The sequence below is a fragment of the Embleya sp. NPDC050154 genome, from assembly GCF_044460165.1.
GTDB lineage: Bacteria > Actinomycetota > Actinomycetes > Streptomycetales > Streptomycetaceae > Embleya.
Genome location: NZ_JBITJP010000021.1, coordinates 1 through 57671 on the forward strand (window position 1 = coordinate 1; position 57671 = coordinate 57671).

Below are 57671 nucleotides of genomic sequence, written 5' to 3' on the forward strand. Positions count from 1 at the left end.
GTCCCCTACGGGTTCGGGGTCGGGCCGGTCTCTCCGAGCCGGGTTGCTCGGCCCCTACGGGGCGGGTCGCACGTCCGCTGCGCGGCCGGGGCCGGAGCCGGGCTGGGCGCTGGGTGGGCCGCTTGGTGGTGTGGTGTGGGGGTGGCGGGCGCGTAGCGGACGTGCATCCCGGGCGCGTAGCGGACGGCTCGACCGTGACCGCGTAGCGGGCATGCAACCGGCGCGCCGACGGGCGCCGCCGCGCTCTCACGGGCTGTCCCCCAACCCCCGCTCCAACAGGCCCAGGGACTCGTCGGCCAGCGCGACCAGGTCCCCCGTGCAGCCGTCGCGGGTCCACCCCACGATCGCCTCCGCCAGTGCCGCGCCGATCGCGGCGGCGGCGACCCGTAGTTCGAGATCGTCGGCCGAACGTCCGGTCCCGGCGGCGAACGCCTCGGTGATCATCGCCCAGGTCTGCATCTGGTGCTCGTAGTTGCGCCGGCGCAGCGCCGGGACCTCCAGGATCAGGGTCATCCGGGTGACCAGTTCCTCGCGGTCCTCCTCCAGGATCTCGCGCAGCGTGTCCAGGATGACGGTGCGCATCACCCGGAGCAGGCTCATGCCCTCGGGCGCGGTCCGCAGGATCTCCACCATCAGGGGGTCGTACTCGTCGGTGAGCACGATGTCCTCCTTGCTGGGGAAGTAGCGGAAGAAGGTGCTGGGCGAGATCTCCGCCGCCTCGGCGATCTGGTCGACGGTGGTCGCGTCGTAGCCGTGGTCGCGGAAGAGCCGGTAGGCCTCCCGGCGGATCGCCTGGCGGGTCTTGATTTTCTTGCGCTCGCGCAGTCCTACGGGCGAGGCGGCCAGGTCACGGATGGAGGACTCCTTCGCGGTCATGCCTCGATTCTCCCGGTCCGGCCGGGCTCGCCGCCGGCGCCGGTGCGTCGGCGATGCGCCGGGGCAGGAAGGTCGCCACCGCGACGCCGAGCACCAGTGCGCTGACGCCACAGATCAGCAGGCTCAGGTTCATGCCGTGCACGAACGCCTCGCGGGCCGAGTCCAGCAGTGCCGGGTCCGCGCCGTGGGCCGACACCTTGGCCGCGCCGCCGATCGAGTCGCGCGCGGCGTCCGCGACCGGGCCCGGGCGTCCGGTGGTGTCGATCCGGTCGAGGTAGGCGGACGCGAGCACGCTGCCCAGGATCGCCACCCCGAGCGCACCCGCCATCTGACGCAGGGTCTGCACCAGGGCCGATCCCATCCCGGTACGCTCCGGCGCCAGAGTGGCCATGCACGCGTCCATCGCGGGCACCAGCGACAGGCCCAGGCCCAGGCCGGTCACGGTGAGCCAGCAGGCGATCGACCCGTACCCGTCGTGCACCGAGCCGGTCGCGCCCAGCAGCAGCCCGCAGCCGAGCACGAACAGGCCGCTGGGGATGACCACCTTGTAGCCGAACCGCGCCGCGAGCTTGGAACTCGCCAGCGAGGCCACGAACAGTCCGGCCAGCAGCGGCAGCAGCCGCAGGCCGGTGCCGAACGCGTTGTGACCGTCCACGGCCTGGAACCGCTGCGGGACCAGGAACAACACGCCGGCTATCGCGAAGGACGGCACCAGGGCGGCGATCGTGGCCCACAGGAAGTTGCGGTCGCGGAACAGGCCCAGGTCGATCATCGGCCGCGGGGCCCTGGTCTCGCGCACCACCAGGCTCGCGATGATCAGCACCGCCGCGCCGAACAGCGCGAGCACACGCGCGTCGCCCCAGCCCCACTCGGGCGCCTCGATCAGCGCGAAGATCAGCGTGGTCAGCCCCGTGACCACCAGCACGGTGACCGCGATGTCCACCTTGGGGGCGTCGGCCGAGCGCGACACCGGGAGCAGGAACCCGCACACGAACAGCGCCAGTCCGACCATCGGGATGTTGATCAGGAACACCGAGCCCCACCAGAAGTGCTCGAGCAGCAGCCCGCCCAGGATCGGGCCGAGCGGGATGCCCAGCGCGGTGCTCGCGGCCCAGACCGAGATCGCCTTGCCGCGCTCGGCGGCCGGGAAGAGCGAGGGCAGGATGGACAACGACAGCGGCATGATGAACGCTCCGCCGATACCCATCAGCGCACGCGCCGCGATCACCCCCTCGACCGAGCCGACCAGCGTGCCGACCACCGAGCCGACGCCGAATATCGCGAGCCCCACGAGCAGGAAGCGGCGCCGGCCGTAGCGGTCGCCGATCAGTCCGGCCGGAAGCATCAGCGCCGCGAACGCCACGATGTACGAGTCGGCGATCCACTGCAGGTCGCCCGTGCTCGCGCCCAGTTGTTCGCTCATCGTCGGCATCGCCACGTTGATGATCGTGGTGTCCAGGCCGACCACCAGGAGTCCGACCACCAGCGCGCCCAGCGCCCACCACCGCCGAGGGTCGGGCGGCCCGTCGGCTTCGTTCGCCCGATTCGGCTCATGCTTCGTCGCATTCATGACAGTCTCCATCTATTGAGTGCATCTGCCTTATGACAGTAGCTTTCAAAATCTAGTGACAGTCAACTTCCTCGGCAAAGAGCAGCCCAAGCTCGGGGGAAAACCCGGAAAAGCCCGAAGGCCCACGACTCCGTTCGGAGTCGTGGGCCTTCGGGCCGATGAGTGGGGAACGATCAGTCGAGTGCCACCAAGGCCACGGCGACGAAGTGGCTCGCGAAGGCGAGCAGCGTGAAGGCGTGGAAGACCTCGTGGAAGCCGAACCATTGCGGCGAGGGGTTGGGTCGCTTGATCCCGTAGACCACCGCGCCCAGGCTGTAGAGCACGCCGCCGACGATCACCAGGACCACCACCGCGACGCCGCCCTCGCGCATGAACTCGGGCAGGTAGAACACCGCCGCCCAGCCCAGCGCGACGTAGATGGGGGTGTAGAGCCAGCGTGGCGCGCCGATCCAGAAGACCCGGAAACCGATCCCGGCGAGCGCCCCGATCCACACCACCCAGAGCAGGATTTGATCGCTTTTGCCCAGCAATAGAATGGTCAAAGGGGTGTAGGTGCCCGCGATGATCAGGAAGATGTTGGCGTGATCGAGTCGGCGCAGCACCGCCTCGCCGCGCGGTCCCCAGTTGCCTCGGTGGTAGACCCCGGACGTGCCGAAGAGCATCGCCGCGGTCAGCGCGAACACACCACACGCTATGCGGGACTTGGTATCCCCGGCCAAGGCGACCAGGACGATGCCGGAGGCCACGGCGAGGGGAAAGGTCCCCGCGTGGATCCATCCGCGCAGCTTGGGTTTGATGGGCGTCAAGGGCGCCGTCAAGGCGTGCGCGTCCACACTCATGTCGCCGAGTGTACTTACGCCCACGTAGGTTACTGGTAAGTACGAAGTGAGACGCATCACGGGAGATCTTGTCCCGGAGGGGCGCGAAACCGCACGTCTTTGGGGTTTTCGGTCCGGTACGGGGCACAACTTCCAGGTGGGGACCTGTCCCGGGCGGTTCCGCGTTCGGATGACCGGATAAAATCCCCGCAACCCTCAACCCCGACGCCGGGGACTCGCCGTCCCAGGCGCGAAATGGAGCGATCGTGGCCAACGAGGTCCCGACGAAACACAGGCAGCTGCTCGACTGGGTGAGCGAGATCGCCCGGCTGACTCAGCCCGACCGAATCGAATGGTGTGACGGTTCGGAAGAGGAGTACCAGCGCCTCGCCGACCTCCTCGTCGAGAAGGGCACCTTCCGCAAGCTCGACGAGAACAAGCGCCCCAACAGCTACTACGCGACCTCCGACCCTCGGGATGTCGCACGCGTCGAGGACCGGACCTACATCTGCTCCGAGAAGGAGGAGGACGCGGGTCCGACCAACAACTGGATAGCCCCGGCCGAGATGCGTACCAAGCTCGGCGGCCTGTTCGCCGGCTCGATGCGTGGCCGCACGATGTACGTGGTGCCCTTCTGCATGGGTCCGGTCGGCTCGCCGCTGTCCGCCTACGGCGTGGAGATCACCGACTCCGCCTACGTCGCGGTCTCGATGCGCACGATGACCCGGATGGGTCAGGCGGTGCTGGACTTCCTGGGCACCGACGGAGAGTTCGTCAAGGCCGTGCACACCGTCGGGGCCCCGCTCGCCGAGGGCGAGGCGGACGTGCCGTGGCCGTGCAACAGCGAGAAGTACATCACGCACTTCCCCGAGGACCGGGAGATCTGGTCCTACGGCTCGGGCTACGGCGGCAACGCCCTGCTCGGCAAGAAGTGCTACGCGCTCCGGATCGCGTCCGTCATGGCGCGCGACGAGGGCTGGATGGCCGAGCACATGCTGATCCTGAAGCTCACGCCTCCCTCGGGCGCCGAGCCGAAGTTCATCGCCGCCGCCTTCCCCTCCGCGTGTGGCAAGACCAACCTGGCGATGCTCCAGCCGACCATTCCGGGCTGGAAGGTGGAGACCGTCGGCGACGACATCGCGTGGATGCGGTTCGGCGAGGACGGCCGGCTGTACGCGATCAACCCCGAGGCGGGCTTCTTCGGAGTCGCGCCGGGCACCGGCGAGCACACCAACGCCAACGCGATGAAGACCATGTGGGGCAACTCGGTCTTCACCAACGTCGCGCTCACCGACGACAACGACGTCTGGTGGGAGGGGATGACCGAGGACAAGCCCGCGCACCTGATCGACTGGAAGGGCAACGACTGGACTCCCGAGTCGGAGACCCCCGCCGCCCACCCCAACGCGCGGTTCACCGTCCCCGCGTCGCAGTGCCCCACCATCGCGCCCGAGTGGGAGGACCCCAAGGGTGTGCCGATCTCGGCCATCCTCTTCGGCGGTCGTCGGGCCAGCGCGGTTCCGCTGGTGACCGAGTCCTTCGACTGGCAGCACGGTGTCTTCCTCGGCGCGAACGTGGCGTCGGAGAAGACCGCCGCGGCCGAGGGCACGGTCGGCGAGCTGCGCCGCGACCCGTTCGCCATGCTGCCGTTCTGCGGCTACAACATGGGCGACTACATGGCGCACTGGCTGGACATCGGCCAGGCCACCTCGGCGGACAAGCTGCCGAAGATCTACTACGTGAACTGGTTCCGCAAGGACGCCGACGGCAAGTTCGTCTGGCCCGGCTTCGGTGAGAACAGCCGCGTGCTCAAGTGGATCGTCGAGCGCCTGGAAGGGCTCGCCGACGGTGTGGACTCCCCGATCGGCGTACTGCCGACGCGCGAGTCGCTGGACCTGAAGGGTCTGGACCTCACCGACGCCGAGCTGGACCTGCTGCTGAGCGTGGACCGGGAGATCTGGAAGCAGGAGGCCGCGCTGGTCCCCGAGCACCTGGAGAAGTTCGGCTCGCACACCCCGCAGGGACTGTGGGACGAGTACAACAAGCTGGTCGCGCGACTCGACGACCGAGGCTGACTCGACGTCGAAATACCGGTACGCTCCGGGCCCGGCGGGATCTCTCCCGCCGGGCCCTCGGCGTTCGGAAAGCCACCCTCGGATGAGCGCGCGACACGCCGTCCGCGAGCCGACCTTCACCGCATCTTCACGCCCGCCCTCCGCCGCGTGATGTCGAGCGGGTGTCGGACGGGAGTAGGGTTTTCGGCGCGGGTGATCACGGACGGAGGAGCAGGTGGACATGGGCCTGCGGGACCTCGCATACGGCGCATACGGCAAGCGCATCGAGGCGTCGCTCGACCGTACGGTGATACCGCGTCACGTCGGCGTCATCCTGGACGGCAACCGCCGCTGGGCGAAGGCGTACGGCGAACAGGTGGCCGAGGGACACCGCAAGGGTGCCGACAAGATCCACGAGCTGCTCACCTGGTGTGAAGAGGTCGGCGTCGAGGTGGTCACGCTGTGGCTGCTGTCCACCGACAACCTCAATCGGCCGCCGGAGGAACTGGCCGATCTGATGGTGATCATCGAGAACGCGGTCACCGATCTGGCCGCCGCGCGGCGCTGGCGGGTGCACCCGGTCGGCGCACTGGACCTGTTGCCCGAACACACGCGCGAGGTGCTCAAGCGCTCCGAGACCGAGACCGCGGACCTGACCGGCGTGTTCGTCAACGTCGCGGTCGGGTACGGCGGTCGGCACGAGATCGCGGACGCCGTGCGCTCGCTGCTCGTGGAGCACGCCGGCAAGGGCACCTCGATCGAGGAACTGGCCGAGGTGCTGGATGTCGAGCACATCGCCGAGCACCTCTACACCCGCGGCCAGCCCGATCCCGACCTGGTCATCCGAACCTCGGGTGAACAGCGGCTGTCCGGTTTCCTGTTGTGGCAGAGCGCGCATTCGGAGTTCTACTTCTGCGAGGCCTTCTGGCCGGACTTCCGCAAGGTCGACTTCCTCCGGGCGCTGCGCGACTACTCCGCCCGGCATCGCCGCTACGGCGCCTGACGCCTCGTCATCGTGCCTGCGCAGAGCCGGGATTCCATCGGCATGTGATCATCCGGTTTGTGTTGGAGTCCCCTCGGACGGGAATAACCCCGTCGGGCCGGCACACATCATGTGGGCCGGTGCGCTATGTGGGTGACACCCCGTCACCTGCCCGGGAGGCCCTTCCGTGCACTACAGGCTCCACAGTTCACGGCGACAGGAGGGCCGGGCACCCGGCCTTCGGGCCGGGGCCCGGACTCCGAGCGATCAGGGCGCACGGTGCGCGTGCCCTGAGAGGGGGCGAGGCACTCCGTGGCCACGATCCAACGCCGTGCTCCGCAGCACCGGACGTATGTCCTCGACACCAGCGTGCTCCTTGCCGATCCGTCGGCGCTCTTGAAGTTCGACGAGCACGAGGTGGTTCTTCCCGTCGTCGTGATCACCGAGTTGGAGGCCAAGCGGCACCACCCGGAGCTGGGTTACTTCGCCCGTCACGCGCTGCGGATGCTGGACGAACTGCGCACGCAGTACGGCCGCCTGGACGCCCCCGTACCGATCGGGGAATCCGGCGGCACGCTGCGGGTGGAGCTCAATCACATCGACGCGACCGTGCTCCCACCCGGATTCCGGCTGGGCGACAACGACTCGCGCATCCTGGCGGTGGCCAGGCACCTCATGGCCGAGGGACACGATGTGACGCTGGTGTCCAAGGACGTGCCGATGCGGGTCAAGGCATCCGCGGTGGGACTGAGCGCGGAGGAGTACCGCGCCGAACTGGTGAACACGTCGGGCTGGACGGGGATGGCCGAACTCCAGGTGGACGCGGCCGACATCGACGCCCTGTTCGAGCACGATCGCACCCACATCGAGCAGGCCGCCGACCTGCCCTGCCACACCGGACTGGTCCTGGTGTCCGAACGCGGCAAGGCGCTGGGCCGGGTCACCGCCGACAAGCAGGTCCGCCTGGTGCGCGGCGACCGGGACGTGTTCGGCCTGCACGGACGCAGCGCCGAGCAGCGGATAGCTCTCGACCTGCTGCTCGACCCGGACATCGGCATCGTGTCGATGGGCGGCCGGGCGGGCACCGGCAAGTCGGCGCTGGCGATGTGCGCGGGCCTGGAGGCGGTGCTGGAGCGTAATCAGCACCGCAAGGTGATGGTCTTCCGTCCCCTGTACGCGGTCGGCGGCCAGGAGCTCGGCTACCTGCCCGGCACCGAGAACGAGAAGATGAGCCCCTGGGCCCAGGCGGTCTTCGACACGTTGTCGGCGGTCACCACGTCCGACGTGATCGAGGAGGTGGTCGCGCGCGGGATGTTGGAGGTGCTGCCGCTCACCCACATCCGAGGCCGGTCGCTGCACGACGCGTTCGTGATCGTGGACGAGGCGCAGTCCCTGGAGCGCAACGTGCTGCTGACCGTGCTTTCGCGGATCGGCAGCAATTCGCGGGTGGTGCTCACCCACGATGTCGCGCAGCGGGACAACCTGCGGGTCGGTCGGCACGACGGGGTGGTCGCGGTGGTGGAAAAGCTCAAGGGGCATCCGCTGTTCGCGCACGTGACGCTGACCCGGTCCGAGCGCTCGCCCATCGCGGCCCTGGTGACCGAGATGTTGGAGGACCTGCCGGGCTGACGGATGCCCTGGTGGGAACGGTTCGACCGGCCCCGCCGTCGACGTCTCGACTGCTTCGAGACGTCGACGGCGGAGTCTCGCCGTGTCCGCATATTCCGGGTGGAAACGGTCTCGGGTGAAAAGGGAAAAGGCTTGGCCGTTCCGGGAGTTGTGATGTTCGCCACGCCCCGGGAAATTGCTTCCGAATGTTTGGCTGAGGCAGGCTGCTGGACTTGTAAGACCCCCGCGTACGGCTGTGCCCGACAACTCAACACATGACCTGCTGTACGCCGCCCACGCACGCGCCGAGTGAACCACTCGGCGCCGGGGCCGAAACACTCCCTCCGGGAGTGTGGGAAGACCGGGGGTTGGACTCGTTCGCCGCTTCGCTCGCGGTGCGCGCCTGCCGGAAGGAACGTGTGTGAGCCGGATCTCGGTTCGGGGGATAGCCGTGGCGTCCGCCACCGCTGTCACGGCCGTTGGCGCCGTCGTCGGATTCAGTGGCACGGGCGTTTCCGCGTCCGCCGACGCCCAGACGGTAGACGAAGCGAGCACCACGAAGCTTCTCGAGGTTCCTGCCGCCCCCCAGGCGCAGCAACTGAGCACTGGTATCACCCACCAGGCCGACGCGCAGACCGCCGCCTACGACGAGGCGCAGCGGGTCCAGGCCGAGGAGGCCGCCCGGGTCAAGGCCGAGCGCGACGCCGCCGAGAAGGCCGCCGCGGAGAAGGCCGCGGCCGAGAAGGCGGCGGCGGACAAGGCCGCGGCCGACAAGGCGGAGGCCGACCGCAAGGCCGCCCAGGAGCGCGCGGCGCGTTCGGACAACCGCGGCGCGGTGGAGAAGGTGTCGGCGTCCGCCGCCGATGCCCAGGCGATCGCCAAGTCGATGATGAGCGCGAGCGCGTACACGTGCTTCAGCAACATCGTCACGAAGGAGAGCGGCTGGCGGGTCGACGCGACGAACAAGTCGTCCGGCGCGTACGGCCTGATGCAGGCGCTGCCCGCGAGCAAGTACGCCTCGGCCGGCTCCGACTGGCGGACCAACCCCGCGACGCAGATCAAGTGGGGCCTGAGCTACATGAACGAGCGCTACGGCAGCCCGTGCCAGGCGTGGACGTTCTGGCAGAGCCACCACTGGTACTGAGTGGGCCGCGAGTCGATCGACTCGCCCATGAACACGGGTCGAGCCCCGCACGCCGTCCGGCGCGCGGGGCTCGATCGTGTCCGGGGCCGACCGGGACTCAGATGCGTTCGATGATGGTGCCGGACGCGTTGGCGCCGCCCGCGCACATCGTCACCAGCGCGAACTGCTTGTCGGTGCGCTCGAGTTCGTGGAGCGCGGTGGTCAACAGTCGACCGCCGGTGGAGCCGACCGGGTGGCCGAGCGCGATCGCGCCGCCGTTGACGTTGACCTTGTCCAGGTCGGCCTTCTGCACCTGGGCCCAGGACAGTACGACGGACGCGAACGCCTCGTTGACCTCGAACAGGTCGATGTCGGACATCGACATCCCGGAGCGGGCGAACAGCCGCTCGGTCGCGTCGTTGGGACCGTCCAGGTGGTAGTGCGGGTCGGCGCCGACCATCGCCTGGGCGACGATCCGCGCGCGCGGACGCAGGCCCAGCGCGCGGGCCTTGTCCTTGTCCATGATCAGCAGCGCGGCGGCGCCGTCGGAGATCTGCGACGAGTTGCCCGCGGTGTGGATGCCGTCCGGCAACACCGGCTTGAGCTTGGTCAGGCTCTCGATCGTGGTGTCCCGCAGACCCTGGTCGCGGTCGACCAGGACGGTCTCACCGGTGGGCTTGCCCTCGGCGTCCAGTACGGGGGCCTCGACCGTGATCACCTGCGACGTGAACCGGCCCTCTTCCCACGCGCGCTTGGCGTTGGCCTGCGAGCGTACGCCGAGCGCGTCCACGTCGGCGCGGGTGATGCCCCGGTTGCGGGCGATCCGCTCGGCGGCGGTGAACTGGTCGGGCAGGTCGATCGCCCAGTCCTCCGGCTTGGACTTCTGGCCGGGCTTGGCGGTGTGCCCGAGCGGGTTGCGGCTCATCGACTCGATGCCGCAAGCGACTCCCGCGTCGATGGCGCCGGTCGCGATCAAACCGGCGATCAAGTGCACCGACTGCTGAGCGGATCCGCACTGGCAGTCGATCGTGGTGCCGCCGGTGCGGGTCGGCAGTCCGGCGTACAGCCACGCGTGCTTGACGATGTCGCCCGACTGCTCGCCGGCCTGGGTGACGCAGCCGCCGATCACCTGGTCGACGAGTTCGGCGTCGATCCCGGCCCGTTCGATCAATCCGCGCTGGGCGGCGGCGAGTAGCTGCACCGGGTGCAGACCGGCGAGCCGGCCGTTGCGCTTACCGATGGGCGTGCGCACGGCTTCGACGATGACGGGGTTGCCCATGAGGTCGCTCCTAGCGAGTCCTGTGTGGCCGGTCCTCGGGGCCGGGCCACGGGTGGCGACGCATTGATCCAGCCTGATCTCACCCTGCCCCAGGTGTATGACTAAGTCAAGGATATGATCGGGGTGACACCGGGGCTCTCGATCCTCCCGGAACCTGGGAATCTCCCGATCGCCGGCTCCGCCCGATCCGCGTTCCTCCGCACCGCGCCGGATCGCCCCGTGCCCTTGCGGCGGGTGGGTTCGTTGAGGCCGGTGGGGCGGAGAGGGACTACCGGAACGTGAGATTCCGCATGGGATTCCCAGGCGTACTACGCTTGGCACGTGTTGAGCGATCGAGCGGGTGCGGAGCGTCACATCAGGCCGCGAGCGGATCGACGCGCGGAGATCATCAGACACGCCTGTGCGCTGTTCGCCAAGCGGGGCTACGGGGCCACCACGGTCCGCCAGATCGCCGAATCCGCCGACATGCTCTCGGGCAGCCTGTACCACCACTTCCCGTCCAAGGAAGCGATGTTGCTGGAAGTGCTCGACACCTTCTTCGCCGACATCATGAGCCGCCAGCGGGCCACCGTCGAGCGCGGCGACGAGCCGATCGCGACGCTGCGCGGTCTGCTTCGGGACAGCCTCGAAGTGATCGGCAACAGCCCCGACGCGGCGATCGTGGTGGTCGGCGAGTCGCGGCGACTCTCCCGCAGCGAGGGCTTCGTCTGGCTCTCCGATCGCACCGCCGAGGCGTCCATCCTGTGGGGCCGGGTGCTGCGCCGGGGCATCGAGGACGGCAGCCTGCGTCGGGACCTGCACCCCGTACTGCTGTCGCTGATGCTGCAATCGGCGGTGTGGGGGATGGCGCAGTGGTACCGGCCGAGCGGGCGCTACGACCCGGACGCGGCCGCGGGACGTCTGGTGGACGTGTTCGTGCGCGGCATCGTGCGGCCCGGGCGCTACGCCTCGCAGCGGATCTGCAATCTGCTCGGCCCGGCCCGCTACGCGGCGCCGACGCTGCGTCGGGTCGGCCCCGTCGAGGACGCCAGGGTCGAGGTCGAGCGTCGGATGGCCCGGGTGCCGCGCCGGACCGACGCGCGCACCCGGATTCGGATCGCCTCGAACCTGCTCTTCGAACAGGACGGGTACGCGGGCACCACGGTGCGTCGGATCGCCGACCTGGCCGGCGTACCGGTCGGCAGCCTCGCGCATCACATCGGTTCCAAGGAGCAGTTGCTGGCCGAACTGCTCGGCGAGTTCCTCGGCGACCTGCGCACCGCGTTCGACAAGGACGCGGCCGCGCGGCCGACCCCGGTGGAGCGGTTGGCCGGGCTGATCGGGCGGACCGTGGAGGCGCACGCGTGCCACGGCGTGTCCACCGTGCTGGCGATAAACGAGGTGCGCGGCGACGAGTTGCCGGCGAGCCGACTGGCCGCGCAGCGCGCGAAGGTCTCGGAAACCTGGACCCGGGCGCTGTCCGCCGGCATTCGCTCCGGCGACTTTCACCCGGACCTGGACCCGGTGTTCACCCAGCGGGTGCTGCGCACGGCGATCTCGACCGGGAGTCGGATCTATCGCGGGATGGGCGTCCGGGACGCGGTGGGGCTGTACCGGGAGGTCGCGTTGGTGGGGATGGGGGCGGCGTGAGCGCGCGGTATGGGGTGTCGGGGCCCGGTCTCGGGTCCGGCTCCGGGTCCGGGCCCGGGCCCGGTCCTGGGCCGGTTCGGCTTCGGCGGGTGACTCGGCTGCGTGGGCTGACCCGGCTGTGGTGGGCGACGGGTGCCTTGTGGGTGACCCGTTCGCGGTGGGTGATTCGCTCTCGTCCGGTGTCCCGCTCGCGCGCGCGGCGATGAGCGCGCGGCGCGGGCGCGGACGCACGAGAGCCCGCCCCCGGATGGGGACGGGCTCTCGTGATTTTCCGGCGTTGTGGTGCCATGGTGCCGTGGGGTGTTCGCCGGTGGGCGATCAGGGCGTGCTCAGCCCTGGTCGGTCTCCAGCGTCACGCCGACCGCGTGGATCACGGCGGCGATCTTGATCGCCTCCTGGATCGTCTCGCGGGGCACGCCCTCCTTGCGCAGGACCTGCTCGTGCGACTCCAGGCACCGGCCGCAGCCGTTGATCGCCGAGACGGCCAGCGACCACAGCTCGAAGTCGGCCTTCGGGGCACCCGGGTTGGCCATCACGTTCATCCGCAGCCCGGCACGGAGGTTGCTGTACTCCGGGTCGCCGATGAGGTGCATCGAGCGGTAGTAGACGTTGTTCATCGCCATGATCGCGGCAGCGGCCTTGGCGGCGGTGAACGCCTCGTCGGACAGTCGGCTCTTGGCCTCGGGTTCGAGTTCGGCGAGCACCTTCGGGCTGCGCGTGGCGATGGCGCAGGCGAGGACGGTGCCCCACAGCGTCTGCTCGGCGAGCTTCGAGTTGCCGACGACCGAGCCCAGGTTGAGCTTGAGGTCCTTGGCGTATTCGGGCAGAGCGGCCTTCAGGACGTCGAGACCCATGGATCAGGCGTCCATCAGCTTGGCGGCGTCGAGGGTCTCGCCGCCCTTCTGCCAGTTGCACGGGCACAGCTCGTCGGTCTGCAGCGCGTCGAGGACCCGCAGGACCTCGTCGGGGTTACGGCCCACCGAGCCGGCGGTGACCATGACGAACTGGATCTCGTTGTTCGGGTCGATGATGAAGACCGCGCGGTCCGCGACACCGTCGGCGTTGAGCACGCCGGCGGCCGAGGACAGCTCGCGCTTGAGGTCGGACAACATCGGGAACGGCAGGTCGGTCAGGTCCGGGTGGTCCTTGCGCCAGGCCAGGTGCACGAACTCGGAGTCCACGGATACGCCGAGCAACTGCGCGTCGCGGTCCTGGAAGTCCTCGTTGAGGCGGCCGAACGCGGCGATCTCGGTCGGACACACGAACGTGAAGTCCTTCGGCCAGAAGAACACGACACGCCACTTGCCGTCGTAGGACTTGTTGGTGATCTGCTCGAAGGCCTTGTCCGCCTCCAGCGACACGACGCCGGTGAGGTCGTACTCGGGGAACTGGTTACCGACAGTAAGCACTGGATCTCCTCCGCGAAGGGGCCGGACTGGCAGGTTCACCAGCCCGGTCGGACGTACGGTGATCACGATGCCACGGCCAAATTGATAGATGAAATAAGCAATACCTCAACCATTGATCGTGATCACCTATCAGTGCGTGCGTGGCGGGAAATGCCCAGCTCAACGCACACGCTCGCACGTTCGACCGCCGATCGGGGGTCACCGTGGGCGGCGGAGGAGGAGCATACGCGCCGATCGGTCGAACACCGAATCGGGACATTGCGATGATCTTGCGATCGACGGGGCGGGCGTTGGCGGGCCTGCGTCGTGTGCGCCGAGTGGGTGACGGGCTGGCTTACGCATGGTGATGGGGGCGGCGGCGCTACGGCGAACCTGGCATCGCCGCGCCGGGATCGTTCGGCGCGGCTCCTGTGGTCACGTACGCCCGCTCGCCTGCGCGTCGGGGGCGAACGGCGGGTCGTCCCACTCGGCCACGGGCCCGGTGGGCAGGTCTCGTTCGAGGTCGGCGAGCAAGGCGAACCAGGCGGGACCGGTGGGTGGTTGCACGGTGGCGAGGGTGCCGTTCGAGACCGCCCACAGTTCGGTGATCTCCCCTGGCGGGCGGCGGGCCGCATCGTCCTTGCCGACGTAACGCACCCGTCGATACAGGCGCGGGGGTGGGAGTCGGAGGACCACCAGGGCCGGCAGCCGACACGTGAACTCGACCCCGCTCTTGGCGCGCAGGTAGGCGCTTCGCCCGTTCACGGCGGTGAGGATGCCCTCGCGTCCGGTGTGGCCGTCCCGACACCACGCGTCCCGATAGCGCGCGACGAACGCGGCGGCCTTGGTGATCTCCTCGCCGGTCGACCATCCCGCGACCCGTTGCGTCGGGGTCATGGCATGCGTGGTCGTCGCCTCGCCCGTCCCGTCGGGGACTGCGGCCCGGAGCGGGCGGTCGAGGCGCACGAGCGCGGTCGAGGTGCCGAAGACCGTCCACACGACGGCGGCGGATGCGCCCATTGCCTTGGGAACGGCCCGACCAGGTCCGGGAATCGGCAACCGCATCCGCCGATCCGGCACCCGTTCGAGCGCCGAGCGACCGCCCGAGTCGCGCCGGCCGATACCTGCGAGATCATCTGTCATCGTTGACCCGTGTCCTCTCTGTTTGTGTTGGGCACGCCGGGGGTGGGGTCAGCTGTCCAGGTCGCCCCCACCCCCTCCGCCCGTCCCGTGATGTGGGGCGGGGCGGCGTAGGACCTCGGTGCGCGGGGGAGTGTCACGCGCGCAGCGAGGCGACTTTCAACGGCCGTGTGTGCCGGTGACCGTCGCGGATCGTGGGTGCGTCCGTGATGGGCGGCGCGCGATCGCCACGGCGAACCACACGTCCTTCCCGGCCGCATGCACCACATGGCCGTTGGCGCAGGCGAGCGCCTCCACGAGCACCAGCCCGCGCCCGCCCTCGGCGTCCAGGGCCGGATCTGCGCAACGCCGGGGCGGACGGGGGTACTTGTCCCCAACGGCCACCAGAAGTCGATTCGCAGTCGACAGCCGCCAGACCCGCACCCGAGTCGCCCCACCGGCATGCCGAACCGCGTTGCTGTGCAGTTCGGCAAGACACACCCGAACCTCGAAGGCGGTGTCGCAGTCGCCCCCGACGAATCCGACGACGCCGTCCACGAGCCCCCGCAGCGACTCGGCATCGATCCGCGTGGTCAGCCGGGCTATCAACTCCGCTTCGGGCGTGGGTTGGGCGTCTTGGTCGAGAAGGGTGAGGGAGAGGCTGGACGGCGATGAACCCATGCATCACTCCTGGTGCGAGTCGCTAGAGCCATCTCGCGCAGAGTGCGAGATTGCGGACCGTGCGTGAGTGGCGACGCAGCCTGAGCATGACTTGTCAGGAATGTAAATTGCAAGTCGTAACTAGAAACTCGACAACTTTGGCGCTGTGATGGTCTCTCCAGTCACACTGCTGCCTGGAACTCGCATGCGAGGGGGATGAGATGGCTGACGCGCCGACCGTGCGGCGAAGGCAACTGGCAAGCAAGCTGTTGCGGCTGCGTTTGGCCGCAGGGCTCGATCAGGCTGATGTGGCGGCCCGGTTGGAGTGCGACGACTCGAAGGTGAGTCGCATCGAGACGGGGCGCTCGGGTGTGCGGCCCAGCGACTTGCGCATGATGCTCGACCTTTACGGTGTCGACGATCCCAACGAAGTCGAACAGATGGTGAAGGCCGCCCGTGAGTCGCGGCGTCGGGGTTGGTGGGTTCAATACTCGCTGGGGAAGACGTTCGCGTCCTTTGTGAGCCTGGAGGAAGAGGCCACCGCGATCCGAGTCTTCGAGACCCAGTTTGTGCCTGGACTGCTCCAAACCGAGGGATACACGCGAGCGATCTACAAGGTCTCCGAGCGGGTCACGGACCCGGCTCAGGTGGACGCCTTGGTGCGGGTGCGTCAGCAGCGGCAGGTAAATGTCTGGCGCGAGGGCCGAACCGTCGAACTGTGGTTCGTCATTGGGGAGGCCGCCCTCCGGCATGCCATCGGTGACGCGAGTGTGCGGATCGAGCAACTCCGCCACCTGATTGAGTTGTCCGACCTTCAGCACCTCGAGATCCAGGTGCTGCCGCTTGTTTCGAGTCTCTACGCTGCCATCGAGGGTCCGTTCAACCTGCTCAGCTTTCAGGCGGGCGAGCCGGACGTTGCCTATGAAGACACAAGTACGAGCGGGCTCTTCGTCGAAGACCCGGCAGATGTTGCGAACTTCGACCGGGCCTTCAGGCGGATCACGGCAGGTGCGTTGCCGCCGAGCGAGTCCCGTGAACTCATCGAAAAAATAGCGAAGGACCTGAAATGCGCGTAGGGGACTCCGGAATGCTCGGAAGCCAGTGGCGGAAGTCGAGCTACAGCGGTGGTGGGGAGTCCTCCTGCGTCGAGGTTGCATCCTTCGGGCGCTTCGCCGGCGTGCGTGACTCGAAGGTAGCCAACGGTCCGGCCCACCTGTTCACTTCCGCCGCTTGGGTCTCGCTCCTGAGGGTCATCCAGGAGTAGGCGGTCCCGAATGCCTATGGCCTCCGTGGTTACGGAGGGCTCTTGCCTGCTGACATGGCATCGGCGTCACTCGAAAGAGTGGTGCACTCGATTTCGGGTCACGAATTGTGTTTTACCTCTTGCGGCATGGGCTTCACCGAGCCGACACTCACAGAAAGTATCCGCTGCATCACGAGAGGTGTTCGCATGGGCAGCGACCCGCAGAAGGGCAACAAGGACAACGACAGCAACAGCGGGAACAAGCACGGAGGGAAGGGGCCGGGGGAGCACGGAAACCCCAGCGACGGCCAGAATCCGGCACCGGCGCAACCGAAGCCCTGAGGACGAGATGACGCAGGACGAGATCAGCCCCGAGGCCGGACCGGATGGACTGGCCTCCGGGCTCATCGCGAGCGGCGTACTGGCCGACGAATGGGCGTCGGCCCTCCGAGTCGCGCCTCGACACCTCTTCGTGCCGGACGTGATCTGGCCGGGGAGCGGAAACGGTGTGCGGCATGGGGGCCGTCTGGTTCGTCAGGACGATCCCGACGCGTGGTGGGCGAGCGTGCACAGCGACGTACCGATCACGACGCAATGGGACGACGGCACCTACGACGGACTCGGAACGGGCGTGCTCCCTTCGTCTTCGAGCAGCATGCCGACCATGGTGTTCACCATGCTCAACGCGCTGGGCGTCGAGGACGGCGATCGAGTCCTCGAAATCGGCACCGGGACGGGGTGGAATGCAGCGCTGCTCTCCGCCCGCGTCGGCGCCCGAAACGTCGTCACCATCGAAGTCGATCAGGACGTTGCGCACTCGGCCCGCAAGCGCCTCGCATCGGCAGGCTTCGAGCCGCGTTGTCTCGTGGGCGATGGTCGGGTGGGACGCGCAGACCTCGCCCCGTTCGATCGGGTGATCGCCACCGCGTCCGTGGGCCACATCCCGCCTGCCTGGACAGCACAGACACGACCCGGCGGAGTCGTCGTGACGCCATGGGGTCCGTTCTACGGTGGCGAAGGAATCGCCCGCCTCGTCGTCGGCCGAGACGGTTCCGCATCGGGCCACTTCGTTTCGTCCTCGGCCTTCATGCGGATGCGCCAGGAACGCAAGATCGAGCCCCCGCGCTCGCGCTACCTGACCGACCCATGGCCCGCAGCCGCCGAACGCGCGGTGACCACTCTCTCGCCCGACGATGTCGGCGATTGGATCGCGATGTTCGCGATCGGCGTGCAGGTCCCAGGCGTCTTCCTGGACATCACCGGCGGCGGAACCAGTGGTGACGAGCCCTACCGCCTCTGGCTGTTCGACACGGACGTCACCAGTTGGGCAACCGCCGACCACATTCCCGGCGCCGACAGCTTCGAAATCGCCCAATCCGGCCCACGCCGCCTGTGGACCGAACTCGAAACCGCCTGGCGCTGGTGGGACGACCAAGGTCGCCCCGACTTCCACCGCTTCGGCCTCACCGTCGACGCGACCGGCACCGAACAACTCTGGCTGGACGACCCGCGCAATCCCGTTCCCCTCCGACACCACTGAACCCCGGCGAACCCCGCCCTCGTCGAACCCCCCGTCCGCCCAGTGCGACCGAGAGGCAACGTGGATTCGGTAGCTGCGGAACTCGACATGCGCATGATCGAGCGTCTCGGCGCGGCAGGATTACCACCCGTCGAGCAGCTTCGGGTCGTGGTCACCCACGAGGGCCAATCGATCAGCCCTGGCCGAGATGATCGGTGATTGCGTTTCCTCGCGGCAAGCTCTTGCCGAGCAGGTCGCCGCGAAGGGCGGGTCCGTCGATCCGGCGTGGCGCGCGGCGGTTGAGGCGGTTCCGCGTGAAAGCTTCCTCGGTGGTGCCGTGTTTCGGCCCAGTGGGAGTCGGTGGGAGCCCGTTCGGCGGGCGAAGGTGGGCGAGGACGCGTGGATGCGGCTCGTCTACTCGGATGAGACGTGGGTGACCCAGGTGGATGGGGTTCATGTCGCCGACGTCGAAGGGCCGGTGGCGGGCAGCCCCACATCCTCGTCGACATTGCCGTCGTTGGTGGTGCGGATGTTGGAGGTGGCGGGCATTCGGGACGGTGACCGGGTGCTGGAGATCGGGACCGGGACGGGATATTCCACTGCGATTCTGTGCCATCGGCTCGGGGACGTGAACGTCACGTCGATCGAGTACGACCCCGGCGTCGCTCGGCAGGCTGCCGGAAATCTTCGCGCGGCCGGGTATGAACCGAACCTCGTAGTAGGTGACGGGCTTCTTGGCCATGAAGCGGGGGCCGAGTACGACGCGGTCATCGCCACGTGTTCGGTGCGGCATGTCCCGGTCCCGTGGTTGTGGCAGGTGACCGACTCCGGCAGCGTCACGACCACCCTCGGCGGATGGTTGCCCGCCTCCGGGCTGGTGCGGCTCACCCTCGGCGACGACGACATCGCTTCGGGCCGGTTCGTCGGCGACACGGTCTCCTATATGCTCGCGCGCCCACACGAGCGGCCGCCCCATCCCGTTTTCCATCGGTATGAGGGCATGACCCGCGATTGTCGCGTCGATCCCGACCTGATCGAGGGGTGGACCGGAGCGTTCGTTGCCCAACTGGCGGCGCCATCCGCAGAGTTGATGACTTCGGCGGACGGTTTGATCCTTTGGGACGTCGCTACCGGGTCGCAGGCTTGGACCGAGGAAACCGGCGGCGGCCACGTCGTCCATCAGCATGGCCCGCTTCGGTTGTGGGATCAGGTGGAGGATGGGCTCACCGCGTGGCAGGAGGCCGGTTCGCCCGACCAGTCCGAGTTCGGGCTCACCGTGGCTGCCGACCTCACCCAAACCGTTTGGATCATCGGGCCTGATGGTCCCTCCTGGCGGCTTCCCGTTTGAAAGGGTGCCTCGTGCGGCGCGGGGCCCGGGCGCCGACGGCTCATTCGCCGAAGGACGCAACTGTTCACCGGCGCCCGGGAAACCACGCTCCGATCAGTCTCACATCGGGTGGGTGCGCCAGAAGTCGACCGCCTCCAGGAAGGTGGGATCGGTGACCACCCGGAGCACCTGCTCGTTGCCCACCGGGGGCGCCGAGTCGGTGCGCTCGTCCCGGAACAGCGTGAACATCACCTGGGCACCGTGATATTCGAAGTGCGCGATCGGGGTGGAGGGGGCCGCGGCCGCTCCCTTCTCACCGGATTCGCCGCCCTTCGCGGTCGCGATGTGACCCACCGAGATCACGCTTCCGTCCGGCAGCCGCCCGTCGACGCACGGAAGCGGCGGGTTCTGCGGCGCCCGCTCGGCGCACGGCTTGTTTCCGGCCAACCAGGCGTCGTCGCCCGGCCCGGCCTGCGCCGTGGCCCCGGCCGGGTCGATCTGCGAGTCCACCCGGACGGTGATGTTGTACGTCTTGTCGCCCGAGACCAGCCGGTAGGAGTTCATGCCGTCGTCCGGGATCACCATCCGGCCCGCGTCTGCGGGCAACAACCCGGTGAGCACGTCCGCGAGCTTCTGCTTGAAGGCGTAGCGCAGTTCGGCCTCGGCCCGGGTGGGTTCCTTGACCTTGCCCTTCTCCGTCGGCGGGACGTGCACCGTCGGATACGCCGTCGTCGGCGCGGCCAGCGGCTGGTCCGTGGGCCAGTTCGCCGGGATCAACGGCAACTCGCCGGACCGCGAGCCGCCCGCCCGGGTCGTGTCGGTGCCGGCCCACGGCGCGAGCAGCAGGGTCGGCACGGCGATCGCGGCGACCGAACCCAGGCCCACCGCGCCCATCACCGCGCGCGAGCGCAGCCGGAGCCGGCGGCCCCGGCGCACCGCGCCCGGGACCAGGTCGGGCAGCGGAGGCAACTCCGCCGTGGCTCGATCCAGCACCAGCCGAAACTCCCGATCCGTACCGTCTTCACGCGGCATGGCGATTCCTCAGCTTTCCGTCGCGTACAGGTGGAGGTCTCCGACGTTCGGCCCGGAGCTTGGCCATCGAACGGGCGCACTGGCTCTTGACGTTGCCGGTGCTACAGCGCAACAGCGCGGCGACGTTCTCCACGCTCAGGTCCTCCCAGTAGCGCAGGATGACCATCACGCGTGGCTTGGGCGGCAGCGTCGCCAGTGCCGCGAGCAGGGTCAGCCGCAGATCCGGGTGCCCTTCGACCGTGTGCGTCTCGGAGGCCAGTTCGTGCGCCGCCCTTTCCCGCCGCCGGCCGCGCTGCTCGCTCAGGAAGGTGCGGCTGAGCACGGTCTTGGCGTACGCGTCCAGGTTCTCCGCGCGGCTCGCCCGCCTCCAGTGCCGAAACAGCTTGGCCAACGTGGTCTGGGCCAGGTCCTGGGCCCGGTCGGCGTCGCCGCACAACAGGTACGCGGTGCGATAGAGCTGATGTTGGCGCGCTCGCGCGTACTCCTCGAAATCTCGCTGTCCCGCCGTCGGCATCTCCGCCCCCTTGGTGTCACCCCGTTCAGAGCAGCCGACGGGCGAAAGGGTTGCAGCCGGATCCGCGCGAATCCGAAAAAGAAAGCGGGCCCGACCGGAGTCGGGCCCGAGCGTGGTGGTTCGGCTAGGCGATGCGGACGTTGTCCGCCCAGTCGTCCGGGAGTTGCGGCAGCGGCCAGGCCGGGTTCGGACGCCAGTTCTCCCATCCCTGGTCGAACGGCGCGCCCCAGGCCCGGATCGCCTCGACCGCGGCCCGGCCCTCCGCCTCGATCGCCGCGACCTGCTCGTCGGTGAGCCGACCCGCCTCCCGGGAGGCGGCCAGTTCGTCCTGGTCCTTGTACTCCCAGCGCCGGTCCGGGGTGACCCACACGTCCAGCACGTGGTCCTCGGTGTCCACGCCGCCGGCCCACCGGGTACGCGGGCGTTCGAGGTTGACGTACCAGCCGGAGAAGCGCCAGTCGGCCTGCCAGAACAGCCAGACCGACCACGGTTCGCCGGGCCGGGCCAGCATCAGCACCCCCGTCCCGGTCCACTCGACGATCGAGGGGATCCGGCCGAGTCGGAATCTGCGTTCGATCGGGGCCGTGCGGATATCGGATCCGTCCGGCAACATCGGCTTGACCCGTGAGGTGCCGCCGGCCAGCCAGACGGCGAGCTGGTCCGGGTCGTCGCGGACGACGGTCACCGGACGACAGTCCAGGACCTGATCGCCGCGCAGATAGCGCCACAACACCTGGTCACCGGGAGACCAGGTGCCGGCCGCGTGACGGGGATCCTCGAAGTGCTCGTGTATGCGCAGGATGTTGGACATGACCTTGATTTACCCAGCGCCCGTGACACCTGACCGTGAGTCATGTTACGGGTGGGTCATCATGCGAAGAACATCACGGGTGTGGGCGTACACACCCGTCGCCGTGTGTGCGTCGCGTGACGCGTGGGGTCACGGTCGGGTCATCCCGAGCACGTCCAGCGCCGCGTCGAGTTCGGCCTCGGTCAGCCGCCCCTCGCGCACGTGCCCGCGCTCGATCACCACCTGCCGGATCGTCTTGCGCTCGGCCAGCGACTGCTTGGCGATCCGCGCCGCCTCCTCGTAGCCCAGGACGCGGTTCAGCGGGGTGACCACCGACGGCGACGACTCGGCGTACTCGCGCATGCGCTCCACGTCGGCCTCGATGCCCGCCACCGTGCGATCGGCCAGCACCCGGGTCACGTTGCCCAGCAGCCGGATCGACTCGAGCAGGTTGCGGGCGATCACCGGCAACATCACGTTGAGCTCGAAGTTGCCCGCCGCTCCGCCGAAGGCCACCGCCGCGTCGTTGCCGATCACCTGCGCGACCACCTGGCCGACCGCCTCCGGGATCACCGGATTGACCTTGCCCGGCATGATCGAGCTGCCCGGCTGCAGATCCGGCAGGCGGATCTCGGCGAGCCCGGTGCGCGGCCCCGAGCCCATCCAGCGCAGGTCGTTGACGATCTTGTTCAGGCCGACCGCGATGGTGCGCAACTGGCCGGACAGCTCCACCAGCGCGTCCCGCGCGCCCTGCGCCTCGAAGTGGTCGCGCGCCTCGGTGAACGCCAGTCCGGTGGAGGCCGCGATCTCCGCGATCACCCGCGCCGAGAACCCCGGCGGGGTGTTGATGCCGGTGCCCACCGCGGTCCCGCCCAACGGCAGTTCGACCACCCGCGGCAGGCTCGACTGCAACCGCTCGACGCCGTAGCGCACCTGCGCCGCGTACCCGCCGAACTCCTGCCCCAGGGTCACCGGTGTCGCGTCCATCAGGTGTGTACGGCCGGACTTGACCACGTCGGCGAACTCGGTCGCCTTCGACTCCAGCGTGGACGCCAGGTGGTCGAGCGAGGGAATCAGCGCGTGGGTGACCGCTATCGCCGCCGCGATGTGGATCGCGGAGGGGAACACGTCGTTGGACGACTGGGACGCGTTGACGTGGTCGTTGGGGTGGACGTCCCGACCCAGGCGCTCGGTGGCCAGGGTGGCGAGCACCTCGTTCATGTTCATGTTCGAGGAGGTGCCCGAGCCGGTCTGGAACACGTCCACCGGGAACTGCTCGGCCCACCGGCCGTTCACGACCTCGGCCGCGGCCTGCTCGATGGCCTCCGCGACGTCCTTGTCCAGCACGCCGAGTTCGGCGTTGACCCGCGCCGCCGCGCCCTTGATCCGGGCCAGCGCCTCCACGTGCGCGGGCTCCAGTCGTTGCCCGGAGATCGGGAAGTTCTCGACGGCGCGCTGGGTCTGCGCGCGCCACTTGGCGGCGGCGGGCACCCGTACCTCGCCCATCGAGTCGTGCTCGATCCGGTATTCGCCGGTCGGACCTGCGGTCGGTGCTGCCTCGGACATCGCTGCGGCCTCCTAGAAAGCGTTCCCAGGGCCACAACGGCTCGTCGGCCCGACCTTGTTCCTGACGAGGTGACCCGACGGGTGGCTACCCGATCACCACGACGTGCAACGTGCGCGGCCCGTGCACACCCTCCACCCGGCGGAGTTCGATGTCGCTGGTTGCCGAAGGGCCGGAGATCCAGGTCTGCGGCCGGCGCGGATCCAGCCGGGCGATCGCCTCGGGCACGGTGCCCACGATCTGGTCGGCGCGCACCACGCACAGGTGGTAGTCGGGCAGCAGGGTGAGTACCCGGCGACCCTGGTCCGGGCCGGTGTCCAGGACGATGGTGCCGGTCTCGGCGATGGCGAGCGCGCATCCGGTGGCCACCGCGTCGATCTCGCCGAGCGTGTCCCGGCTCAGCTCGGGCGAGTCCACCACCAGATCGACGCCGAGCCGGGCCAGCCAGGACAGCCGCCTCCCACGGGGCACCACCAGCCGGGTCACGCCCGCGCGGCGCAGCAGCTCGCTCGTGCCCAGCAGCAGGTCGTGGGCGTCGTGCGCGCGCAGCACGGCGGCCTCGTAGTCGGCGACCCGCTCGGCGAACCGGCCGACCACGTCCAGGCCCACCGGACGCTCGCGCCGGTACGCCCGACGCACCGGCGGCGGCTTGGGTCGGTCGTCCAGGGCGGTGCGCAACCGGTCCAGGATCACCGTACGGGCCTCGCGGTCCGCCTCGTATCGCTCCACCGTCATTCCTCCAGACCACCGTCGGTGCGCTTGAGCCAGGTCCGGAACGACTCGGGCGGCGGCGCCGGCGCGTCCCGGTCGGCGAACCACGCACCGAGCGGGCCGGTGAACCGTTTCGGCAACGGCACCCGACCGATCACCCCATGCCTGGTGAACCGCGCGCCGACCCCGGCCACGTGTTGCGCGAAGCCGATCCGCCACGGCTTCTCGAAGGCCCACCGCACGGCCTTCATGCCGGCGTCCTCCGCCCGGTCGTGCGGACCGCGCCCGCCGTCCACAACCTGTGCACGAAGGTGCACGAGCACCTCGGGGATGTCGATCCGCACCGGACAGGCGTCGAAGCACGCGCCGCACAGCGAGGACGCGAACGGCAACGACGCGGTCTGCGCGTCCACCCGGTGCCTGGCGATCCCGCGCAGCTGCGGGGTCAGGATCGCGCCGATCGGCCCCGGATACACCGACCCGTACGCGTGTCCCCCGGTGCGCTCGTACACCGGGCACACGTTCAGGCAGGCCGAGCACCGGATGCAGCGCAGCGCCTGCCGGCCCACCGGATCGGCCAGCACGTCCGAGCGGCCGTTGTCGAGCAGGATCAGGTGGAACTCCTGCGGCCCGTCGCCGGGCGTCACCCCGGTCCACATCGAGGTGTACGGGTTCATCCGCTCACCGGTCGAACTGCGCGGGAGCAGTTGCAGGAACACCTCCAGGTCGCCCCACGTGGGCAGCAGCTTCTCCACACCCAGCACGGTGATCAGCGTTTGCGGCAGGGTCAGGCACATCCGCCCGTTGCCCTCCGACTCGACCACGCACACGGTGCCGGTCTCGGCGATCGCGAAATTGCCGCCGGAGACCGCGACCTCGGCCCGCAGGAACTTCTCCCGCAGATGCCGGCGCGCGGCGGTGGCCAGCGCACCCGGCTCGTCGCTCAGCCGCTCCGGCGCGGGCCGGCCCACCTTGCCCATCTCGCGGACGAAGATCTCCCGGATCTCGGCCCGGTTGCGGTGGATCGCGGGCACCAGGATGTGCGACGGCAGGTCCTCGCCGAGCTGCACGATGAGCTGGGCCAGGTCGGTCTCCCACGCGTGGATGCCCGCCTCGGCCAACGCGTTGTTGAGCTCGATCTCCTCGGTGGCCATCGACTTGACCTTGACCACCTCGTCCACGCCCTTGGCCCGGACGATCTCCACCACGATCGCGTTGGCCTCGGCCGCGTCCCGGGCCCAGTGCACGACGCCGCCCGCCGCGCGGACCGACACCTCCAGACGTTCGAGGTGGGCGGGCAGCCGGGCCAGTACGTCGTCCTTGATCGCCTCGCCGGCGCGCCGGAGCAGTTCCCAGTCCGGCAGTTCGGCGACCACCTCGTCGCGCCGGGCCCGGATGCTGTGCGTGGCCTCGCGCAGGTTGGCCCGCTGCACGTCGTTCGCCAACTCGGCGCGCGCGGCTTCGGGGAAGGGCGGCATCCCGACGAACGTGGGTTCCCTGCGTACGGGCGCGGTCATCGCGTCACCTCCGGTCCGTGGGCCCGCGCCGCGTCGAACCCGGAATCGGCGCCCAGGGCCGGCCCGTACGGCGGCACGTCCGGCAGCGCCGCGGTGTGCGCCAGGATGTCCGCGAGGTGCAGGACCCGAATGCCCGCGTGTTGCCGCGAGGCGAGTCCGCCGATGTGGGTCAGGCACGAGTTGTCGCCCGCGCACAACACCTGGGCGCCCGACTCCAGCACCGCGGCCACCTTGTCGTCGCCCATCGCCGCCGAGGTCTCCGCGTTCTTGACCGCGAACGTGCCGCCGAACCCGCAACACTCGTCCGCGCGCGGCAGGTCCACCAGGGTCAGGCCGCGCACCGCGCGCAGCAGCCGGGTCGGTCGGTCGCCCACCCGCAGCAGGCGCAGCGAGTGGCAGGTGGGGTGGTACGCGACGCTGTGCGGGAAGTAGGCGCCCACATCGGTCACCCCGAGCACGTCGACCAGGAACTCGCTGAACTCGTACACCTTGGCCGCCACCCGCGTGACGCCGGCCGGCAGCGTGCCGCCCGCCTCGCGGGCCACGCTCGCGTGGTACTCGCGCACCATCGCGGTGCACGACCCGGAGGGCACGATCACCGCGTCGTAGCCCTCGAAGGCGTCCACGAAGGAACGCACCAGCGGCACCGCGTCCTTGCGATACCCCGCGTTGAAGTGCATCTGCCCGCAGCACACCTGGCCGTACGGGAACTCCACCTCGTGTCCGAGGCGCCGCAGCACCCGGACCACGGACTTGCCGGTCTCCGGGAAGAGCGTGTCGTTGAAGCACGTGATGAAAAGGGCAAGGCGCACAATTGACCTCCTCGGTCGACTGTACGGACGTCCTTCGGCGGGCGCCCGGCCACAGCCGCCGCACGCGTCCGGTCGTGTGAACCCGGAGGCGGGGTGTGTCACGCCGGGTCGGGGCCGGTCGACGAGCGGGGGCCTTGTGCCCGACCTGCGAGGTCGCACCACGTAGGGTCGGCGCATGAGCCTCCGGACGGCACTCGGCCGCCCCTTCGCCGTCGCCCGTTCGCGGTTGACCACGCGTCGATCCCGTGTCCTGGCCGGTGTCCTCGCCCTGGTGGTGGTGATCATCGCGGTCGTGGGCGTCGGCGCCGTCGCCGGCGACGACCCCGCGACACCGGTGCGCAGCAGTGAGCAGCGCCTGGACGTCGCCGCCGGGCCGGGCGATTCGGCCAGGATCGGCATCGACACGACACTGTTCCTGCCGCCGGGAGTGCGCGAGCGCGCGCCCGCCGTGCTGCTCGCGCACGGATTCGGCGGCAGCAAGGCCGAGTTGCGCCGGGAAGCGGAGGCGTTGGCCCGTTCGGGGTATGTGGTGCTGACCTACTCGGCACGCGGCTTCGGCGCCTCGGGCGGGCAGATCATGCTGGACCAGCCGGACTACGAGGTGGCCGACGCACGGGCGCTGATCGACTGGCTGGCCGCCCGGCCCGAGGTGCGCCTGGACGGACCGGGCGACCCGCGTGTGGGCGTCGCGGGGGCCTCCTACGGCGGTGCCCTCGCGCTGCTGGCCGCGGCCCACGACCCGCGGGTGGACGTGATCGCGCCGCAGATCACCTGGCACGACCTCGCCGACGCGCTGTTGCCGAACGCGGCGGGCGGCGGGCCTGCCGGCGGGGTGTTCAAGAAGATGTGGGCCGGGCTGTTCTTCTCGTCCGGGACCAGCCCGCTGGGCGGCCTGACCCCGATAGACGCGAACACCGGCTGCGGTCGGTTCGCCGAGCGGGTGTGCGCGATCTACCGCGAGGTCGCCGTCGGCGGGAAGTCCACGCCGCAGGCCGTCGACCTGCTGCGTCGGGCCAGTCCGGCGTCCGCGGCGGACCGGATCGCGGTGCCCACGCTGCTGATCCAGGGTCAGAACGACTCGCTGTTCCCGCTCGACCAGGCCGACCGCAACGCCGCCGCGATCGCGCGCAACGGCGCGCCGGTGGAGATGGTGTGGACGGCCGGCGGGCACGACGGCGGGCGGCCGCAGAGCGCGATGGTGCGCGATCGGATCACCGGTTGGTTCGACCGGTGGCTGAAGCCGGCGCAGGCCGCGCCGAAGGCCGGTACGCCGACCTCCGCCGGGGCGTTTCGGGTGACCCGCTCGGGCGGCGTGGACAGCGCCACCCGTGAGCAGCGGCTGCGGATCGCCGACACCGACCGCTATCCGGGCCTGGACGGCACCCGGCAGCGTGCGGTCGCGCTGGCCGGGCCGGAGCAGACCGTGGCCAATCCGCCGGGGGGTGCGCCGACCTCGGTGTCCGGGCTGCCCGGGCTCGGGGCGCTGGCCGGCGCCGGCAGCCTGGGCGCACTCGCGTCGAGCGCGGGCGACCTGGGCGGGATCGCGTTCGACCTCCCCGGGCAGAGCGCGTTCTTCCAGAGCGATCGCTTCGACCAGAGCACCTGGATCACCGGCTCGCCGACGGCACGCGTGCGGGTCTCGGGCGCCGACGACATCGTGTTGTTCGCCAAGCTCTACGACGTCGCGCCGAGCGGCGGCACCGTGCTGCCGCACCAGCTCGCGGCGCCGATCCGGGTGACCGGCGCCGCGGCCGGGCGGGACGTGGAGATCCGGCTGCCCGCGATCGACCACCAGGTCGACTCGGGGCACCGGTTGCGCCTGGTGCTCACCGCGACCGACCTGGGCTTCGCGTCGCCGGACGCGCCCGCGAGCTACCGGGTCGCGCTCGCCGGTGCGCTGACCGTGCCGTCGGTGCCGCAACTGCACGTGGCCTCGACCGGCTACCCGTGGTGGACGTGGGGCCTGCCGCTGATCGCGGTACTCGTCGCGGGTGTCCTGTTGCTCACCGGGCGGCGGCGGGCCGTCGCGAAGGCCCCGGACCCGGCGCTGGCCGAGGTGCCGCTACGGATCCACGGGCTGACCAAGCGGTACAAGGGCGGCAAGCTCGCCGTCGACGACCTGTCCTTCCGGGTGGAGGCGGGCCAGGTGCTCGGCCTGCTCGGCCCCAACGGCGCGGGCAAGACCACGACGCTGCGGATGCTGATGGGGCTGATCCTCCCGGACGACGGCGAGATAAGGATCTTCGGCCGGGTGGTCGGCCCCGGGGCGCCGGTGTTGTCCCGGCTCGGCTCGTTCGTCGAGGGCCCCGGCTTCCTGCCGCACCTGTCCGGGCGGGAGAACCTGTCGCTGTACTGGCGCGCCACCGGCCGCCCGCACGCCGACGCGCACTTCGACGAGGCGCTGGAGATCGCCGGGCTGGGCGAGGCGCTGGATCGCAACGTGCGCACCTACTCGCAGGGCATGCGGCAACGGCTGGCCATCGCGCAGGCGATGCTCGGCCTGCCGGACCTGCTCGTGCTGGACGAACCCACCAACGGGCTCGACCCGCCGCAGATCCGGGCGATGCGCGATGTGCTGATCGGCTACGCGGCCACCGGCCGCACCGTGGTGGTCTCCAGTCACCTGCTGGCCGAGGTCGAACAGACCTGTACGCACGTCGTGGTGATGCACCGGGGCCGGCTGATCGCCGCCGGTCCGGTCGAGGAGATCGTCGGCAACGGCAACACGCTGGTGATCGGGACCCCCGTCCCGGACCTGGCGATCGCGACGCTGAAGGATCTGCCGGGCGTCGGCTCGGTGGAGCCCGAGGAGGGCGGCGTGCTCGTGCATCTCGCGGGCGCGCAGACCTCCGTCCTGGTGGCCGAACTGGTCGGCGCGGGCGTCGCGGTGGACCGGGTGACCGCACGCCGCCGCCTGGAAGACGCGTTCCTGACGCTCATTGGGGAGTCCTGATGACCCGTACGCTCCCCGACCTGCCGACCGACGAGGGCGCGCACCCGATCCCGGGCGCGGCGCACGCGCACGGTTACCGGCCTCGGCACACGCTGCCCGTGTGGGTGGAGACCGTGCGTCAATTCCGGCGCCGGCGCACGTTGTTCATGATCGGGCTGCTGCTCGCGCTGCCGTGGATCCTGGTCGCCGCGTTCAAGATCGGCGGCGATCCGTCGGCGGACGCGGTGCCCACGCTGGTGGACGTGGCGACCAAGAGCGCGCTCAACTTCACCGCGTTCACGCTGTTCGTCTCGACCGGCTTCCTGCTGGTCGTGGCGGTGGCCCTGTTCTGCGGCGACACCGTTGCCAGCGAGGCGAGTTGGTCCTCGCTGCGGTATCTGCTGGCGGCACCCGTTCCGCGCGCGCGGCTGCTGCGGGTCAAGCTGGTGGTCGCGCTGGGCTACAGCGTGCTGGCCCTGGTGCTGCTGCCGCTGATGGCGATGATCGCGGGCACGATCGCGTTCGGCTGGGGCCCGTTGGACCTGCCGGTGGGGGCCTCGCTGCCCACCGGCGAGGCGCTCGGGCGGATGTCGGTCGTGGTCGTGTACGGCGTGGTGGCGCAACTGGTGGTGATGGGCATCGCGTTCTGGCTGTCCACGGTCACCGACGCGCCGCTGGGCGCGGTGGGCGGCGCGGTCGGCCTGGTGGTGGTCTCCAACATCGTGGACGCGGTCACGGCGCTCGGCTCGTGGCGGGACTATCTGCCCACGCACTGGCAGTTCGCGTGGGTCGACGTGCTCCAGACCGACCCGCAATGGGACGGCATGATCAAGGGCAGCGCGGTCTCGGTCGCGTACGCGGTGGTCTTCCTGGCGCTGGCCTTCCGGCACTTCGGGCGCAAGGACATCGTGTCGTGACGTCTCCTTCGGCAGCGGTGATCACGGGCGGCGAGCCGGGGTCGTTCGCGCGGTCGGTGCTCGCGGAGCGGCATCCGGCGCTGATCGCACGGGTGCGGGAGGCGTTCCCGTGGCCGCCCGAGCGCGGGCGGGCGCTGGACGCGCTGCTCGACGAGATCACCGACGGGGTGATCACGCCGCTCGGGCCCGAAGCGCACGACGGTGGCGTGTGGGATGCCGCCCACCTGGGCCGTTCGTGGTTCGACGTGCCGTTTCTGTGGGCGGAGAGCTACTTCTATCGCCGCTTGCTCGCGGCGACGGGCTACTTCCGGGACGGTCCGTGGCACGGGGTCGACCCCTTCGCGCCGTTCAAGCGCGACGAGTTGCGCGGTGCGGTGGTGGACGAGGAGTTGGCCGCGCTCGACGGTCTCGGCGCCGAGTCGGGCGACGCGCTCCTGCACGGCGCGTTGTGGGGGAACCGGGCCGACCTGGGCTTCCGCATCTCCTCCTCGGCCGACGACCCCGCCCCGTCGCACCTGGTCGCCGACGACAGCGGCCGGTTGTGGTCTTTGCTCCCGGTCGGTGGCGGCGCCGAGGTGCACCTGATCGCGGACAACGCCGGCCGCGAGTTGATTCCGGACCTGGTGCTGCTCGACCACCTGTTGCACACGGGGCGGGCCGCCGAGGCCGTGCTCCACCTCAAGCCGTATCCGTACTTCGTCTCCGACGCGACCACGGCCGACTTCCTGGCCGCGCTGGACCGCCTCCGGTGCGCACCCGGCCGCGCCCGCGACATCGGCGCCCGCCTTTGGTCGGCGCTGGGCACCGGTCGGCTCGCGGTGGGCGCCCACGCGTTCTTCTGCGCGCCCCTCCCGTATGACGCGATGCCCGACGACCTGCGCCGGGACCTTTCGAAGGCCACCGTCACCATCCTCAAGGGCGACCTCAACTACCGCCGCCTGGTGGGCGACCGGCTCTGGCCGGCCACCACGCCGTTCGCCGAGCGGGTCGCCCACTTCCCCGGCCCCACGGCCGCCCTGCGCACCCTCAAGTCGGACGTGGTGGTCGGCCTCGACACCGCCACGTCGACCGCCTTGGACGCGAGCGGGCAGGCGTGGCGCACCAGCGGCACACATGCGCTGATCCAGGTGAGCGGCTGACACCGGCTGTTCTCGTGGCCGGCCCGGACATGAATCGTCCCCACCCCGTAGCCCCGGCGGGCGAAGCCGTTCCCGCCGAGCCGGCCCACGCCCCGGCGCGCGGCCCGCGCCGTCGCGATGTCGGTCAGCGCACCAGGGGCAGGAAGATCGTGTCGACGATCTCTTCGAGGACGTGGTCGGGCACGGGGACGAAGGTGGTCAGGATCTCGTGGCGCAGCAGGTCGAAGGGGAGGGACTTGACGCGCTCGGTGAGGCGTTGCGGTTCGATCTCGCCGCGCTCGACGGCGCGGTCGAAGAGCACGTCGACGGCGTCCTGACGCCCCGTCCCGAGGAGGTCGCCCGGGCTGGTGCCGGTCTCCCGGTAGTAGCCGGCCAGGTGCACGCTCATGACGGTGGCGAATTCGACGCGGGTGGCGTTGATCTCCCGCATGAGGGTCAGCACGTCCTCCCGCAGGCTTCCCGTGTCGGGGACGTCGAGGCGGCTCTCCTCCAAGGCGTGCACGATGGCCGCCCGGACCAGTTGCTCACGGTCGGACCAGCGGCGATAGAGCACGGGAGGGCTGGTGCCCGCACGTCGGACGACGGCGTCCATGGTGAAGCCGGCATAGCCGTTGTCGGCGAGTTCCGCCCAGGCCGCATCGAGAAGAGCCTTCTCCAATGCCGCCCCGCGGCGTCGCTCGGCCATCGACATCTCCCTTAGATAGACTTGCCTATCTTATCTCGGCGCCCTATCGTCGGAGCCGTAAGATAGGACTCTATATCTTAGGCGGTTGTCCGTGCACACCCCCCAAAGAGCCGACGCCGACGCCGGAGCCGCACCCGTGACTGCGGCGACGGACCCCGACCGGGTAGACCCCGCCGTGTGGCGCATGGCGTTCACCCTCATCGTGGGCGCCCTCGCCGTGGTCTTCGACACCACCGTCGTCAGCGTCGCCCTCAACGACCTGGCCGGCGAACTCGACGCCCCGCTGTCCACGATCCAGTGGGTGAGCACCGGCTACCTGCTGGCCATGTTCGCCACCATGCCGATCGCCGGATGGGCCCAGTCCCGCCTGGGCGGCAAACGTCTGTGGATCGCGGCGCTGGGCATATTCCTGGTCGGCTCGATCCTGTGTGCGCTCGCCTGGAACGCGGCCGCCCTGATCGCCTTCCGCGTCGTCCAGGGCGTCGGCGGCGGCATCATGATGCCGCTCATGATCACGCTGATCATGCAGGCCGCCAAGGGCCGCAACATCGGCAGGGTGATGGCCGCCGTCACCCTGCCCGCCTCGCTCGGCCCGATCCTCGGCCCGGTCCTGGGCGGCCTCATCCTGCATCTGGCCGACTGGCACTGGCTGTTCCTGGTCAACGTCCCGTTCTGCGCCGTCGGCGCCTGGCTCGCCCGGCGCAACCTGCCCGAGGACCGACCCGCCCCCGACAGCCCCCGGGTCCGGCTCGACGTGATCGGCCTGTTCCTGCTCTCGCCCGGCGTCGCCGCGGTCATCTACGGCCTCTCCCGGGTCGAGGGCAGCGCGGGCTTCGCCGCCGCCGAGGTCCTCGTCCCGCTGATCGGCGGACTCGCCCTGATCGGCGGCTTCACCGCCTGGGCGCTGACCCGCACCACCACCGGCGCCCTGGTCGACCTGCGGCTCTTCCGCCATCGCGCGCTCGGCTCCGCCGCCGGCCTCGGCTTCCTGGCCGGCATCACCCTGTACGGGGCGATGCTGCTGCTGCCGCTGTACTTCCAGCAGGTCCGCGGTCAGGACGCCCTCGGCGCCGGACTGCTGCTCATCCCGCAGGGCGTCGGCGTGCTCTGCTCACGTACCCTGGCCGGCAAGTACACCGACCGCCTCGGCTCCCGCCGGGTCGCCCTCGTCGGATTCGCCGTCGCCGCCGCGGCCACCGTGCCGTTCGCCTCCGCGACCGCCGACACCGGCGAAGTCCTGCTCATGGCCGCCCTGTTCGTCCGCGGCGTCGGTCTGGGCGCCGCCACGATCGCACTCACCGGCGCCGCCTACATCGGCCTGGCGCACCGGGAGATCCCGGACGCCGGCATCATCACCCGCGTCTCCCAGCAGATCGGCGGCTCGGTGGGCACCGCCGCCGTCGCCGTCGTCCTCCAGCACACCACCGCCGACGCGCACACCCCGGGCGCAGTGGCCGACGGCTTCGGCGTCGCCTTCGGGTGGTCCGTGGCCTTCACCGCCATCGCCGTCCCCCTGTGCCTCCTCCTGCCCGGCCGCCCCACCCCACCACCGGACGGCCGGCAGTCGAAGGCGCGAGCACATGCGCGCTGATCGTCTATCCCGCCACCACGCGCACCGGCAACCCGCCGACCGCGCGCCGCAGGGCGATCGCCAGATCGGCGAACTCCTCGCCTCGTCCCGTGCTGGAGCGCATCACCAGGCCGATGGTGCGGTACGGGGCGGGCGCGGCGAACCGGGAGACGGCCAGCTGCGAGCCCGGCCGGGTCTCCACGTCGATCGCGGTCTGCGGCAGCAGGGTAACGCCCAGGCCGCCCGCGACCAACTGCACCAGGGTCGGCAGGCTCGCCGCGCGGGTCGCGCCCGCCTCGCCCGCTCCCACCTCGCGGCACACGTCCAGCGCCTGGTCGCGCAGGCAGTGGCCCTCGTCCAACAGCAGCACGTCCAGCCCGCGCAGCGCGGCCCGCGGCACGTCCGCGCGGTTCGCCAACTCGTGCCCCTCGGGCACGATCAGGGTGAAGTCCTCCTCGTAGAGCGGGATCTCCTCGACACCCGAGATGCCGGAGGGCAGCGCGAGCAGCAGCAGGTCGAGCCGGCCGCTGGTGAGGCCGTCCAGGAGCGAACCGGTCTGCTCCTCGTGCACGTACAACCGCAGGTCCGGATACTCCTCGCGAACCAGCCGCAGCAGCGCCGGCAGCACGTACGGCGCGACCGTGGGGATCACGCCCAGGTGCAGCGGCCCGGTGAACGGGCGTCGGGCGGACTCCGCCTCGTCGACCAGGTCGGCGAGCGCGTCCAGCACCCGCCGGGTGTGCCGCGCGACCCGCTCGCCGGCCGGCGTGAGCAGGACGCGGCGCGTGGTGCGCTCCACCAGTTGGGTGCCCAGCGCCTCCTCCAGGGCGGCGATCGCGCCCGAGAGTGCGGGCTGGCTGGTGCCCACCGCGGCGGCGGCGTCGCGGAAGTGCAGGTAGTCGGCGACCGCGGAGAAGGCCCTGAGCTGCGACAACGTCGGCGTACGAGTGCTGATGGGAACCACCTGTGAAGTGCGTGCGAACGACCGGCCCCGCCGTGCCTCCACGATAGGGCAACCGGTTCGACCGGCCCGGACCCGCGCCGGCGGCCCGCCTGCGAAGGCGGGGTTTGTCACCTACATGCCTTCATTTCCCCTCTACCCGCCGGTAGCTTGCTCTCGCTCCACAGAGCCCAAGTCCCCTTTGGGCGGCTCGTGCGTGTTCCTTCCATGCCACGAAGGCGAGGGTGCATGTCCACATTCGAGCGTGTGCGCGACAAGGTCCTACCGGTGGCGCTGATGGCGACCCTGATGGGTCTCACCGGCGGCCTGACCGCGGGCGGATCGGCCGGCGCGGCGCCGGCGGCCCCGGTGGCCGCCGCGTTGTCCCCCCAACTGGAGGCGATCCGGCAGGCCGAGGCCCAGGCGCTGTACGGGAGCCCCGGGGTCAAGCCGTTGGCCGAGCGAAAGACCTCGCTGATCTCGCTCGGCGACAGTGAGATCGCCGGCGAGGGCGTCGGCGTGTACGAACCCGGCACCGACGGTCCGGACAACTGGTGCCACCGGTCGCCGGACGCGGCCATCCACCGGACCGGGATCCCGGCCGACGTGACGTACAACGTCGCGTGCTCGGGAGCGTCCACGGTCAACATCCGGATCGGCGGCACCAAGCAGTACGCCGACGAACTCGTGCAGTCGGACAACCTGGCGATCAAGGCGCGCAACACGCGCGTACGGCTGATCCTGCTGGTGGCCGGTGCCAACGACGACATCCGGTTCGGCCCGACCATGACCGACTGCGTGACCAGGCGGGTGTTCTTCCAGGGCGAGTGCTACGGCACCTACCAGCCCGGCTGGCAGGCGCGGGCGGACGCGATGCGGCCCAAGGTCGAGCAGACCGTTCGCGACCTGAAGACCACCATGGCGGACGCCGGCTACCAGAGCGGCGACTACAAGCTGGTGCTGATGGGTTATCCCTCGCCGATCGCCCCGGACGTCGAGGACAACCCCGACTTCCCGGGTTGGTACCGCGGCGGTTGCGTGGGCTACCTGCGCGACGCCGCGTGGGGGCGGAACGAGGCGGTACCGATCTTCGAGCGGGCCGAGCGGCAGGCCGCGGCGAACACCGGCGTGACCTACCTGGACAACTCGCGGCTGTTCCACGGCCACGAGGTCTGTACCGACAACACCTGGGCACGCGGACTGTGGTTCGCCGGGCCGGACATCTTCGACGAGAACACCACCCGGCAGAGCTTCCACCCCAACGACCGGGGCCACCTGGCCTTCGCGTCCTGCCTCACCCAGCTCTACAACTCCGGATTGAGCCAGGCGAGTTGCGCGGACTCGGCAAGCACGGGGGCGACCACGCTGTACCCGGGCGTACTCAGTGCCGACTTCCGGCAATTGCGTAACGAGGGCACCGGATTGTGCGCCGACACCTACGGTTTCTCGTCGCGCAATGACACCCCGGTGAAGCTGTGGCCCTGCCACGGCGGACGCAACCAGGGCTTCTGGTACGACGCCGCGAACCAGTCGCTGCACACCGAGCTCAGCCAGGACCGGTGTGTCGATCCGCTCGGCGGCGGCCGCACCTCGGGCACCGCGCTGGTGTTGTGGAACTGCAACGGCGGCGGCAACCAGCGCTTCGTCGAGGTCGCGGGCACGCTGCGGCCCGCGGACACCCAGTCGTTGTGCGTTGCGGCGGCATCGGCGGCGGAAGCGACCCTGGGCGCCGCGCTCGTACTGGCCGGATGCGACGGATCGGCGGGGCAGCGCTGGGTGAAGGAGTCCGCGCAGTCGGTGCGCTTCGCGGAACTCAAGGCCGGGGGCACCGCCAAGTGCCTGGACGTGGACGGCGGCACGATGACCGCCGGGCGCGCCGTGCTGGCCTGGGACTGCACCGACAACACCAACCAGAAGTGGTGGCGCAACCCCGCCACGGGTCAGGTGCACAGCCTCAAGGACCCGGCGTTCTGCCTGGACAACCGCGGGGTCACGGCGGCGGGCGCGGGGATGGGCATCTGGCGCTGCGACGAGGCGCGGGGTGCGTACCTGAACAACCTGCGATTCGACGTGGACGCGGACGGCCGACTGGTCAGCCGGGTCTCGGGTCTGGTCGCGACCGCACCGACGGGCAACGGCGCGATCACCCAGCAGCCGGTCGGCACCTCGGCCGCGCAGCGGTGGACGGCGGGCGCCTCGGTTCCGCTGCCGTACACGGTGATTCCGTACGACGCCTACTGATCGCGGCCTCGCGGCCCCGAGCGATCGCGGGATCGCCGTTCGAGCACGCGGCCTCCGTCCGGAACGCGGGCGGGGGCCGCGGCACGTCGCGGGTCAGTCGACGTCCTTGCGGAAGCGGTCGATCTCGCGCCGGGGTCCGCCGTCGAGCTCGTGCCCGCGCTGCTCCTTGCGGCGCTTCGCCTTGACCACCACGCCGCCCATGATCGCCAGGCCCTTGATCACCACGACCGGTGCGCGCGGGTCGTCGGTGTACTGCTCGTGCACCTCGAAGCCGCCCATGAAGCCGAATCCGTGGTCGCGGACCGTGACGCCCTCCGGGATCCGGATGTCGATGCCACCCCAGAGCGTGAAGACGTTGATCACCAACTCGGGTTCGTCGAACACCGCGTCGGTGAGGTCGATGTCCACACCGCCCATCACCGCGACCGCGTTCAGCTTCGCCCCCGCGCGCCAGCGGCCCTTGCGGGTCGAACTGCTCCAGAACGCGAACATGTTCGACCGGGCCGGGCGCGGCGGCACCGAGTTGGCCGCCGCGGGCTCGTAGCCGACCGGGGCCGGTGCCGGGAGATCGGCGATGAGCGGTTCGAGTTGGCGCACCGTCTTCGCGGCCAGCGCGGCGTCCACCCGCTCGGCGTGCTCGTCGGCGGTCAAGCGGCCTTCCGCGAGCGCGTCCCGCAATACGTTCACGTAGCGGTCGCGGTCGGCGTCGGAAGCCCGCAGCTCGGGGGTGGGCGGCTGGGCTCGACGCTCTGGGCTGTTGTCCACGAGGTAAATCTAGCCCGGGGGTGCATCGGCCGGGAGTACGGAGCGGGCGAGCAGCCGGACCGCTTCGCGCAGTCGGTCGGGGGAGAGCCCGGCGTAACCGATGATCACGGCGGGCGGGCCGGCCGCGAACGCGCGCAGATCGGCCATCGGTTCCACCCGCACACCGTGCTCGCGGGCCCGGCGCACGGTGGCCGACTCGTCCGATCCGGGCGGGAGTTCGACGCACAGGTGGATGCCGGCGGAGATGCCGTGCACGCGCGCGGCCGGCAGGTGCTCGGCGACGGCCTCGGCGACCGCGTCGCGCCGGATCCGGTAGTGCGCGCGCATCGCCCGCAGGTGGCGCTCGTAGGCACCGGTGGCCAGCATCCGGACCAGGGTCAACTGGGGCAGCATGGCCGAGCCGAGGTCGGCGTTGGTCTTGAGGTCGTGGATCCACTCGATCAGCGGGGCCGGCAGCACCGCCCAACCCAGCCGCATGCCCGGCGCGAGCGCCTTGCTGGTCGAGCCCAGGTGCACCACCCGGTCCGGGGCCAGCCCCTGGAGGCAACCGACCGGGTCGCGGTCGTAGCGGAACTCGGCGTCGTAGTCGTCCTCCACGATCAGCCCGTCGTGCGTGCGTGCCCACGCGACCAGGGCCGCGCGGCGGCGGGGCGACAACACCACGCCGGTGGGGTACTGGTGGGCCGGGGTGACCAGCACCGCGCGGGCGCCGGTGCGGGCCAGCGCCTCGACGTCGATGCCCTCGGCGTCGGTGCGCGCGTAGGCGACGGTCAGGCCGTGGGTGGTGAAGATGCCGCGCTGGCGGTCGCTGGAGGGGTCCTCCACCGCGAGCACGTCCCGGCCGAGTCGGCGCAGCGCCTGGGAGACCAGGGACAGCCCCTGGGCCACGCCGTTGACCACCACGATGTGCTCGGGCCGGGCCTGTGCGGCGCGTACCCGACCCAGGTAGTCGGCCAACGCGGCGCGCAACTCGCTCGCGCCGGACGGGCCGGGGTAGTCGAACGCGGTGTGCGGGGCGGTGTGCAGCACGTGCCGCGTCGCGGCCGACCACGCCGCGCGCGGGAACGCGGACAGGTCCGGGACGCCGGGCTTGAGATCGTGGGTGATCGGGACCGCCGGGCGCGCGTCCCCCGCGTCCGCCGGTTGCGGCGCCGCGCACGCCGCGGTGACCCGGGTGCCCGATCCGTGCCGCGAGGTCAGATAGCCCTCGGCGACCAGTTGCTCGTACGCGTCGACCACCATGCCCCGGGAGACGCCCAGGCTCTCCGCCAGCGCGCGGGTGGACGGCATCCGGAAGCCGGCCGGAAGTCGACCCGAGCGGATCGCCGTGCGCAGGCCCGACTGCACCTGGGCGCCGAGCCGGCCGGCCGATCGGTCGAGGTGGACGAGGAGTTCGCGCACTGGGGATACCTGCCGCTCGGGGTTCGCCGGATCGAGTCGGTTCGGCGGTCTCGACGCACGCCCGGGGAGGGGAGAACGTCGGGGCCGGCTCCGGGTGGTCCGCCGGCGATCCGGAATTGGTCCGGTTTCTCGGCCCGGAAGTGGCTCTGCCGGGGAAGCCACCCGCTTCCTAACGTTACGTCACATGAAGTCATCCGCGATGTCACCCCGCTCGATCGGCCTGGTCTGCGCGGCGTCCGCGCAGGGGTTGATCGGGGCCGCCGCCGGGGTCTCCGCCGTGTTGTCGGACTATCCCGTGACCGGCGGTCAGATGCTCCGCTACGCGGTGGCCGCGCTCGTGCTGTTCGCGGTGCTGCGGCTGCGCCGGATCCCGTTGTTGCGCCCGACCCGCCGTGAGCTGGTCCGGCTGGGACTGCTCTCGTTGTGCGGGCAGACCCTGTTCAACCTGTTCCTGTTCGCCGCGCTGGACCGGGCGGATCCGGCCACGGTGGGCAGCATCCTGGGCGCCACACCGCTGCTGCTGGTACTGGCCGCGCCGCTGTCGGGTGGGCGGCGGCCGAGTCGGTCGGTACTGGTCGCCTCGATCGTGGTGGTCGCGGGGGCGGCGGTGGTGCAGGGCTTCGGCGGCGGGACTGCGGCGGGCCTGGTCTTCGCGTGCGGGGTGGCGCTCTGCGAGATGGGCTTCACGCTGATCGCGGTGCCGCTGCTGCCCCGGCTGGGGGCCTGGCGGATCGCCGCCTACGCCACCGCGATGGCGATTCCGCAGATGCTCGTGGTCGGGATGTTCACCGACGGCACCGAGCTGATCCGGATGCCGTCGGGGACCGAGTTCGCCGCGCTGCTCTACCTCGCGTTGCCGCTCACCGCCGGCGCGTTCCTGCTGTGGTACTCGGCTCTGGCCCGGATCGAACCGGAGCGGGCCGGGCTGTTCATGGGACTGGTGCCGGTGACGGCGGCGCTGTCGGGCCTGGCCCTGGGCACCGGCGCGCCCACCTGGGCACAGTTCGGCGGCGCGCTGCTGGTCGGCGTGGGCGTGGTCCTGGGCATGCGCGCCGAACGCGGCGGCGGCACCGAACCCGAAACCGGCCCGGTCCGGGAGCTCGCCGCGCAAATCCCGCTGCCGGCGACCTCGAAGCCGTGACCGGTTCGGGGCCGCTCTACCCTGGACGAGGCCCCGTACCGGATGAGCACCGCATGAGTGAGGATCACGATGCCCGCCCCTGAGAACACCTTCAGCGCCTACACGGATCTGCTGCCGCTGGGGGAGGACACCACGCCGTACCGGCTGCTGACCGCCGATGGCGTGTCCACGTTCGAGGCGGGTGGGCGTCGGTTCCTCAATGTCGACCCCGAGGCGATGACGCTGCTCGCCCGGACCGCGATGCGGGACATCTCGCACCTGCTGCGGCCCGGGCACCTGGCCCAGGTCGCGCGGATCCTGGAGGATCCCGAGGCGTCGGCCAACGACCGCTTCGTCGCGCTCGACCTGCTCAAGAACGCCAACATCGCGGCCGGCGGCGTACTGCCGATGTGTCAGGACACCGGCACCGCGATCGTGATGGGCAAGCGCGGCCAGCACGTGCTCACCGACGGGCGGGACGAGGAGCACCTGTCCCGCGGCATCTCCAACGCGTACACCGAGCTGAACCTGCGCTACTCGCAGATGGCCCCGCTGACCATGTGGGACGAGAAGAACACCGGCAACAACCTGCCCGCCCAGATCGAGCTGTACGCGACGCCCGGCGAGGCGTACAAGTTCCTGTTCATGGCCAAGGGCGGTGGCAGCGCCAACAAGTCGTACCTGTACCAGGAGACCAAGGCCGTCCTGAACCCGCAGAGCATGCTGCGCTTCCTGGACGAGAAGATCCGCTCGCTGGGCACCGCGGCCTGCCCGCCGTACCACCTGGCGATCGTGGTCGGCGGCACCAGCGCCGAGCACGCGCTCAAGACCGCGAAGTACGCCTCCACCCGCTACCTCGACACGCTGCCCGGCCAGGGCTCGGCGCTGGGCCACGGCTTCCGCGACGTCGAGTTCGAGGCCGAGGTGTTGAAGCTGACCCAGCAGATGGGCATCGGCGCGCAGTTCGGCGGCAAGTACTTCTGCCACGACGTGCGGGTGATCCGGCTGCCCCGGCACGGCGCGTCCTGCCCGGTGGCGATCGCGGTGTCCTGCTCGGCCGACCGCCAGGCGCTGGCCAAGATCACCGCCGAGGGCGTGTTCCTGGAGGAGCTGGAGACCGACCCGGCCAAGTACCTTCCGGACACCACGCACGAGGACCTGGACGACACCGTCGTGCAGATCGACCTCAACCGGCCGATGAGCGAGATCCGCGCGGAGCTGTCCAAGTACCCGGTCAAGACCCGGCTGTCGCTGACCGGCCCGGTCGTCGTCGCGCGCGACATCGCGCACGCGAAGATCAAGGAACTGCTGGACGCGGGTCAGCCGATGCCGCAGTACCTGCGTGACCACGCGGTGTACTACGCGGGCCCGGCCAAGACCCCCGAGGGCTACGCGTCGGGCTCGTTCGGCCCGACCACGGCGGGCCGGATGGACTCCTACGTCGAGCAGTTCCAGGCGGCGGGCGGCTCGTTCGTGATGCTGGCCAAGGGCAACCGCAGCAAGCAGGTCACCGACGCGTGCAAGACGCACGGCGGCTTCTACCTCGGCTCGATCGGTGGCCCGGCGGCGCGGCTGGCGCAGGACTGCATCAAGAAGGTCGAGGTGCTGGAGTACCCGGAGCTGGGCATGGAGGCGGTCTGGAAGATCGAGGTCGAGGACTTCCCGGCCTTCATCGTGGTCGACGACAAGGGCCAGGACTTCTTCGCCGACGTCACCACGCCGACCTTCCAGATCAACAAGCGCGCGTGAGCCGATCGGCCCGGGGACGAGCGTCCCCGGGCCGATCCTCGGCGCGCTCACCGGTGACGAACGCGTGAGCGCGCTCACCCGGTGACGGACGCGTCGCCGACCGTGGCAGCGAGCCGGACCGTCGGGCGCGAACCGGCGGGCTGCCGGCGGCCGGTGCCGCTCGGTCAGCGCACGGTGCTCGGGCTGCCGGCGGCCTCGGCCACAGCGCGAGCTGACCCGGTCCGCGCAGACCCGCGTCCGCCTCGCCGGCCAGAGCCAGGAAGTAGTCCGCGTGCGCACGCCGGATCCGCTCCTCCTCGCCCGCTTCGGCCAGCCGCGCCGCGCCGAACGCGCGGATCGTCTCCAACATCCGGAATCGGCCGCCGTCCCCGTCCGCGAGGGTGATCAACGACTTCTCGGTGAGTCCGGCCAGCAGGTCGTCGGCCTCGTCCTCGGACCCGCCGCACACCGCGGCGACGGCGGCCAGGTTGGCGCCGCCGGTGAACACGGTGAACCGGCGGGCCAACGCGCGCTCGTCCGGGTCGAGCAGGTCCCGGCTCCACTCGACCACCGCGTGCAGCGTGCGATGCCTGGGCGCGGCCGTACGGCTGCCGCGCGAGAGCAGCCGGAACCGGTCGTCCAGGCGCGCGGCGATCTCGGTCAGCGGGAGGGTGCGCAGGCGGGCCGCGGCGAGTTCGATGGCGAGCGGCAGACCGTCCAGCGCGGTGCAGATCCGCGCGACCTCGGGCGCGGTCTCCGCGGTGACCGCGAAATTGGGCCGTACGGCGGCGGCCCGGGCGGCGAACAGTTCGATCGCCGGGGCGGCGCGCAGCGCGTCCAGATCGGCGTCCGGGTCGGGCAGCGCCAATTCCGGTACCGGGCACAACACCTCGCCGGTGATGCCCAGCGGTTCCCGCCCGGTGGCCAGGATCCGTACGCCGGGACACTCGTCGAGCACCCGATGGGCGAGTTCGGCCGCGGCGCCCACCACGTGCTCGCAGTTGTCCAGGATCAGCAGCAGCCGGTGGCCGGCGAGTACCGAGACGATCCGCGCGCCGGGATCGACCTCGGCGGCCGACGCGGTCACGCCGCCGGCCTCGCGGATGCCCAGCGCGCTCGCCACCACGTGCACCAGCGCCGCGTCGTCGGCGGCGCGGGTCAGGTCCACGAAGCACACCTCGTCCGCGGTGCGGGCGGCGGCCTCGATCGCCAGTCGGGTCTTGCCCGCGCCGCCGGGCCCGGTCAGGGTGAGCAGCCGCGCCGCGGTTCCCGACCCGGTCAGCCGGGCGAGTTCCGCCTCGCGGCCGACGAAGCCGGTCAGCCGGCCCGGCGGCGGGGTGAACACCGGTCCGGGCAGGGCCGGTTCCGGGGCCGGTGGGGGTGCGCTCGGCGCGCCGGGGCCGCGCAGGCCCGGGATCTCGCCGCGCAGCACGGCGACGTGGACGGCGGCCGGCTCGGGGGAGGGGTCGGCGCCGAGTTCGTCCGCGAGCACCCGACGCAGGTCCTCGTACACCTCCAGCGCCTCGGCCTGGCGGCCGGTGCCGTGCAGCGCGCGCATCAGCAGCCCGCGCGGACGCTCCCGCAGCGGATGCGCCTCGACCAGCACGCGCAACTCCGGGATCACCCCGCGCAGTGCGCCGATCGCGATCTGGGCCTCGATGTGATCCTCGGTCGCGGCCACCCGCAACTCCTCCAGGCGGGTGGCCCGCGCCCCGGCGAACGGCACGTCCGCCGGCGCCGGCCCCCGCCACAGCCCGATCGCCTCGCCCAGCAGCGCGGTGGCGGACGCGTGCTCACCCGCCGCCGGCGCCGCCCGCCCGCCGCGCGCCAGTCGTTCGAAACGATGCGCGTCCACCGCTTCCGGGTCCACCGCGACGCGATAGCCCATCGCGTGGAACTCGACGAGTTCGCCGTCGCCGCCATGGGCCCGCAGCCCGCGCCGCAAGCGGGAGACGTGCGACTGCAACGCGTTCGCGGCACCCGCCGGCGGGTCCTCGCCGTAGAGCCCGTCGATCAGTCGTTCGGTGGGCACGATGTGCCCCGCGTCCAGGAGCAACAGCGCGAGCAGCGCCCGCGCTCCCGGTCCGCCGGCGGCGATCGGGCTCCCGTCGGGGAGTCGAACCTCAACGGGTCCCAGGATGCCGAAGATCATGCGGCGATTATCGCTGCCCGGGATCGCGGCGGGCGGGCCGTCGGCGAGGTCGGTGCGTGGTCCGGGAACACCTGCCGCGGAGCGCGTCGTTCCGTGGATGTCCTCGAGGTTTCCATGTGGTTACTTGTCGTCGCGTTGTCGCGCCGGCGCGCATGGGGCGGTTCGCCCCGGGTAGGCGACTGACACACCCGACCCGAGGAGAGCAGCGTGACGGAACGGATCGACATACTTCGCGGAGCCCGCAGCGCGACCTGGACGCCCCCGGTGGCCGGCGCGTGCGCGACCGCGGATCGGCAGTTGTTTCTCGGATATCCCGGTGAACCCGTCGTCGCCCGTCTCGCCCGCGAGGAGGACGCCAAGCGCGTCTGCGCGCGCTGCTCCGTCCTGCTCGAATGCCGCGCGAGCGCGCTGGCCGAGACCAACCCGGTCGGTGTCCGAGGCGGCCTGACCCCCAACGAGCGCGGCGCCGTGCGTCGACGCCGCGCCTATCACTGATCCGCCGTCGGCCCGGACGTCGGTCGGGCTCGGGCCGTGTGTCGGTCGGCCTCGCCGACGATGTGATCGTGCGGGGTGTCGGTGGTCAGCCGCGCCAATTTGCGCAACAGCGCGGTCAGTTCCTCGGACTGTTCCGGTGACCAGTCCGCCATCACCTCGGTGAGCATTTGCCGACGGGCCTCGACCAGCGCCTCCAGCGCCTCGTGGCCCTTGGCGGTCAGTGTCATCGTGCCCTCGCCCAGCCGCTCGATGTAGCCGGCGAAGGTCAGCTCGTCGGCGTATCGACGGACCCGGTCCTGGGCCTCGTGCAGCCGGTGGGCGAGGTCGGGGATCGAGATCGGCCCCAGGAGGTCGAGCTGCACGAGCCCGTACGCGCACGGTACCGACAACTCGACGCCCGAGCGCTGGATCATGCGTTCGTAGCGCGACCAGCCGTTCTCCCGGTGCACCATCTGTGCCATCGCGCGCTCGATCTCCTCCACCGAACTGCGCGCGGTGGACGACATCGGCGGCGTGGGCTCGGCCTCGCGGGTGGCCTCCCGCAGCGGGACCTCCTCGAGCAGGAAGGACAACACGAACGCGATCAGCACGATGCCCGAGGCGACCAGGAACACGGTCTGGAGCGACTCGGCGTAGGCGTGGATGAAGCCGGTCTTGGATGCCGGCGGCAACTTGTTCAGGTCTTCCGGGTTGATCGCGGACGCAGACCCGGTGCCGGTTCCCGCCGGCATGCCCTCGCCGCGCGCGGCGGCCTCGCGCAGGTGCACCGTGAGTCGGTTGTTGAAGATCGTGCCGAAGATCGCCGCGCCGAACGAGCCGCCGATGGAGCGGAAGAAGGTCGCGCCGGCGGTGGCCACGCCCAGGTCCGAGTAGGGCACCGAGTTCTGTACGGCGAGCACGATGACCTGCATGACCAGGCCCAGTCCGACGCCGAAGACCAGCATGTAGAGCGAGGACGCGGCGGTGGTGGTGAACTCGTCCATCCGCGACATCAGGAACATGCCGACCGCCATCACGGCGGTGCCCAGGATCGGGTAGATCTTGTATCTGCCGGTCCGGCTGATCAGTTGCCCGCTGACGATCGAGGTGATCAGCAGGCCGCCCATCATCGGCACCAGCCGCAGGCCCGACTCGGTCGGCGTGGCGCCGTTGACGACCTGCATGAACAGCGGCAGGAAGCTCAGCCCGCCCATCATCGCGAAGCCGACGATGAAGCCGATGCCGGCGGTCACCGAGAAGATCCGGTTGCGGAACAGCTTCAGCGGCAGCACCGGCTCCTGCGCGCGCCGCTCGACCGCGACGAACCCGGCGAGCAACAGCACCGCCGCGACGCCCAGTCCGATGATCTGCGCGGAGGCCCACGGGTAGGTGGTGCCGCCGAAGGTGCTGAGCAGGACCAGGCAGGTGGTACCACCGGCCAGCAGCGTGATGCCGAGGTAGTCGATGCTCGGCCGGGTGTGCATCTCCTTGGTGTGCAGCGCGGCGGCGATCACGGCCAGCGCGATCAGGCCGATCGGTACGTTGATGTAGAACACCCAGCGCCAACTGAGGTTGTCCACGAAGAACCCGCCGAGCAGCGGCCCGGCCACCGAGGTGACCCCGAAGACCGCGCCGAACAGGCCCTGGTAGCGCCCGCGCTCGCGGGGCGGCACCACGTCGCCGATGATCGCCTGGGACAACACCATCAGGCCGCCGCCGCCGAGCCCCTGGATCGCGCGGAACGCGATCAACTCGAACATGCCCTGGGCGATGCCGCACAGCACCGAGCCGATCAGGAAGATCACGATCGACGCCTGGTAGAGCTTCTTGCGCCCGAACAGGTCGCCGAGCTTGCCCCACAGCGGCGTACTCACCGTCGACGCGAGCAGGTACGCGGTGACCACCCACGACAGGTGGTTGAGCCCGCCGAGGTCACCGACGATGGTCGGCAGCGCGGTCGACACGATGGTCTGATCGAGCGCGGCCACCAGCAGCCCGAGCATCAACCCAATCAGGATCAGTCCGAGTCGGGGCGCCGCCTCGGTCTTCGCCGGGCTGCTGCCGTTGCCTTCGGCGGTTTCGGCATGCCTACCGCGCGGCGCGCTCATCCGGGGGGCCTCCTCGATCGATGCTCAAGGAGGATCCCCATAAACAGGTATAAAATCCGCACCTATTCGTGGGACGGGCAGCCCTGTCGGATCGAACGCCGGCCGAGTCGCGCATCCGACGTCGACCCGGTCGCGCATGTCGACCGCCGATCGCGTCGCGTATCGAACGCCGGCCGAGCCGTTTTCGGCCCGGCCGGCGTTTGAGGCCACCCTCGGCCGCAGGCCGGGTCAAACCCCCGGCCGCACGGCCTTAACGCGCGTGGTCGAAGTCGATCGCGCTGTACGCCCGCAGCTTCGCGAGCCGGTGCTGGCTGTCGATCTGGCGGATCGTGCCGCTCTTGGAGCGCATCACCAGCGACGACGTGAGCGCCGTGCTCGAGCGATACCGCACGCCGCGCAGGAGTTCGCCGTCGGTGATGCCGGTCGCCACGAAGAAGACGTTGTCGCCGCGGACCAGGTCGTCGGTCAGCAGCACGCGCGACAGGTCGTGGCCCGCGTCGATCGCCTTCGCCCGCTCGGCCTCGTCCTTGGGCCACAGGCGACCCTGGATCACGCCGCCCATGCACTTGATCGCGGCGGCGGTGATGATGCCCTCCGGCGTACCGCCGATGCCGAGCAGCAGGTCGACGCCGGTGCCGTCCTTGGCCGCCATGATCGCGCCGGCCACGTCGCCGTCGGTGATGAACTTGATCCGGGCGCCGGCCTCGCGGATCTCCTTGACCATCGAGTCGTGGCGGGGCCGGTCCAGGATGCAGACCGTGACGTCCTCGACGGCGCTGTGCTTGGCCTTGGCCACCCGGCGGATGTTCTCCGCGATCGGCGCGGTCAGGTCCACCACGTCGGCCGCCTCCGGGCCGGTGACCAGCTTCTCCATGTAGAACACGGCGGAGGGGTCGTACATGCTGCCCCGCTCGGACACGGCCATCACCGCGACCGCGTTGTTCATGCCCTTGGCGGTCAGCGTGGTGCCGTCGACCGGGTCGACCGCGACGTCGCACTCGGGCCCGGAGCCGTCGCCGACCCGTTCGCCGTTGAACAACATCGGGGCGTCGTCCTTCTCGCCCTCGCCGATCACCACGACACCGTTCATCGACACGGTGTGGATCAGGCTGCGCATCGCCTTCACGGCGGCGCCGTCCGCGCCGTTCTTGTCACCTCGACCGACCCAGCGGCCGGCGGCCATCGCGGCGGCCTCGGTGACCCGGACGAGTTCGAGGGCGAGGTTGCGATCCGGGGCTTCCGGCGCGACCTCGAGCTGCGGGGGTACAGATTGGTCCGTCATCTGGCGGGCCTTCCTGTAGGGGAACCGGTCCGTAACCACGAGGGGTGCCCTGATCCCCGGGAGCCGTGCGTCATCGGTGCGGGTGGCACGGCGATTGCGCGGCCCCGAGTCCGGACTGGTTCCAACGGGATTGCCCCGATGTTATCGGTGAGCGGTGTTATCGGTGCAGGTAGGCCGTGCAAAACGAGCCGGCCCGCAATGCGACCATGTTCCGGTGGCGACAAAGTCGGGTCGAGAGACCGTCCGGGACATGGTTCTTTCCCTCGGAGCATGCGGCCTCGTGGTCGGCGCGCTGTTCCTGGTGGCACCGCACAACGGTGGGGATCCGGTGAAGCGGGTGCAGTACGAGCAGTCCTTCCGCCAAGCGGCCCGGGTCTCGCCGTATCCGCTGCTCGCGCCGCAGGGGCTGAGCGAGCAGTGGCGCGCGACGTCGGTGAACTACTCGGGGTACGACCGCAACCAGACCACGTGGCACATCGGCTTCATCAACCCGAACGACAAGTACGCCGCCGTCGAGCAGACCAACGGCTTCACCGACGAACTCGTCCGGGACAAGGGCAAGCGCGGGCAGCCGGTCGGCAACCGGGACGTGGTCGGCGAGCAGTGGAAGGCCTACGACGGACCCAAGTACCGCTCGCTGGTCCGCGTTCGCGACGGCGTGACCACGATGGTCACCGGCAATGCGACTTTCGAGGATTTGACCGTTCTCGCCGCATCCCTGCGAACTGCCGCCCCGTGAGCCGATGGCCGGCGAATCCGTCGGCCATATCGGGGCGACTCGGGCGCTCGGGTGAACAGGATGTGCAGTGGCTTGTAAAGAGATTGTAAAGACCCCACGCCCTCCTCTGCCCCGCGCGTTACTCCCGCCCCTAGGGTCCGGAAGCCCGGTCGAACACGAGTCGGCATCGTCGTGACCCGATGGTTGCCCTCGCGTGTCCGCCGAGCTTTCCGAGCCGTCCCGATGTCGTGTGCGCTTGATCAGATCCCGCGCGACGTCGCTTTGCGTCCGGGGGGTCGCCCCCCGGTCGGAAAGGGGAGCACGTTGAGTCCAGCGATACCCGGGAGGGGCCCGACGCCCCCGAGCGGCGCCCGGCGGGTCAAACGCCGTGTGGCGCTGTTGTCCGTTTCCGCGCTGGCGATCACAGGGCTGGCGGCCACGACCGCGCCCTCGACATCGGCCACGCCTACGCGCGTCGACACGACGAAGGCGGTGTGGAATCCGGGCCCCGAGGACCACTACGTCAACTCCGTCGACGCGGCCATCGACACCAGTGCGCTGCCCGGCGACCCGGCCAAGGCCGCGTCGCTGAAGGCACAGAACGCCGCGGCCGACCGCAAGAACTCCGACGGCAACCCCCGTGCCGCCGCCCAGATCAAGGAGCTCGAGGCCGAGGCCGGGCGTACCGGCAAGAGCCCGGCCGAGATCAAGGCCGAGCGCAGCGGCAAGCCCGTCGACGCCAAGCAGACCGCGAAGCTGCTCACCGTCCTGGTCGAGTTCAACGACCAGGCCAACGACGACTTCTCCGGCTTCAAGCGACCGACCAGCGTTTCGGATCCGACCTGTGTGACCGAGCCTCCCGGCACGATCAAGAACGGGCCGCTGCACAACCGGATCCCGAACCCGGCGCTGAACCCGAACGACAACAACTCGCAGTGGGTGCCGAACTTCGACCAGGCCCACTACAACAAGATGCTCTACTCCAAGGAGGGCATCACCGAGCGCATGCGCACCGACCTCACGGGGCCGGACGGCAAGCCGGGCATCAGCCTCGCTGGCCAGACCATGCGCAACATGTACGAGGAGATGTCGGCCGGAAAGTACTCGGTTTCCGGCGAGGCGACGCCGTGGGTCAAGGCGCCACACTCCGAGGCCTGGTACGGCGCGGGCGCCTGCGGCAACGCGCAGCAGGACAACAGCGGCAGCCCGGCCAACCCGCTCGGCGCACAGCAGCTCGCCATCGACGCGGTCGACGAGTTGGCCAAGCAGCAGCCGAAGTTCCCGTGGGCCGACTACGACAAGGAAGACCCGGGCGACGCCGACCACGACGGCAACACCCAGGAGTCCGACGGTGTGGTGGACCACCTGGTCCTGGTGCACGCGGGCAAGGACAAGTCGGCCGGTGGCGGTGCCGAGGGCACCTACTCCATCTGGGCGCACGCGAGCACCGTGCTCTTCGGCCACCAGGTGCCCGGCAGCAACATCAAGATCGCGAACTACATCGTGCAGCCCGAGGACTCCGGAGTGGGCGTGTTCGCCCACGAGTTCGGCCACGACCTGGGCCTGCCCGACCTGTACGACAACTTCAGCGCCGGCCAGACGGACCTGAACTTCTGGGACCTGATGTCGGCCGGTTCGCACACCGGTGCGCTGTTCCAGTCGCAGCCCGCGCACATGGGCATCTGGGACAAGTACGCGCTCGGCTGGCTGACCCCCGACCTGGTCAAGGTCGGTGACCGACCCAAGGTCGCCACCCTGGGCCAGGCCGCCAAGACGCCCAAGGGCACCTCGCGGGGCATCCGGGTGAACCTGCCGAACAAGCAGGTCAAGGTCGGTACGCCGCACGGCGGCCAGAACATGTGGTACTCCGGTCAGGACCAGGCTTGGTCCGACATCCGGATCGAGCGGAACATCGCGGTGCCCGCGGGCACGGACGTGAAGTTCTGGATGTGGAACGACTACGTCATCGAGCAGGACTGGGACTTCGGCTTCGTCGAGGTGTCCACCGACAACGGTGCCACCTGGAAGCAGCTCGCGGTCAAGGACGAGTCGGGCAAGCTGGTCAGCACGCCGCCGGACTACCCGGACCCGACCAAGAACCTGGCCACATTCCGCAAGACCAGCGGTCTGACCGGCGACAGCGGCGGTTGGCGGCACGACAACGTCGACCTGACCCCGTACGCGGGGCAGAGCATCAGGCTGCGGCTGGACCTGAACACCGACGCCGCGTTCATGGAGAAGGGTTGGTTCGCCGACGACTTCTCGCTCACCAACGGCGGCGCCACGGTGTGGTCGGACGACGTGGAGAGCGGCGACAACGGCTGGACCGCGATCAAGGGCACCAACGCGATCACCAAGGGCGAGGGTTGGGGCCGCACCGGCGGCACCTTCGAGCGGGAGCAGTACTACCTGCTCGAGTGGCGCAACCTGTCCGGCTTCGACGAGGGCCTGAAGTACGCGTACACCGGGGGCGTCAACGGCAAGACCAACCGGGTGCCGTACAACGCGCCGGGCATGCTGGTCTGGCTGCGCGACAACCAGTACCAGAACAACGGCGTCAACTTCAACATCGACAACGGGCCCTCGTGGGGCCCCAAGGGCGAGCTGTTGATCGTCGACTCGCACCCGGACCCGCTGCGCTACACCGGCGAGGCCGCGGCGCAGTTCCCGCAGGTCGACCCGAACACGCCGAACATCGAGCGGCGGAACGTCTTCGCCAACCTGCCGACCCGGCCGCAGGCCGCGAACGCGGCGTTCGGGTTCGTCAAGACGTCGCCGTTCACGGACTGCATCCCCGGTACCGCGTACTGCACGTCGTTCCCGGCGCAGGCGCCGGTGACGCTGTTCACCGACACGGTGGGCTGGGCACCGGGCACCGAGCTCTACAAGGGTCGGGTGCTTCCGAAGGACCGCTACGGCTCGACCGTGGTGCCGGCGAAGGCGCCGTACTCGACCAAGGTCACCAAGGCGGACGGTTCGCTGGACCGGGACAACTTCGGCAAGCTGTTCCACGGTTCCGAACTGGGCACGGGCAACCCGGGCTTCGACAAGGGCTACGGCGTGACCGCGCTGCCGGTGCTCCCGCTGCCGGGCAACTCCGGCGCGGTGGTCTGGATCCTGCCGGCGCAGAAGTAGCGGCCGCCGCGCACGTGTTCCTCGCGTGCGGGTAGCCGCGTATCGGTTCCAACGGAAGGGGCGCTCCCGAATTCGGGAGTGCCCCTTCTGCTGTGCGCGGCGCGCGGCGCCGGCGGGTCAGTCCTCCTCGACCGCCTCGTCCGACTCGACGCCCGCGCGCTCGGCCCGGACCGCCGCGTCCAGCCGGGCCCGGGCGCCGTCGAGCCACTGCTCGCACACCACGGCGAGTCGCTCGCCGCGCTCCCACAGGGCCAACGACTCCTCCAGAGTGATGCCGCCGGTCTCCAGGCGGCGCACGACCTCGATCAGCTCGTCACGGGCCTGCTCGTAGGCCGGTGCCTCGTCCGGCGCGGGTGCGGTCTGCTCGCTCATGCCGCCAGCCTAAGGCCGGATCACGGGCGGGCCGACGTGACCCGCACGGCGGCGCCGCGGTCCGGACGCTCCCTCGACAGCGGCGCGACCAGCGTGGCCGAGGCGCCGTAGGCGAGGTCGGGACCGGGATCGCCGGTGCCGAGCACGGAGCCCTTGTACGGCACGCCGTAGTGCGCCGGATCGGGCGCGCCGTCCGCGTCGACCACGCGGGTGCTGTACGGGCCGCGCGCGGGCACCACGGTGGACCCGTTGGTGAAGCGGTCCACCGGCGCGCCGTCGACGTACTCGACCCCCGGCGCCCAGCCGCGGTCGTCGCCGAACGCGCGGACCGGTTCGCGGGCCGCGAAGTCCTGACACCACGCGCCGTTGCCGTGACACGCCCCGAACGCCGGGGTGGGCAGGAAACCGAAGGCGGCGTCCGCGGACTGCGCTCGACTCTCCAAATTCTTCCGGGGGTTGCTCTTGACCAGGTAGTGCTCGCCGGCCTCGCCGGTCCACCGGCGCGGATCCGGATGCGCGTCCATGAGCAGCGTCTGGCCCTTGGCGCCGTAGCTGGGCGGCGCGCTCAGATTGAAGTTCACGCCGTTGTTCTGGTACTCGGCGTCGCGCAGCCACACCAGCATGCCGGGCACGTCGTAGGCCAGTCGGCGCACCCGCACGCCGCGTGCGTCGCTGTGCTCGGCGGTGTACGCGTACCGCAGGCCCTGGTCGAAGCCGACCGGCGCGCGCCACTCCATCAGGTAGTACTGCTCGCGCTCGACCTCGCCGGAGGTCCGGCCCCAGCCGGCCCCGCGGGTCACCGTGTTGGTGCCCTTGATCGCGGTCCAGCCGTTGTCGCCGCTCTCCACGTCGTCCGACCACACCGTGGCGCCGCCGTTGGTGAGCGAGAAGTCGTCGGCGAACCAACCCTTCTCCATGAACGCGGCGTCGGTGTTCAGGTCCAGCCGCAGCTTGATGCTCTGCCCCGCGTACGGGGCCAGGTCGACGTTGTCGTGCCGCCAGCCGCCGGTGTCGCCGGTGAGGCCGTTGACCTTGCGCAACTCGGCGAGGTTGCGGTTCGGGTCGGGATAGCCGGGCGGGGTGCTGACCAGGTTGCCCGCGTCGTCGTGCACGGCGAGTTGGGTCCAATTCGCGCCGTCGTCGGTGGACACCTCGACGAAGCCGAAGTCCCAGTCCTGTTCGATGGTGTAGTCGTTCCACATCGAGAAGGTCGCGGACCCGCCGGCGGGCACCGCGAGGTCGCGGACGAGGCGGGCGTCGGACCATTCCTGGTCCCGCTCCGAGTACCACATGTTCGCGCCGCTGTGCGGGGTGCCGATCCGGACCCGTTCGGTGGGCAGGTCCACCCGAACCGCGGCCAGGGTGCCGGGCGCGGGCTCGGCGGCGGCGCCGAGCGAGACGGTACGCGAGCCGCCGCCGACCGGCACCACCGGCGGATCGATCCAGCCCAGCACGTACTTCGACCACGCGCCCAGGTGCGTGGGCATGGTCTGGAACAGCGGCCCGGCGTGCGAACCGGAGGACATCAGGTCCCAGAAGTCGACGTCGGTCTCGCCGCCGCTGAAGTTGTCGTACAGGTCGGGCAGGCCCAGGTCGTGGCCGAACTCGTGGGCGAACACGCCCACTCCGGAGTCCTCGGGCTGGACGATGTAGTTCGCCACCTTGAGGTCGGTGCCCGGGATGGGGTGTCCGCGCAGCACGGTGCTCGCGTGCGCCCAGATCGCGTAGGTGCCCTCGGCACCGCCGCCCGCCGACTTGTCCTTGCCCGCGTGCACGAGCACGAGGTGGTCGATCACGCCGTCGGGCTCCTGGGTGTCGCCGTCGTCGTCGGCGTCGCCCGGGTCCTCCCGGTCGTAGTCGGCCCAGGGGAGGTTCGGCTGCTGTTTCGCCAACTCGTCGACCGCGTCGGTGACGAACTGCCGCACTCCGCGCGGGTTCTGTGGACTGCCGCTGTTGTCCTGGCGGATCGCGCCGCAGTGGCCGGCCGCGTACCAGGCCTCGGAGTGCGGCACGCTCACCCAGCCCGCGGCCTCACCGCCGATCGTGTACGCGCCGTGCGACATCTCCCGGTACATGTTGCGCATGGTCAGCCCCGCGAGGCTGACGCCGGGCCGGCCGTCCGGGCCGGTGAGGTCGGGACGGACCCGCTCGGTGATGCCCTCCTCGGAGTAGAGCATGCGGTCGTAGTGGGCCTTGTCGAAGTCCGGGACCCACAGCGTGTTGTTGTCCCGGCCGGCGACGGCCGGGTCGGGGAGCAGGTTGTGCCGGGGGCCGTTCTTGACCGTGCCCGGCGGCTCGGTCACGCAGGTCGGGTCCGCGACGCTCGTCGGTCGGCTGAAACCGGAGAAGTCGTCGTCGGCGTGGTCGTTGAACTCGACCAGGATGGTCAACAGCCGGGCGTCGCGGGTGCCGGCCCCGGCCTGGGCGCGTGGGCTGACCCCGGTTCGGGCCGCGGTCGCCTCCGCCCGGGCGAGCCGGCGCGCGGGGGCGGGGTTGCCGGCGGCGAACTTGCGGTCGTACTGCCGGGCCCGTCGGTCGGCCGCGAGCGCGCGCTCACGGACCTCGGGGGACGCGCCCGGCGGGCCGTCGGGCGGCAGCGGGTCCCTCGGTGCGACGTAGTTGACGTAGGAGTCGGCGGCTGACGGATTCCACCGCGCGGGCGAGTCGTCGGCGGCGGCCACGGAGGACGTGGCGACGCCGGTGAGCAACAGCGCGGACGCGGCGAGCAGATGACGCAACACACGCGCAAACTAAGACGTTTTCGCCGCCGATCGGGTGAGACATGACTGCTTGTCATACGAACGGGTCAATGATGGGGATTTGGGGGCAGGCGGGACGTGTGGCGTGATGGGGCGTGGCGATCGGGCCGGGGCGGTCGCCGGTGGGTTCGGCGGTGGGGCCGCCGGTGGGTTCGAGTCGGGGCCGGTGACGGGCTTGCCGACGGGCGCCTCCGGGGTGATCAGTCCTTCGGGACGACCACGTCGAAGCGTCCGGCCGCCACCCGGGCGGTCAACCGCTCGCCGGCCGCCACCTCCGCGGGATCGCGCACGGCGTGCCCGTCCGCCCGCTGCAACACCGCGTAGCCGCGCTCCAGGGTGGCCGCGGGGGAGAGTGCGACGACCCGCGCGCGGGTGTGCGCCAGGTCACTCTCGGCGCGGTCCAGGAGGTGGCGCAGGGTGCGCCGGGAGCGGTCCACGAGGGCGGCCACCTCCTCCGCGCGCAGGTCCACCATGCGTTGCGGATCGGCCAGCACCGGACGCGAACGGGCGGCCCGCAACCCCTGGTACTCCCGATCGAGCCGGGCCCGCAGCGCGAGCCGCCCCCGATCGCGCACCTGGTGCACCCGGTGCATCTCCTCGCGGATGTCCGGCACGATCCGCTTCGCGGCGTCGGTGGGCGTGGACGCCCGATAGTCGGCCACCAGGTCCAGCAGCGGCGAGTCCGGCTCGTGCCCGATCGCGCTCACCACCGGCGTCGTACAGGCGAAGACGACCCGTACCAACTCCTCGCTGGAGAACGGCAACAGGTCCTCCACACTGCCGCCGCCCCGGGCCACCACGATCAGGTCGACGTCGGGGTCCGCGTCCAAAGCGCGGATCGCCTCGACCACCTGCGACACCGCGCTCACCCCCTGCACCGCGACGTTGCGCACCGCGAACCGTACGGCCGGCCAACGCCGCTTGGCGTTCTCCAACACGTCCCGCTCGGCCGCCGAGGCGCGCCCGCAGACCAGGCCGATGCGATGCGGCAGGAACGGCAGCGCCTGCTTGTGCCGGGGATCGAACAGCCCCTCGGCGGTCAGCGCCCGCTTGAGCTGCTCCAACCGGGCCAACAACTCGCCGATCCCCACCGGTCGGATCTCCGCGGCCCGCAACGACAACGTCCCACGTGCCCGATACCAGTCCGCCTTCGCGTGCACGACCACCCGCGAGCCCTCGGCCACGATGTCCCCGACCGCGTCGAAGACCTTCCGATAGCAGGTCACCGAGATGGACACATCCTGCTCGGCATCCCGCAGCGTCATGAACACCACGCCCGCCCCCGGTCGCCGACTGAGCTGCGTGATCTGCCCCTCGACCCACACATCCCCCAGCCGATCGATCCACCTTCCGATCAACCGAGAGATCTCGGCCACGGGCAGGGGCGCGTCGGCGGAAGTCGTGAGAGCCATCCCCAGAGGCTAACCGGCCCACCGCCCGCCCGGGACGACGCGCGCCGAGGCCGGCGACCCGCACAACAGATCGACCCCCACGTGCGTTTCCAGGGATAGGAGAATCGCGATGCCGCCGCGGGCAGCCGGCCCTCCGTGTGTGCCGCTCCGGCGAATGCTGGAAGGCACCGTGGGCGGAGTGTTCGAGGCTCCGGACGGTGTCCGGGCCGCCTCCGGCCACGGGCCTTCGACGTCTCGAGTTCGGCCGGCGTCAGTAGTGATAGCGGGCGGCGAGGATAACGACCTCGCTGTCCGCGACCAGGTAGACGAGGCGGTGCTCGTCGTCGATCCGCCGCGACCAGGCGCCGGGCAGGTGGTACTTGAGCGGCTCGGGCTTGCCGATCCCGGTGCAGGGGTCGCGCCGCACATCCTCGATCAGCTTGTTGATCCTGGCGAGCATCTTGCGGTCGTTCCTGAGCCAGGAGGTGTAGTCCTCCCACCCGTGATCCTCGAAGACGAGCCTCACTCGGTGTCGACCTCGTCATTCGCCGAGTCGGGGTCGACCAGCGCACGCTCGGAGACGTTGCCGCCGCTCAGCGCGTTCTCGTAGGCCTTGAGCAGACGACGAGCGTTCGCCGGCGAGCGCAGCAGGTAGGAGCCTTCCCGCAGGGCCGCGTAGTCCTCGGCGGAGATGAGGACGGCGTTCCCGTGCTTGGAGACGATCTCGATGGCCTCGTGATCGTCGTTGACCTTCTTTATCAACGGGAAGAGATCCCTGCGGGCCTCGCTCGCGGTGATCGACATGACGTCACACCTTTCGGCAAGTGGTACCGAATAACGTACCACTTTTCATTGGCGAAGCCGGAAGAACGGCGACGGGCCCGCCTCCGAGAAGGCGGACCCGTACGGTGTGCGGTGCCGGTGCGGCGACCGGCGATGGTCAGACGTTGAAGCGGAACTCCACCACGTCGCCGTCCTGCATGATGTAGTCCTTGCCCTCCATGCGGGCCTTGCCCTTGGTGCGGGCCTCGGCGCGGCTGCCGGTTTCGACCAGGTCGTCGAAGCCGATCACCTCGGCCTTGATGAAGCCGCGCTGGAAGTCGGTGTGGATCACACCGGCCGCCTCGGGGGCGGTGGCGCCCTTGGCGACGGTCCAGGCGCGGGCCTCCTTGGGGCCGGCCGTGAGGTAGGTCTGCAGGCCCAGGGTGTCGAAGCCGACCCGGGCCAGGATGGACAGGCCGGATTCCTCCTGGCCCAGGCTCTGCAGCAGTTCCAGCGCCTCGGCCTCGTCCAGTTCGATCAGCTCGGACTCGATCTTGGCGTCCAGGAAGATCGCCTCGGCCGGCGCGACCAGCTCGCGCAGTTCGTCCTTGAGCTCCTCGTTGACCAGTTCGTCCTCGTCGACGTTGAAGACGTACAGGAAGGGCTTGGCGGTGAGCAGGTGCAGCTCGCGCAGCGGCTCCGGGTCGAGGCCGGCGGCGAAGACCGTGGTGCCCGCCTCCAGCACCTGCTTGGCCTTCTCCACGGCGGCGGCGACCGCGACCTTGTCCTTTTGCAGGCGCGAGTCCTTCTGCAGGCGCGGCAGGACCTTCTCGATCGTCTGCAGGTCGGCCAGGATCAGCTCGGTCTCGATGATCTCCTTGTCGTCGACCGGCGAGATCTTGCCGTCGACGTGCACCACGTCCGGGTCGGTGAAGACCCGGATGA

47 protein-coding genes and 1 pseudogene (1 of these 48 running past the window's edge) are annotated in these 57671 nt (G+C 70.4%); 20 read left to right on the forward strand and 28 right to left on the reverse strand.

The window, feature by feature from the left end:
* Positions 1 to 246 precede the first annotated feature (246 nt).
* The 3 genes from ACIBSV_RS35035 to ACIBSV_RS35045 all read right to left on the reverse strand — a co-directional run bounded on the left by ACIBSV_RS35035 (position 247) and on the right by ACIBSV_RS35045 (position 3285).
* Positions 247 to 876 carry a TetR family transcriptional regulator gene (locus tag ACIBSV_RS35035; RefSeq protein ID WP_395870340.1) on the reverse strand — a complete coding sequence of 210 codons (630 nt, stop codon included), beginning with the start codon at positions 874 to 876 and terminating at the stop codon, positions 247 to 249.
* Positions 848 to 2446, reverse strand: coding sequence for an MFS transporter (locus ACIBSV_RS35040; protein ID WP_395870342.1), 1599 nt, complete (start codon positions 2444 to 2446; stop codon positions 848 to 850). The genes ACIBSV_RS35035 and ACIBSV_RS35040 overlap by 29 nt, the downstream gene beginning before the upstream one ends.
* A 173-nt stretch (positions 2447 to 2619) precedes the next feature.
* Positions 2620 to 3285, reverse strand: a complete 666-nt coding sequence (locus ACIBSV_RS35045) for a hemolysin III family protein (RefSeq protein WP_395870344.1) — start codon at positions 3283 to 3285, stop codon at positions 2620 to 2622.
* A gap of 245 nt (positions 3286 to 3530) precedes the next feature.
* Between ACIBSV_RS35045 and ACIBSV_RS35050 the strand changes: the two genes are divergently transcribed.
* The 4 genes from ACIBSV_RS35050 to ACIBSV_RS35065 all read left to right on the forward strand — a co-directional run bounded on the left by ACIBSV_RS35050 (position 3531) and on the right by ACIBSV_RS35065 (position 9052).
* A complete protein-coding gene (locus tag ACIBSV_RS35050; protein WP_395870346.1) occupies positions 3531 to 5339 on the forward strand; it encodes a phosphoenolpyruvate carboxykinase (GTP) in 1809 nt (602 codons plus the stop codon).
* A 220-nt stretch (positions 5340 to 5559) separates the two neighbouring features.
* A complete protein-coding gene (locus ACIBSV_RS35055; RefSeq protein ID WP_360311901.1) occupies positions 5560 to 6321 on the forward strand; it encodes an isoprenyl transferase in 762 nt (253 codons plus the stop codon).
* 291 nt (positions 6322 to 6612) lie between these two features.
* A complete protein-coding gene (locus ACIBSV_RS35060) occupies positions 6613 to 7929 on the forward strand; it encodes a PhoH family protein (protein ID WP_395870348.1) in 1317 nt (438 codons plus the stop codon).
* A gap of 400 nt (positions 7930 to 8329) precedes the next feature.
* Complete coding sequence (locus ACIBSV_RS35065) at positions 8330 to 9052, forward strand: transglycosylase SLT domain-containing protein (protein ID WP_395870350.1); 723 nt, start codon at positions 8330 to 8332, stop codon at positions 9050 to 9052.
* 97 nt (positions 9053 to 9149) lie between these two features.
* Here the strand turns inward: ACIBSV_RS35065 and ACIBSV_RS35070 are convergent, their stop codons facing one another.
* Entirely contained in the window at positions 9150 to 10310 is a 1161-nt protein-coding gene (locus ACIBSV_RS35070; protein ID WP_395870352.1) for a steroid 3-ketoacyl-CoA thiolase, read from the reverse strand.
* Between the two features lie 321 nt (positions 10311 to 10631).
* On the opposite strand from ACIBSV_RS35070, the gene ACIBSV_RS35075 reads away from it, so the two are divergent.
* Entirely contained in the window at positions 10632 to 11939 is a 1308-nt protein-coding gene (locus ACIBSV_RS35075) for a TetR/AcrR family transcriptional regulator (protein WP_395870354.1), read from the forward strand.
* Positions 11940 to 12268: 329 nt separating this feature from the next.
* Here ACIBSV_RS35075 and ACIBSV_RS35080 read toward each other — a convergent pair whose 3' ends face one another.
* The 4 genes from ACIBSV_RS35080 to ACIBSV_RS35095 form a co-directional block, all read right to left on the reverse strand.
* A complete protein-coding gene (locus ACIBSV_RS35080; RefSeq protein WP_395870356.1) occupies positions 12269 to 12793 on the reverse strand; it encodes a carboxymuconolactone decarboxylase family protein in 525 nt (174 codons plus the stop codon).
* 3 nt (positions 12794 to 12796) lie between these two features.
* Positions 12797 to 13348, reverse strand: a complete 552-nt coding sequence (locus tag ACIBSV_RS35085; protein WP_078976832.1) for a peroxiredoxin — start codon at positions 13346 to 13348, stop codon at positions 12797 to 12799.
* Between the two features lie 414 nt (positions 13349 to 13762).
* The gene (locus ACIBSV_RS35090; protein ID WP_395870358.1) at positions 13763 to 14470 is read right to left on the reverse strand and encodes a hypothetical protein; all 708 of its coding nucleotides are present in this window, start codon (positions 14468 to 14470) and stop codon (positions 13763 to 13765) included.
* 156 nt (positions 14471 to 14626) lie between these two features.
* A complete protein-coding gene (locus tag ACIBSV_RS35095) occupies positions 14627 to 15127 on the reverse strand; it encodes an ATP-binding protein (RefSeq protein WP_395870360.1) in 501 nt (166 codons plus the stop codon).
* A 200-nt stretch (positions 15128 to 15327) separates the two neighbouring features.
* Between ACIBSV_RS35095 and ACIBSV_RS35100 the strand changes: the two genes are divergently transcribed.
* From ACIBSV_RS35100 to tgmC, 5 genes are all read left to right on the forward strand, one after another.
* The gene (locus ACIBSV_RS35100) at positions 15328 to 16182 is read left to right on the forward strand and encodes a helix-turn-helix domain-containing protein (protein WP_395870363.1); all 855 of its coding nucleotides are present in this window, start codon (positions 15328 to 15330) and stop codon (positions 16180 to 16182) included.
* 11 nt (positions 16183 to 16193) lie between these two features.
* The gene (locus tag ACIBSV_RS35105) at positions 16194 to 16370 is read left to right on the forward strand and encodes a DUF397 domain-containing protein (protein WP_395870664.1); all 177 of its coding nucleotides are present in this window, start codon (positions 16194 to 16196) and stop codon (positions 16368 to 16370) included.
* Positions 16371 to 16556: 186 nt separating this feature from the next.
* Positions 16557 to 16691, forward strand: coding sequence for a hypothetical protein (locus tag ACIBSV_RS35110; protein WP_395870365.1), 135 nt, complete (start codon positions 16557 to 16559; stop codon positions 16689 to 16691).
* A gap of 7 nt (positions 16692 to 16698) precedes the next feature.
* Positions 16699 to 17889, forward strand: a complete 1191-nt coding sequence (locus ACIBSV_RS35115; RefSeq protein WP_395870367.1) for a methyltransferase domain-containing protein — start codon at positions 16699 to 16701, stop codon at positions 17887 to 17889.
* Between the two features lie 187 nt (positions 17890 to 18076).
* The gene (gene tgmC / locus ACIBSV_RS35120; RefSeq protein ID WP_395870369.1) at positions 18077 to 19216 is read left to right on the forward strand and encodes an ATP-grasp peptide maturase system methyltransferase; all 1140 of its coding nucleotides are present in this window, start codon (positions 18077 to 18079) and stop codon (positions 19214 to 19216) included.
* 99 nt (positions 19217 to 19315) lie between these two features.
* Here tgmC and ACIBSV_RS35125 read toward each other — a convergent pair whose 3' ends face one another.
* The 7 genes and pseudogenes from ACIBSV_RS35125 to ACIBSV_RS35155 all read right to left on the reverse strand — a co-directional run bounded on the left by ACIBSV_RS35125 (position 19316) and on the right by ACIBSV_RS35155 (position 26135).
* Complete coding sequence (locus tag ACIBSV_RS35125; protein WP_395870371.1) at positions 19316 to 20227, reverse strand: hypothetical protein; 912 nt, start codon at positions 20225 to 20227, stop codon at positions 19316 to 19318.
* A 9-nt stretch (positions 20228 to 20236) separates the two neighbouring features.
* Positions 20237 to 20741 (reverse strand): annotated as a pseudogene (locus ACIBSV_RS35130) (SigE family RNA polymerase sigma factor).
* Positions 20742 to 20865: 124 nt separating this feature from the next.
* Entirely contained in the window at positions 20866 to 21552 is a 687-nt protein-coding gene (locus ACIBSV_RS35135) for a DUF402 domain-containing protein (protein WP_395870373.1), read from the reverse strand.
* 129 nt (positions 21553 to 21681) lie between these two features.
* Positions 21682 to 23097, reverse strand: a complete 1416-nt coding sequence (locus tag ACIBSV_RS35140) for a class II fumarate hydratase (protein ID WP_395870375.1) — start codon at positions 23095 to 23097, stop codon at positions 21682 to 21684.
* An 85-nt stretch (positions 23098 to 23182) separates the two neighbouring features.
* Complete coding sequence (locus ACIBSV_RS35145) at positions 23183 to 23830, reverse strand: lactate utilization protein C (protein WP_395870377.1); 648 nt, start codon at positions 23828 to 23830, stop codon at positions 23183 to 23185.
* Positions 23827 to 25323 carry a lactate utilization protein B gene (locus tag ACIBSV_RS35150; RefSeq protein ID WP_395870379.1) on the reverse strand — a complete coding sequence of 499 codons (1497 nt, stop codon included), beginning with the start codon at positions 25321 to 25323 and terminating at the stop codon, positions 23827 to 23829. Before ACIBSV_RS35150 ends, ACIBSV_RS35145 begins: the two co-directional genes overlap by 4 nt.
* On the reverse strand, positions 25320 to 26135 hold the full coding sequence (locus ACIBSV_RS35155; RefSeq protein ID WP_395870381.1) for a (Fe-S)-binding protein: 816 nt from the start codon (positions 26133 to 26135) through the stop codon (positions 25320 to 25322). The genes ACIBSV_RS35150 and ACIBSV_RS35155 overlap by 4 nt, the downstream gene beginning before the upstream one ends.
* 175 nt (positions 26136 to 26310) lie before the next feature.
* Between ACIBSV_RS35155 and ACIBSV_RS35160 the strand changes: the two genes are divergently transcribed.
* The 3 genes from ACIBSV_RS35160 to ACIBSV_RS35170 are packed head-to-tail and all read left to right on the forward strand — an operon-like array spanning position 26311 to position 31123.
* Positions 26311 to 29088, forward strand: a complete 2778-nt coding sequence (locus ACIBSV_RS35160; protein WP_395870383.1) for an alpha/beta fold hydrolase — start codon at positions 26311 to 26313, stop codon at positions 29086 to 29088.
* A complete protein-coding gene (locus ACIBSV_RS35165) occupies positions 29088 to 29984 on the forward strand; it encodes an ABC transporter permease (RefSeq protein WP_395870385.1) in 897 nt (298 codons plus the stop codon). The genes ACIBSV_RS35160 and ACIBSV_RS35165 overlap by 1 nt, the downstream gene beginning before the upstream one ends.
* Positions 29981 to 31123: a damage-control phosphatase ARMT1 family protein gene (locus tag ACIBSV_RS35170; RefSeq protein WP_395870387.1), complete on the forward strand. Its 1143-nt coding sequence runs from the start codon at positions 29981 to 29983 to the stop codon at positions 31121 to 31123. The genes ACIBSV_RS35165 and ACIBSV_RS35170 overlap by 4 nt, the downstream gene beginning before the upstream one ends.
* Before the next feature lie 124 nt (positions 31124 to 31247).
* On the opposite strand, the gene ACIBSV_RS35175 is transcribed toward ACIBSV_RS35170, so the two are convergent.
* Positions 31248 to 31808, reverse strand: a complete 561-nt coding sequence (locus tag ACIBSV_RS35175) for a TetR/AcrR family transcriptional regulator (RefSeq protein ID WP_395870389.1) — start codon at positions 31806 to 31808, stop codon at positions 31248 to 31250.
* Between the two features lie 184 nt (positions 31809 to 31992).
* Here ACIBSV_RS35175 and ACIBSV_RS35180 point away from each other — a divergent pair, with 184 nt between their 5' ends.
* The gene (locus ACIBSV_RS35180) at positions 31993 to 33399 is read left to right on the forward strand and encodes an MDR family MFS transporter (protein ID WP_395870391.1); all 1407 of its coding nucleotides are present in this window, start codon (positions 31993 to 31995) and stop codon (positions 33397 to 33399) included.
* 4 nt (positions 33400 to 33403) lie between these two features.
* Here ACIBSV_RS35180 and ACIBSV_RS35185 read toward each other — a convergent pair whose 3' ends face one another.
* Positions 33404 to 34342, reverse strand: coding sequence for a hydrogen peroxide-inducible genes activator (locus tag ACIBSV_RS35185; protein WP_395870393.1), 939 nt, complete (start codon positions 34340 to 34342; stop codon positions 33404 to 33406).
* Between the two features lie 273 nt (positions 34343 to 34615).
* Between ACIBSV_RS35185 and ACIBSV_RS35190 the strand changes: the two genes are divergently transcribed.
* Positions 34616 to 36559 (forward strand): ricin-type beta-trefoil lectin domain protein, encoded by a 1944-nt coding sequence (locus tag ACIBSV_RS35190; RefSeq protein ID WP_395870666.1) that lies wholly within the window; start codon positions 34616 to 34618, stop codon positions 36557 to 36559.
* Positions 36560 to 36652: 93 nt separating this feature from the next.
* Here ACIBSV_RS35190 and ACIBSV_RS35195 read toward each other — a convergent pair whose 3' ends face one another.
* Positions 36653 to 37324: a DUF1707 domain-containing protein gene (locus tag ACIBSV_RS35195; RefSeq protein ID WP_395870395.1), complete on the reverse strand. Its 672-nt coding sequence runs from the start codon at positions 37322 to 37324 to the stop codon at positions 36653 to 36655.
* Between the two features lie 9 nt (positions 37325 to 37333).
* Positions 37334 to 38725: a PLP-dependent aminotransferase family protein gene (locus ACIBSV_RS35200; RefSeq protein WP_395870397.1), complete on the reverse strand. Its 1392-nt coding sequence runs from the start codon at positions 38723 to 38725 to the stop codon at positions 37334 to 37336.
* Positions 38726 to 38909: 184 nt separating this feature from the next.
* Between ACIBSV_RS35200 and ACIBSV_RS35205 the strand changes: the two genes are divergently transcribed.
* Together ACIBSV_RS35205 and ACIBSV_RS35210 are read left to right on the forward strand one after the other, a co-directional pair.
* Positions 38910 to 39866: a DMT family transporter gene (locus tag ACIBSV_RS35205; RefSeq protein WP_395870399.1), complete on the forward strand. Its 957-nt coding sequence runs from the start codon at positions 38910 to 38912 to the stop codon at positions 39864 to 39866.
* 69 nt (positions 39867 to 39935) lie between these two features.
* Positions 39936 to 41594, forward strand: coding sequence for a fumarate hydratase (locus ACIBSV_RS35210; RefSeq protein ID WP_395870401.1), 1659 nt, complete (start codon positions 39936 to 39938; stop codon positions 41592 to 41594).
* Here ACIBSV_RS35210 and ACIBSV_RS35215 read toward each other — a convergent pair.
* Positions 41578 to 43725 carry a BTAD domain-containing putative transcriptional regulator gene (locus tag ACIBSV_RS35215; protein WP_395870403.1) on the reverse strand — a complete coding sequence of 716 codons (2148 nt, stop codon included), beginning with the start codon at positions 43723 to 43725 and terminating at the stop codon, positions 41578 to 41580. The genes ACIBSV_RS35210 and ACIBSV_RS35215 overlap by 17 nt on opposite strands.
* Positions 43726 to 43932: 207 nt before the next feature.
* On the opposite strand from ACIBSV_RS35215, the gene ACIBSV_RS35220 reads away from it, so the two are divergent.
* Positions 43933 to 44220: a WhiB family transcriptional regulator gene (locus ACIBSV_RS35220; protein WP_395870405.1), complete on the forward strand. Its 288-nt coding sequence runs from the start codon at positions 43933 to 43935 to the stop codon at positions 44218 to 44220.
* Here ACIBSV_RS35220 and ACIBSV_RS35225 read toward each other — a convergent pair.
* Both ACIBSV_RS35225 and glpX read right to left on the reverse strand, forming a co-directional pair.
* Entirely contained in the window at positions 44214 to 46307 is a 2094-nt protein-coding gene (locus tag ACIBSV_RS35225; protein ID WP_395870407.1) for an MFS transporter, read from the reverse strand. The genes ACIBSV_RS35220 and ACIBSV_RS35225 overlap by 7 nt on opposite strands.
* A 250-nt stretch (positions 46308 to 46557) precedes the next feature.
* Positions 46558 to 47589 (reverse strand): class II fructose-bisphosphatase, encoded by a 1032-nt coding sequence (glpX, locus tag ACIBSV_RS35230; protein ID WP_395870409.1) that lies wholly within the window; start codon positions 47587 to 47589, stop codon positions 46558 to 46560.
* A gap of 214 nt (positions 47590 to 47803) precedes the next feature.
* Between glpX and ACIBSV_RS35235 the strand changes: the two genes are divergently transcribed.
* On the forward strand, positions 47804 to 48328 hold the full coding sequence (locus ACIBSV_RS35235) for a DUF4245 domain-containing protein (protein WP_395870411.1): 525 nt from the start codon (positions 47804 to 47806) through the stop codon (positions 48326 to 48328).
* A 369-nt stretch (positions 48329 to 48697) separates the two neighbouring features.
* Positions 48698 to 51442, forward strand: a complete 2745-nt coding sequence (locus ACIBSV_RS35240; protein WP_395870413.1) for an immune inhibitor A domain-containing protein — start codon at positions 48698 to 48700, stop codon at positions 51440 to 51442.
* Between the two features lie 117 nt (positions 51443 to 51559).
* On the opposite strand, the gene ACIBSV_RS35245 is transcribed toward ACIBSV_RS35240, so the two are convergent.
* The 6 genes from ACIBSV_RS35245 to ychF all read right to left on the reverse strand — a co-directional run.
* Entirely contained in the window at positions 51560 to 51814 is a 255-nt protein-coding gene (locus ACIBSV_RS35245) for an exodeoxyribonuclease VII small subunit (protein ID WP_395870415.1), read from the reverse strand.
* A 20-nt stretch (positions 51815 to 51834) separates the two neighbouring features.
* A complete protein-coding gene (locus ACIBSV_RS35250) occupies positions 51835 to 54555 on the reverse strand; it encodes an immune inhibitor A domain-containing protein (RefSeq protein WP_395870417.1) in 2721 nt (906 codons plus the stop codon).
* Positions 54556 to 54773: 218 nt separating this feature from the next.
* Positions 54774 to 55985, reverse strand: a complete 1212-nt coding sequence (gene xseA, locus ACIBSV_RS35255) for an exodeoxyribonuclease VII large subunit (protein ID WP_395870419.1) — start codon at positions 55983 to 55985, stop codon at positions 54774 to 54776.
* Positions 55986 to 56235: 250 nt separating this feature from the next.
* The gene (locus ACIBSV_RS35260) at positions 56236 to 56490 is read right to left on the reverse strand and encodes a Txe/YoeB family addiction module toxin (RefSeq protein WP_395870420.1); all 255 of its coding nucleotides are present in this window, start codon (positions 56488 to 56490) and stop codon (positions 56236 to 56238) included.
* The gene (locus ACIBSV_RS35265) at positions 56487 to 56768 is read right to left on the reverse strand and encodes a type II toxin-antitoxin system Phd/YefM family antitoxin (RefSeq protein ID WP_395870422.1); all 282 of its coding nucleotides are present in this window, start codon (positions 56766 to 56768) and stop codon (positions 56487 to 56489) included. Before ACIBSV_RS35265 ends, ACIBSV_RS35260 begins: the two co-directional genes overlap by 4 nt.
* A 136-nt stretch (positions 56769 to 56904) precedes the next feature.
* Positions 56905 to 57671 carry the 3' portion of a redox-regulated ATPase YchF gene (ychF, locus tag ACIBSV_RS35270; RefSeq protein WP_395870423.1) on the reverse strand. 307 nt of this gene lie beyond the right edge of the window, so only the last 767 of its 1074 coding nucleotides appear in the window; its start codon lies off the right edge, out of view; it ends in the stop codon at positions 56905 to 56907.

Excerpts from the sequence above, each read along its gene's own strand:
- xseA (WP_395870419.1), bottom strand. The coding sequence starts at position 55,985 with ATGGCTCTCACGACTTCCGCCGACGCGCCCCTGCCCGTGGCCGAGATC.
- ACIBSV_RS35070 (WP_395870352.1), bottom strand. The coding sequence starts at position 10,310 with ATGGGCAACCCCGTCATCGTCGAAGCCGTGCGCACGCCCATCGGTAAG.
- ACIBSV_RS35210 (WP_395870401.1), top strand. The coding sequence starts at position 39,936 with ATGCCCGCCCCTGAGAACACCTTCAGCGCCTACACGGATCTGCTGCCG.
- glpX (WP_395870409.1), bottom strand. The coding sequence starts at position 47,589 with ATGACGGACCAATCTGTACCCCCGCAGCTCGAGGTCGCGCCGGAAGCC.
- ACIBSV_RS35140 (WP_395870375.1), bottom strand. The coding sequence starts at position 23,097 with ATGTCCGAGGCAGCACCGACCGCAGGTCCGACCGGCGAATACCGGATC.
- ACIBSV_RS35190 (WP_395870666.1), top strand. The coding sequence starts at position 34,616 with ATGGCGACCCTGATGGGTCTCACCGGCGGCCTGACCGCGGGCGGATCG.
- ACIBSV_RS35110 (WP_395870365.1), top strand. The coding sequence starts at position 16,557 with ATGGGCAGCGACCCGCAGAAGGGCAACAAGGACAACGACAGCAACAGC.
- tgmC (WP_395870369.1), top strand. The coding sequence starts at position 18,077 with ATGATCGGTGATTGCGTTTCCTCGCGGCAAGCTCTTGCCGAGCAGGTC.
- ACIBSV_RS35125 (WP_395870371.1), bottom strand. The coding sequence starts at position 20,227 with ATGCCGCGTGAAGACGGTACGGATCGGGAGTTTCGGCTGGTGCTGGAT.
- ACIBSV_RS35215 (WP_395870403.1), bottom strand. The coding sequence starts at position 43,725 with ATGATCTTCGGCATCCTGGGACCCGTTGAGGTTCGACTCCCCGACGGG.
- ACIBSV_RS35090 (WP_395870358.1), bottom strand. The coding sequence starts at position 14,470 with ATGACAGATGATCTCGCAGGTATCGGCCGGCGCGACTCGGGCGGTCGC.
- ACIBSV_RS35225 (WP_395870407.1), bottom strand. The coding sequence starts at position 46,307 with ATGAGCGCGCCGCGCGGTAGGCATGCCGAAACCGCCGAAGGCAACGGC.
- ACIBSV_RS35165 (WP_395870385.1), top strand. The coding sequence starts at position 29,088 with ATGACCCGTACGCTCCCCGACCTGCCGACCGACGAGGGCGCGCACCCG.
- ACIBSV_RS35205 (WP_395870399.1), top strand. The coding sequence starts at position 38,910 with ATGAAGTCATCCGCGATGTCACCCCGCTCGATCGGCCTGGTCTGCGCG.
- ACIBSV_RS35265 (WP_395870422.1), bottom strand. The coding sequence starts at position 56,768 with ATGTCGATCACCGCGAGCGAGGCCCGCAGGGATCTCTTCCCGTTGATA.
- ACIBSV_RS35035 (WP_395870340.1), bottom strand. The coding sequence starts at position 876 with ATGACCGCGAAGGAGTCCTCCATCCGTGACCTGGCCGCCTCGCCCGTA.
- ACIBSV_RS35105 (WP_395870664.1), top strand. The coding sequence starts at position 16,194 with ATGCTCGGAAGCCAGTGGCGGAAGTCGAGCTACAGCGGTGGTGGGGAG.
- ACIBSV_RS35080 (WP_395870356.1), bottom strand. The coding sequence starts at position 12,793 with ATGGGTCTCGACGTCCTGAAGGCCGCTCTGCCCGAATACGCCAAGGAC.
- ACIBSV_RS35100 (WP_395870363.1), top strand. The coding sequence starts at position 15,328 with ATGGCTGACGCGCCGACCGTGCGGCGAAGGCAACTGGCAAGCAAGCTG.
- ACIBSV_RS35245 (WP_395870415.1), bottom strand. The coding sequence starts at position 51,814 with ATGAGCGAGCAGACCGCACCCGCGCCGGACGAGGCACCGGCCTACGAG.
- ACIBSV_RS35055 (WP_360311901.1), top strand. The coding sequence starts at position 5,560 with ATGGGCCTGCGGGACCTCGCATACGGCGCATACGGCAAGCGCATCGAG.
- ACIBSV_RS35160 (WP_395870383.1), top strand. The coding sequence starts at position 26,311 with ATGAGCCTCCGGACGGCACTCGGCCGCCCCTTCGCCGTCGCCCGTTCG.
- ACIBSV_RS35040 (WP_395870342.1), bottom strand. The coding sequence starts at position 2,446 with ATGAATGCGACGAAGCATGAGCCGAATCGGGCGAACGAAGCCGACGGG.
- ACIBSV_RS35175 (WP_395870389.1), bottom strand. The coding sequence starts at position 31,808 with ATGGCCGAGCGACGCCGCGGGGCGGCATTGGAGAAGGCTCTTCTCGAT.
- ACIBSV_RS35095 (WP_395870360.1), bottom strand. The coding sequence starts at position 15,127 with ATGGGTTCATCGCCGTCCAGCCTCTCCCTCACCCTTCTCGACCAAGAC.
- ACIBSV_RS35045 (WP_395870344.1), bottom strand. The coding sequence starts at position 3,285 with ATGAGTGTGGACGCGCACGCCTTGACGGCGCCCTTGACGCCCATCAAA.
- ACIBSV_RS35150 (WP_395870379.1), bottom strand. The coding sequence starts at position 25,323 with ATGACCGCGCCCGTACGCAGGGAACCCACGTTCGTCGGGATGCCGCCC.
- ACIBSV_RS35180 (WP_395870391.1), top strand. The coding sequence starts at position 31,993 with ATGGCGTTCACCCTCATCGTGGGCGCCCTCGCCGTGGTCTTCGACACC.
- ACIBSV_RS35135 (WP_395870373.1), bottom strand. The coding sequence starts at position 21,552 with ATGTCCAACATCCTGCGCATACACGAGCACTTCGAGGATCCCCGTCAC.
- ACIBSV_RS35115 (WP_395870367.1), top strand. The coding sequence starts at position 16,699 with ATGACGCAGGACGAGATCAGCCCCGAGGCCGGACCGGATGGACTGGCC.
- ACIBSV_RS35145 (WP_395870377.1), bottom strand. The coding sequence starts at position 23,830 with ATGACGGTGGAGCGATACGAGGCGGACCGCGAGGCCCGTACGGTGATC.